A 55,007-nucleotide genomic window follows, 5' to 3' on the forward strand; every position below is an offset into this window, starting at 1 on the left:
CGGAATCGGCGTGCTTACTTTCTAGCTAACCCGTTGAGCAGGCGGGAGCAAGAATTTCATTGATTTCTTATGAGACCCATTGAGTACAAAATATGTCAAAGTGATAACTCTTGCGAGCCGAGATATTTTCGCAACAGCGCAGGACCCGTCGCCGATAACAATTCCCGCGCAGGTCCTGACGCTGCAACCCGGCCATTTTCAAGGAAAAACAGGGTTGATGGGAGGCGCAGGGCATCTTCAGGGTGATGTGTGACCATGACAACGGTCATGCGAGTGTCTGTGTGTAATTGCCCGATGAGATCAAGCATTTCATGGCGCAGCGCCGGACCTAGCGAAGCAAAGGCTTCATCCAGCAGCAGCACAGGCCGGTTGCGAACCAGCGCACGCGCAATGGCCACACGCTGACGCTCGCCTCCCGATAATGCCTGTGGTTTGCGCGTCTCTTTGCCGGCAAGACCAACTTTTGCGATGGCATCACGGATCGCGGCATGATCGGCTTCACCGAGCCGAAGATTGGATTTGCGGCCAAGACCGACATTGGCGGCCACATCGAGATGGGCAAACAGATTGTTGTCCTGAAACACCATCGAAACCGGTCGTTGTGAGGGCTCGACCTCGGTCATGTCCTGATCGGCGATGAACACCCGGCCGGAAACCGGCGTTTCAAATCCGGCTATCAGATTGAGAACGGTCGACTTGCCTGCACCGCTTGGTCCAATGATCGCAGCGATGGATGATGGTTCGATGGCAAAGTCGAAATGCATGGCCATGTCGCCATAGTCGAAGCGAACGGCGTCAAGACGGACGGCTGCTCCACCTGCTTCTGTATTTGCCGTTAGATCAATCATCTCTATCACTGTTCTGTCTGGCGAGACTGGCGGCGCCGCGATCTGCCGTGAACATCAACAACAGGCACAGGGCACCCAGGATCAGTGCCAATCCTGCTGCGTCCTGTGTGCGATAACTTCCCATGCGCTGCAAGAGCAGGAAAGGCAGGGTCTGGATTGAATCATTGCCAAAGAGCGCGATGGTTCCAAGATCGCCAAGCGACAGGGCCATGGCAAAGGCAAACGCAACAGCTGTAGGCAGGCGCAAGACGGGCCAGTCGATCAGGCGCAGCCGGTCCCACCCTGATATGCCGAGTTGAAGGCAAAGCCTGTTGTGGCGGCTTGCGGCCGTATCCCATGCCGGGCGCAAGATACGGAAGGCAAAGGGTACCGCCATGGCAGCGTTGACGCAGATGACCATGACGGGAGCAAGGCTGAACGGGTCGATCGCATGGCGGGAGAGAATAAACCAGCCAGCCCCAATGACGATGGGCGGTACGACCATGATCAGGCTCGCGCCGAGATCCAGCGAACGTTCGAAAACGCCAGGTGCCGCTGCCTGCCTTTGGCTTTGCAGATATTCCCGCGCCATGACAAGTGAGAGTGAGATGAGCACAGAAAGGAGGGCGGCTCCAGCGCCAAGTACGATGCTTGTGACAATGGCGCGCCAGACAGCAAATTCCGTCATTAGCCGGGACAGATCGGCACCTAACCCCGAAACAATGGTTCCTGCCATGGGAAGACCGACGAAGAGCAGGCCAAAGATGATTATTGCTGTATTGACGATTTTTGTCGTCCGGTTCGGCTGATCAAACCGCCGGGCAGTCGTTAGAAGACTGAAACCCTCTTCTGCCGGTTTGCCCGTCAGACTAAGCAGGAGCAGAACGGCTATCGTCAAGCTCAACTGCAGCAGTGTAAGCGATACGGCGCGGGCAATATCGAAATCAAAATGCAGGGATTGATAGATCGCAACCTCCAGCGTGGTTGCGCGCGGCCCGCCGCCCAGCGTCAGGACGATGGTGAAAGATGTGATGCAGAGCATGAAAATCAGCCCGGCAATACCGGAAAGATTGCGCCTGATAACAGGCCATTCGATCAGTTTGAACCGGGCCCAACTGCCCATGCCAAGCTGCGAGGATAGTTTCCAATAGTCGGAGGGAATGGAATCTAGGCTGGCAAGTATGAGCCGTGTCGCCAGTGGCAGGTTGAAAAAGACATGGGCTATCAGAATGCCGGTAAGGCCGTAAATATTGGGTCTGGCATCGATTCCAAGCCTGTCAAAACCAAAAGCAAGCAGGCCATTACGGCCATAAATGCTGGTGATGCCAAGGACGGCGACGAGCGCGGGCAGGGCCAATGGCAGGGCAAAGAGGCGTAAGATGAGTGCCCGGCCCGGAAAGGCGGGATGTTCATGCAATGCGCGGGCGAGGGGAATGGCAAAGACAACCGCAAGCAGCATCGATAATAGCGCCTGCATGAGGGTAAAGCGCGCCACACGCCATAAATAGCTGTCGAAAGCCGCAAAGCCTTCGGTGCTTCCTCGCAGCGCTTCCACTGCAAGGCTGAGAAGAGCGCCACCCGCAAGCACTGCCAGAAAGGCAAGGGCGATGGCCCCGGCCCATGGTTTCAGCATGCGGGTGGCAGTCATGCTGCTACAGGCTCATGGCCGCAAGCCATTCATCGATCCAGGCTTTGCGGTTCCTGGCAACCTCTTCAGCTGGGAAGATCAGCGTCTTGACCGGTTTCACAAGGTTCTCGAAGGCTGGATTGAGGGCATCGGTGGTTTTGGCCGCAGGGTACATCCAGTTGTTTTCAGGAATGGCATCCTGAAATGCCGGACTGGTCATGAAGCTTAGAAACTGCGCCGATAGCGGGTTTTTCGCACCGTTGACCGTTTGAGCCGCAACCTCGATCTGCAGGTAGTGCCCTTCGCTGAATGAAATCGCCTTGTAGCGATCCACCCGTTCTGCGATCAGATGATAGGCCGGAGAGGTGGTGTAGGACAGAACGAGCGGTGCTTCGCCCTTGGTGAAGAGGCCATAGGCCTCGGACCAGCCCGGTGTGACGGTCAAAACGCGATTTTTCAGCTTGGCCCAGGCTTCACCGGCCTTATCGCCATAAACAGATTTAACCCAGAGAAGCAGGCCAAGGCCCGGCGTCGAGGTGCGCGGGTCCTCGATGACGATTTTTTGCGTCGAATCGCCTTCCACAAGTTCTTTCAGAGTCTCGGGCGGCGTTTTCAGCTTTTCCGAATCATAAATGACGGCGAAATAGCCGTAGTCATAGGGAACGAAAATATCGTCCTTATAGCCACCGGGGATATTCACCGCGCTGGTATCGATGCCATGGGGAGCAAAAAGATTGGTCTCTTTCGCTTCAAAGGTCAGGTTCGTGTCGAGCCCGAGAACAATATCCGCCTTTGTCGATTCGCCCTCGAGTTTGACGCGGTTGAGCAGCGCGACGCCATCGGCAACGGCTACAAATTCCACCGTGCATGCACATTGCTTCTCGAAAGCCTCCTTGACCTTCGGTCCCGGACCCCATTCGGCGGTGAAGCTTTCATAGGTGTAAACGGTGAGTTTGCCTTCGGCCAGTGCCGCGCCAATTGGCATGAGGCCGACAAATGCGGCCAAAACAGCCGCGGTCTTTACAATAGTCCCAAATGGCCGCATCGGCGCCTCCTATCGTTCATGGTTCAAAAGGATTGGTGCGCCGGCAAATCTGCCGCGTCTAATCCCTCCGCCGGTACAAGCCGGATCAGGTTCCGCGGGTTGGCAGGGTTTCCCCTTAGGCCTCTCAGCCGGTCGATCAGATCCGGCACCCCGTTAGAGCATCGCAAGGATAGAGGTTCGGCCAGAGCGGTGCAAGCGGTCGATACTTATGAAATCCTTATGTTTTGCCCAATCTGCCAAATCGAAAGCTGACATTCCCAGCCCTATCTTCCGCCGCGAAAACATCCCCTCACGGCCTGTTTTCCAAAAGAAAGGTTCAATCATGTTTCGGGGTCACGGCTTTTATCATTCCGGCGTCAGGGTTCAGCAGACGACAGCGTCGAGAAATCCAAGGAATAATTCGATGCGCTTGCGTCTCCGCCATCAAAAATTCTTCACGGCACTCAATCCAAGCCTGTTTTTGGCCGTGGGCGTCGCGATTGCAGGCATTGCGGCAATCGTACTCGGACGGCTCGGGTAGAACCACGTCACGCAAGCTCTGTGCGACCGGCTTTTGCCATGCTATGGCCGGTGCATGAGCAAATTCGTTCTTCTCCTTGGCGGCACGCTTCACGTTACCGATCGTCTTCGGCGTCTCGTGGCGGGAGCGCGCATTCTTGCCGCCGATGGTGGGATAGTTCATGCGGGCGCGCTGGGCCTTGAACCGGAGCTGTGGCTGGGCGATTTCGATTCGACATCGCCTGAGTTGGCAGAACGCTATGCCCACATACCACGTTCGGTATTTCCCGCGGCCAAAGACATGACCGACGGCGAACTGGCGCTCAATGAAGCCTATCGGCTGGGGGCGACGGAAGTGATTCTCTGCGGCGCTTTTGGCGGCGAACGCACAGATCATACGCTGCTGCATCTGACCATGGCGACCCGCTATGCTGCGCAGGGCCGAAAGATCATCCTGTCGAGCGGGACCGAAGAAGCACACCCTCTGGTTGCAGGGGAATATTCGTTCGATTTTGCTGATGGAACTGTGTTCAGCATTGTTGCATTTACGTCCCTGCGTGGATTATTTATCCGTGGTGCGCGATGGCCGCTGGAAAATATGGAACTTTCTTTCGGTTCATCGCTTACAGTGTCGAATGCCGTGTGTGGAAATCTCCACGTATCGCTTCGTTCAGGCAATGCAGTTCTGATTGCGGCGCCGTAAAATTGCCCAACGCTTGTAAAACAAAGCGGAAAATGCAATTCTTGCGGTACAGCATTGGGGACGCAAGCTGGTAGGTTTAGTTTTAAAACGGGAGAGGTCTTCCATGTTGAAAAGTTTGTCGACAGTAGCAGTTGCAGCCGTTCTGGCACTTTCAGTGGCCGGTTGTACAACTGGTGAGCAGCGCGCTGCAGGTTATGGTGTTGGCGGTGCAGCCCTTGGTGCATTGGCCGGTGGTGCAATCGGTGGTGGCCGTGGCGCGCTTGCTGGTGCAGCTATCGGTGGTGTTGGCGGCGTCGCCGTTGGTGCCGCAACAGCCAACAATGATGGCGGTGGCCGTCGTTATTGCACATACGAAAACCGCTATGGCGAGCGTTATCGCGCGCCTTGCCGCGGTTACTAATTCTTCCCCATCAGGGAATACAGGACAGGCCGGGAAACCGGCCTGTTTCTGTTTGTGGGCCCTGAGAGCCTGCCAAGGCCGATCTTTCTTCTGCCGCATTAAGGCTTCAAGGTTTGCCCGCTATATTCATGTTGAGAGGATTTACAATGGGTTTTCGTTTAGCCGCGATTGCGGTTTCAGCGCTTCTGGCCATGTCATTGGCCGGCTGTGAAACGAGCGAACAGAACCAGCGTGCCGGGACGGGCGCGTTGATCGGTGGCGGTGTTGGTGCACTTGCCGGACAGGCACTCGGACATAATACCAAAAGCACTGTGATTGGTGCGGCCGGCGGCGCGCTTCTGGGTGCAGCTGTTGGTACAGCAACAACTCCCAGTGGCAGCGGTAATGGCAATCAAAACCTTTGCCGTTATCAGAGGCCCGATGGCAGCATTTACAATGCTCCATGTGAAGGCAATGGTGGCCGTGGTGCAGCCTATGGCGGTTACAACAATGGCGGTGGCTACAACAACGGCGGCTACTAAGCAGCCAGCCACGTTGCTGAATGAATGCAGACAGGCCGGATTTCCGGCCTGTTCCGTTTTATATGGTAAAGATATTTGACAGCGGCGCCAATCTCGCCGACAAGCGCCCGTCGGCACTGATGTCAGGCAATAGCGCTCATTTTCCAGAACTGAAAAAACTCCATGGCTCCTCCACTTCTTCGTCTTGACCGGATTGCATTGACGTTTGGCGGCACACCGCTTTTGACCGATGCGGCTATTTCCGTCAGCGAGGGCGACCGTATCGCCCTTGTTGGCCGCAACGGCTCGGGCAAGTCAACCTTGCTGAAAATCGCGGCGGGCTTTATTGCGCCAACCGACGGCGAAGTGTTCCGCCACCCCGGCGTGACGGTTCGCTATCTGGCTCAGGCGCCCGATATGGAAGGCTTTGCCAGTGTCCGCGACTATGTTGAAGCAGGTCTTGGACCGGCGGATGATCTCTACCGGGTCAGTTACATCCTCGAACATCTCGGCCTGACTGGAGAAGAAAAGCCTGACAATCTGTCGGGCGGTGAAGCACGCCGTGCGGCATTGGCCAAGGTTCTGGCACCGCAGCCGGATATCCTGCTTCTCGATGAGCCAACCAATCATCTGGATTTGACAACCATTGAATGGCTGGAAGGTGAACTCAGGCAGATCCGCTCCAGTATCGTGGTCATCTCCCACGACCGGCGCTTTCTCGAAAACATCAGCCGCTCCACTGTCTGGCTTGATCGCGGTGTTACGAAACGGCTCGATCAGGGTTTTGGCGCCTTCGAAGAATGGCGCGACAAGGTGCTTGAGGAAGAAGAGCGCGATCTGCACAAGCTTGGCCGCCAGATCGTGCGCGAAGAACATTGGTTACGGTACGGCGTTACGGCACGGCGCAAACGCAACATGCGCCGCCTCGGCGAGTTGCACACGATGCGCGGCGAATTCCGCAATCATCGCCGCGCGCAGGGAACAGCGGTTCTTAAAGCCAGCGACAGCAAGGAATCCGGCAAGCTGGTCATTGAGGCGGAACATCTGGTCAAGGCTTACGGCGAGCGCGTGCTTGTCAAGGATTTCTCCACCCGTATCCAGCGTGGCAACTGTGTCGGCTTTGTTGGTCCCAATGGTGTGGGCAAGACCACGCTTCTCTCCATGCTAACGGGTCTGCTGGCACCCGATAGCGGTTTTATCCGTCTCGGAACCAATCTCGAAATTGCGGTGCTCGATCAGAAGCGCGATAGTCTCAACCTTGAGCAGACGCTTTCCGATTATCTGACCGATGGTCGCGGTGAGAATGTCATCGTCAATGGCGAGCAGCGCCATGTGGCGTCCTATATGAAGGACTTCCTGTTCCAGCCGGAGCAGCTGCGCACGCCGATCCGCGAACTCTCCGGTGGCGAAAGGGCGCGGCTGATGCTGGCGCGTGTATTGGCCCGTCCGGCCAATCTGCTGGTACTCGACGAGCCGACCAACGATCTCGATATGGAAACGCTTGACCTCCTGCAGGAGCTGGTTTCCGGTTTTGCCGGAACGGTGCTGCTGGTCAGCCATGATCGCGATTTCCTTGACCGTACCGTAACGTCAGTGATCGCACCTGAGGGCGATGGCCGCTGGCTTGAATATGCTGGTGGTTATACGGATATGCTGGCACAGCGCAAGGAAGCGCTGGCGACGCGCAAAGACCTCAAGGCAACCAAGCTACAAACGTCTGCCGATGCATCCGGTGAAAAGCCAACGGCGCAGCGCGAGGAAAAGCGCAAGCTTTCCTACAAGCAGAAATTTGCGCTGGAGAATCTGCCGGGCAAGATGGAGGCATTGCACGCCGATATCCACAAGCTTGAGGCGAAGCTGGCTGATCCCAATCTTTTTGCCAAGAACCCGCAGCTTTTCAACAAGACAGTCGAGGAGATCGGCAAAAAACGGCATGACCTCGAACGTTTCGAGGAAGAGTGGCTGGAACTCGAAATGCTGCGCGAGGAAATCGGCGGCTAGAGCAGTTTCCGTTTAAACAGGGCTGCTCCAGCTTCGTTACCTAACGATCTTAATTGGCCTTTGGGGCAATTTTTGCAGCGAGGTTCTCGATACGGGTTGTGACCTCTGAAAGAACACCTGTTATTGCCGTGTCGTTCTTATCTGCTTTTTGCAGGGCCTCGTCACGGCTCTTGCGCAGGGCATCGGCTTCGTTTTCAAGGCCTTTCACGCGCATCTGCAATTCGTGCAATTCATCCGTGATCATAATGCCAGCCATGACAGTCAGGCGCAGATCACCAATTTCACCAAAAGACGATTTGAGATGCGTAACGTAACGGTCGAACCGTTCGGCAAGGCCAGTCAGGTGTTGCTCCTGGCCCTCGTCACAGGCCATCCGGTACGCTTTGCCGTCAATCGTAACTGTTACAGTGGCCATGGTCGTCTCTTTCAACTGATGTCGATACTACCGGTCCAGTACGGTGCGAATGGATTCCATCGCCGTTACGAGACGGCGAGAGACTTCCTTGTTTGCCGCTTCCAGACGTTCTGCACGTCCTTCCGATGCATCCAGCTCCTGTGCCAGCCTTCGCCGGTCCATGTTCATGCGCTGGACTTCTTCCTCAGCTTCGGCAAAATCACCTTCCTGCTCAAGGCGCATATCAACAGCATCCTCAAGATGAGCCAAGGCTTTTGCCAGTCTTTCCAGAACCTGTTTGAGGGTGGCTTCCTCTGCCATTTTCGTGTTTCCCCTGTGTGTCGCTCTTTTACGCGAATCGCAAAAAGAAGAACAACTTATGCGCCGAAGTCTAGAGGGCACATCAACACCGCGTCAATCAATCCACGCTGTCACAGTTCGGTCATGCACTGATAATAGAACAAGAGAGGGCCTATGCGACGAAAGAGCCCGCTTTTCGAACGCTCCATTTTGACTTAGGTTTTATTGACTCCCTGATGACACCTGCTATGTGTCGCGTGCCTTTTGGATTTTGTCTGAACCGGCGTCCAGAAACGGCATTTCCTATCCTCTTCGAAAGACGGTACACATGACCAATTCTGAAAAATCAAACCAAATGGCCAATGCAATCCGCTTTCTGTCGGCGGATGCAGTGGAGAAGGCCAATTCTGGCCACCCCGGCCTTCCCATGGGCGCAGCCGATATTGCGACCGTTCTCTATACCCGTTTCCTCAAGCATGATCCGAAAGCGCCGCATTGGCCTGACCGTGATCGCTTTGTCCTTTCCGCAGGACACGGCTCGATGCTGCTCTATTCGGTGCTCTATCTTTCCGGTTACGAAGACATCAACATCGACCAGATCAAGAATTTCCGCCAGCTTGGCTCGCGCACAGCCGGCCATCCGGAATATGGCCACGCCGCTGGTATCGAAACCACAACAGGCCCGCTCGGTCAGGGTCTGGCCAATTCTGTCGGCATGGCGCTTTCCGAGCGCGTGCTGAACGCTGAGTACGGCGATGATCTGGTAAACCACCATACCTATGTGATCGTGGGTGACGGTTGCCTCATGGAAGGCATCAGCCAGGAAGCCATTGCGCTTGCCGGTCATCTGAAGCTGAACAAGCTCATCGTTTTCTGGGACCACAACAACATTTCCATCGATGGCCCCGTGTCACTCGCTGACAATACGGACCAGTGCGCCCGTGTTGAAGCATCAGGCTGGAATTCCATCAATGTGGACGGCCATGATCAGGATGCAATCGCCGCTGCGATCGAAAAGGCCCATAAATCAGACAAGCCAACGCTGATCGCCTGCAAGACGACAATCGGTTTCGGTGCGCCGACCAAGGCCGGTACCAACAAGGTCCATGGTTCGCCGCTGGGTGCGGAAGAACTCGCCGGTGCCCGCAAGGCGCTGGGCTGGACATCCGAGCCCTTCGTGGTTCCTGCTGATATCCTTGATACATGGCGTCTTTCCGGCCTGCGTTCCGCTGGGGAACATGCGGCATGGGACAAGCGTCTGGCCGCCGCCGATGCGGAAATTCGCGCGGAGTTCGAGCGTCGCATGCGCGGCGATCTGCCCGGTAATTTTGATGCCACCATCATTGCCTACAAGAAGAAGCTTTCGGAAGACAAGCCGAAGGTTGCGACCCGTAAATCATCGGAAATGGCGCTTGAGGTCATCAATGCCGTCGTCCCCGAAACCATTGGCGGCTCTGCGGATCTGACCGGTTCCAACAACACCAAGACCAGCCAGACGCAGAACATCAGCCCTGATGATTACGGTCAGCGTTATGTTCATTATGGCATTCGCGAGCACGGCATGGCTGCTGCCATGAACGGTATTGCGTTGCATGGCGGTCTCATTCCCTACTCAGGCACGTTCCTGACATTCTCGGATTACGCGCGCGGTGCGATGCGTCTTTCGAGCCTGATGGGCATCCGGGTCATCTATGTGATGACACATGATTCCATCGGTCTGGGTGAAGATGGTCCGACGCACCAGCCGGTTGAACATCTGGCTGCGCTGCGTGCCATTCCGAACAATTACGTGTTCCGTCCGGCCGATGCCGTTGAAACTGCCGAGTGCTGGCAGTTGGCGCTGGAGTCGCGCAAGACACCGTCGACACTGGCGCTGACACGTCAGAACCTGCCGACAGTCCGCACCGTGCATGTGGACGAGAACAAGTGCGCCTATGGTGCCTATGAACTCGCTGCAGCAAGCGGCAAGGCGGAAGTGACGATTTTTGCGACCGGTTCGGAAGTCGAGATCGCTCTCGCCGCCCGCGCGCAGCTGGAAGCGAACGGCCATCCTGCCCGCGTTGTGTCCGTGCCCTGCTTCGAGCTTTTCGAACAGCAGAGTGAAGACTACAAGCGTGCCCTGCTTGGTGATGCGCCAGTCAAGGTTGCGGTGGAAGCTGCAATTCGCCTCGGTTGGGACCGTTTCATCGGCATTGACGGCATCTTCGTCGGCATGACGGGCTTTGGTGCCAGCGGCCCGATTGAAGAGCTATACAAGCATTTCGGTATTACAGCGGAAGCCATCGTTTCGGCGGCAGAAGGCAAGTTGAAATAATCGGCGGTTTACCGCTTAAGCAAGGGCGCCCAGGGTCTTGACCCTCAACCCCCAAGGAGAAACTAAAAAATGACTGTTCGCGTTGCAATCAACGGGTTTGGCCGCATTGGCCGCAATGTTCTTCGCGCTATTATCGAGTCCGGCCGCACTGACATTAAAGTCGTCGGCATCAATGATCTGGGTCCAGTCGAAACCAATGCGCATCTGATGCGCTATGACTCCGTGCATGGCCGCTTCCCCGGTACTGTTACGGTATCCGGCGACACCATCGATGTTGGTCAGGGTCCGATCAAGGTAACTGCGGTGCGCAACCCGGCAGAATTGCCCTGGAAAGAGCTTGATGTTGATATCGCGCTTGAATGCACCGGTATCTTCACGGCCCGCGACAAGGCTGCGGCTCACCTTGAAGCCGGTGCCAAGCGCGTCATCGTTTCGGCTCCCGCTGACGGTGCTGATCTGACCGTTGTCTTCGGTGTGAACCATCACAAGCTGACCAAGGAGCATCTGGTTATTTCCAATGCATCCTGCACCACCAACTGCCTTGCACCAGTTGCCTTTGTGCTCAACGAAGTTGTAGGCATTGATCATGGTTTCATGACCACGATCCACAGCTACACCGGTGATCAGCCGACGCTCGACACGATGCACAAGGATCTTTATCGCGGCCGCGCTGCTGCTCTGTCGATGATCCCCACCTCAACCGGTGCTGCCAAGGCCGTTGGCCTTGTTCTGCCAGAACTCAATGGCAAGCTTGACGGCAGCTCGATCCGCGTTCCAACCCCGAACGTCTCGGTTGTGGATTTCAAGTTCGTTGCCAAGCGTGCGACAACGGTTGCCGAGATCAATGATGCGATCAAGTCGGCTGCCAATGGCAAGCTGAAGGGTGTTCTTGGTTATACGGATGCGCCGAATGTCTCCATCGACTTCAACCATGATCCGCATTCCTCCATATTCCATCTCGACCAGACCAAGGTGATGGACGGAACTTTTGTGCGTGTGCTGTCGTGGTATGACAATGAATGGGGCTTCTCGAACCGTATGGCCGACACGGCCGTCGCGTTCAGCAAGGTCATTTGAGTGACTGAGGCCTGATATGTTGCAAAATGGCGGGTCGACAACACCCGCCATTTTTGTTTTTGCTTATGATAACGGGAGTGTTCGGTCTGCAAGTGACCGGATAGTCTCCGATCCAGACAGGGATGACGACCATGCCAGCTTTCAAGACTCTCGATGATGCCGATGTTAAGGGAAAGCGCGTTCTTCTGCGTGTTGACCTCAACGTGCCGGTCGCCAATGGCCATATAACGGATGCCACCCGGATCGAGCGTGTTGCTCCCACCATTCTCGAATTGTCCAAGAAGGGCGCCAAGGTCATCCTGCTTGCGCATTTCGGTCGCCCGAAAGATGGTCCAACGCCGGAATTTACCCTGAAGCCCATTTCCCATGCGGTTGCCAAGGTCCTTGGCCAGAATGTGCATTTTGCTGAGGACAGCATTGGCGAAAAGGCTGCGGAAGCCGTCGCCAAACTCAATGACGGCGATATTCTGCTGCTTGAGAACACGCGTTTCCACAAGGGGGAAGAAAAGAACGATACTGTTTACGTCAAGGCGCTGGCCGCCAATGGCGATATTTACGTCAATGACGCGTTTTCAGCAGCACACCGCGCTCACGCCTCGACTGAGGGTCTGGCGCATGTGCTACCGGCTTATGCTGGTCGCACCATGCAGGCGGAACTAGAAGCGCTGGAAAGTGGTCTTGGCAGTCCGAAGCGCCCGGTTGTTGCCGTTGTTGGTGGCGCAAAGGTTTCATCCAAGCTCGATCTCCTCGGCAATCTGGTGCAGAAGGTCGACGCGCTTGTTATCGGCGGCGGCATGGCCAATACATTTCTGGCCGCGCAGGGTGTCAAGGTTGGCAAATCGCTGTGCGAGCATGATCTTGCCGACACCGCCCGCGAAATTATGGCCAAGGCGCAGGCCGCCAACTGCACCATCATTCTGCCTGTAGATGCCGTTGTTGCCTGGCATTTTGAGGCCAATGCGCCGTCCCACGCCTATGGTCTGGATGCAATCCCCGAGGATGGCATGATCCTCGATGTGGGGCCTCAATCGATCGAGCGCATCAAAGGTGCGATTGATGATGCGGCAACACTCGTCTGGAACGGCCCGCTTGGTGCTTTTGAGCTGACACCTTTTGACAAGGCAACCGTTGCCGCGGCCCGGCATGTGGCAGAACGGACAAAATCAGGCCATCTCGTTTCGGTTGCGGGTGGCGGTGACACCGTTGCCGCGCTCAACCATGCGGGCGTTGCCGATGATATGACTTATATTTCGACCGCAGGCGGCGCTTTCCTTGAATGGATGGAAGGCAAGCCGCTTCCGGGCGTTGATGTACTCAAGCGTTAATGGCGCATTCAAGCTAATCCGGGGGCTTTCGTGGTCCCCGGATTAACGAAGAACAGAAAATGTTATCCTGTTAAATCGGTTGAAAAAATTTCAATCGTTTCAAAGGCTTGAACTGCCATTCCGTTTGATATGAGCTTCTGGTATGGGCCAGTCGACTAGAAACGGAGTGCATGATCTATGAGTGAACGCCTGGAAGATATCGCAATTGCAATGGTTGCCAACGGCAAGGGCCTGCTTGCTGCGGATGAAAGTACAGCAACGATCAAGAAGCGGTTCGATACAATCGGGCTTGAATCGACAGCCGATAGCCGCCGCGACTATCGCGAAATGTTGTTCCGCTCTGATGATGCCATGAAGAATTACATCTCCGGCGTCATTCTCTATGACGAAACCCTCCGTCAAAATGCCAAGGATGGCACACCTTTCGTACAGCTCCTGAAAGCTGCCGGTAGCATTCCGGGTATCAAGGTCGATGCGGGTGCCAAGGATCTTGCCGGTTTTGCTGGTGAGACGATCACGGAAGGTCTTGATAGCCTGCGCGACCGCTTGGCCGAATATCACAAGCTTGGTGCGCGCTTTGCCAAATGGCGCGGCGTTATCAATATTTCCGACAATCTGCCGACTTGGGGCGCTGTGAAGCAGAACGCGCAGGCCTTGGCCCGTTATGCCGCCCTTTGCCAGGAAGCTGGTATTGTGCCGATCGTCGAGCCTGAAGTGCTGATGGACGGTAAGCCCGGCACGCATTCGATTGAGCGCTGCTACGATGTGACGGAATGGGTTCTCAAGACCGTTTTCACCGAACTCTATGATGCCCGCGTTGTGCTTGAAGGTATGATCCTCAAGCCAAACATGGTTATCGATGGCAAGAATGCGCGCAAGGCTTCGGTCGAACAGGTTGCTGAGCAGACGGTTCGTCTGTTGAAGTCGACGGTTCCTGCCGCTGTACCCGGCATTGCATTCCTGTCCGGCGGTCAGTCGGATGAAGAAGCAACGGCGCATCTCTCGGCGATGAATGCTGCTCACGACCTGCCATGGAAGCTGACTTTCTCCTATGGACGTGCCCTGCAGGCCGCGGCTCTGAGCGCCTGGAATGGCAAATCGGAAAATGTTGCAGCCGGTCAGCGCGCCTTTGCGCACCGCGCCAAAATGAACAGCCTTGCCGCAACAGGCGGCTGGAAAAAGGACCTGGAAAAGGCCGCTTAAGCGTTTTTTATCTAAAAACGTCTCTCATAGAGCCCGGGCCGGAATCAGGTCCGGGCTTTTTTATGTTTATGAGGCGCGTTTGACCAAACCATCGGCTTTCCATCCCCTTGTCAGCTGGCTGCTGTTTCCCGTCTATGCTTGGCAGGGAATAGCGGTACGCCTGAATACGGAACGCATGGTGCCGCCGGGTGCGTTTCCCGTTGGCGAAATCGCAGGCAAGGAACCGGCAATCCGCCTGCTGGTGCTGGGTGATTCCTCTGCGGCCGGTGTGGGTGTCAGCGATGTCTGGCAAAGCCTTTGCGTGCGGCTCGCCGTCCATTTGCAGGGGAGGACCGGGCGCAAGATCATCTGGCGCGCTGCCGGGTTCAATTCCGCAACATCAGGCCAGTTGCGTGATCATGTGGTGCCCAATATCGAACGGGGCATGTGGACCCATATCGTGCTGACAACCGGCTCAAATGACACCAAGAATTTCCATTCGGTTTCCCGTTTCAAGAAGGAATTCGGCGGGCTGCTCTATGCTTTGAAAGCCAAATGGCCGGAGACTTCTATTGTCTGGTCCCCGGTTATCGATTTTCGCGATGTCCCTGCCATGCCGCCGCTGCTCGGGCGCATTCTGGAAGGGCGCGCAGGTGCGATCAATGCCATGGGCGAACGGCTTTGCCGGGAGCGGATGGCAATACCGGCAACGCGCCTGCCGGTTGAGGGGCCTGAAGGCTTTTCCAGTGATGGTTTTCATGCTTCGGCGCTTGGCTATGATGCCTGGGCAAAACACCTCGTGCCATATGTGCTTAATTTAACGAATGGTGAGAGGGCGGGCTGAGGCTTTGCGTGGTCGACATAACAACCATGAAGGAAAGTGAGGATGCAACGCTAGTCGCGAAGGTTGCAGAACTTGACTCGCTACACCGTCATCCTCGGGCTTGACCCGAGGACCTACCGTTGAGAGCAATGATATCCCCACTTGCAACACGTTCGGACAATCACAACTATCTGGCGCAATCCGAGATTGGATCCTCGGGTCCAGCCCGAGGATGACGGTGGGGTGGGGCTGGAGGAGATGGGAGCCCAGCCTATCCGACTTACAACCCGCTATGACTGGCAATTACGATAATCAGCATGGCAAAAATGGCTCCGGCGGCGATTTTCCAGAAATCCCCGCGCTTTTTCATGCCCGGCCATCCCAGTGGCTTGATGAGATGGAGTGCCATCAGGAGAATCAGCAGCAGGGGCAAAATCTTGAGCATTGTGGTTAAAGAGCCTGCAGCCTGACGGGAATGGATAAAGTGGGATTCGACAAGTGTGCGATCCCCCGCCAATTGTCAAATAGGCCTTTGACTCTGCCGCATACATTGAGGAAGGTGCGGTATCTGGGAGGATATTTATGACATCACGTTACGCGCAGGTCTATCGGGATTGGCAATCCGATCCGGAGGGATTTTGGGCCGGGGCTGCTCAGGCTATTGACTGGATGCGGCCATGGGAACAGGTCTTTGATGCCACACAGGAGCCCTATGGGCGCTGGTATCCGGGTGCTGAATGCAACACCTGCTATAATGCCGTTGACCGCCATGTGGAGCGTGGACGGGCTGATCAGGTCGCCCTGATCTATGACAGCGCGATTACCGGCACAGGGCGCAAGATCACCTATGCGGCGCTGCTCGATGAGGTGAATGCGCTGGCAGCTGTACTGATCGACAGAGGTGTCGGAAAAGGCGACCGCGTTATCATCTACATGGCTATGGTTCCGGAAGCTGTGGTGGCGATGCTTGCCTGCGCGCGTATCGGTGCTGTTCATTCCGTCGTGTTTGGCGGCTTTGCCGCGCATGAGCTGGCAACGCGTATTGATGATGCGAAGCCCGTCATGATTATCGCCACTTCCTGCGGTCTGGAGCCCGGCCGGGTGGTGGCCTACAAGCCGATGCTTGACAAGGCCATTGACGAGGCGGCGCACAAGGTCAGTTCCTGCCTCGTTCTCGTGCGCCCTCAGCAACCGCACGAGCTGGTGCAGGGGCGCGATTTCGACTATGCGCAAGCAGTCAGCGCGGCGAAAGACCGGAAGGTGCCCTGCGCGGCTGTAAAGGCAACCGATCCGCTTTATATCCTCTACACATCGGGCACGACGGGCCAGCCAAAGGGCGTGGTGCGCGATAATGGCGGGCATCTGGTGGCTCTGGCCTGGTCCATGGGTGCGATTTATGACACCTATGCGGGTGAGGTATTCTGGGCTGCTTCCGATATAGGCTGGGCCGTGGGGCACTCATACATAACCTATGCACCGCTCTTCATAGGCGCAACAAGCGTGCTGTTTGAGGGCAAGCCGGTTGGAACACCCGATGCCGGAACATTCTGGCGGGTGATCTCAGATCATAAGGTCAAGGTACTGTTTACGGCGCCAACAGCCTTTCGCGCCATCAAGAAGGAAGATCCGAAGGGCGAGTTTATCGGGAAATATGATCTCTCCTCGCTCAAATACCTGTTTCTGGCGGGCGAGCGGGCGGATACCGACACAATCAAATGGGCCGAGGAAAAACTCGGCGTTCCCGTCATCGACCATTGGTGGCAGACGGAGAGCGGCTGGCCGATGGCCGCCAATCCGGCAGGACTTGGCATGCTTCCCGTCAAATACGGCTCGCCGACAGTGCCGATGCCCGGCTATGACGTGCAGGTGCTTGACGATGCCGGACATCCGGTAAAGCGGGGCGAGCTTGGTAATATCGTCGTCAAGCTGCCACTGCCGCCCGCGTGCCTGCCAACATTATGGAAGGCCGATCAACGGTTTCGCGATGCCTATATGGTGGAATTCCCCGGCTATTACAAAACTGCCGATGCCGGGATCGTCGACGAGGACGGCTATATCTACATCATGAGCCGCACTGACGATATCATCAACGTTGCGGGCCATCGCCTCTCCACGGGCTCGATGGAAGAGGTGTTATCAAGCCATCCGGATGTGGCCGAATGTGCTGTTATCGGCATTGCCGATCATCTCAAAGGGCAGGTACCTTGCGGCTTCATCGTGCTTAAATCCGGCGTTACCCGAGCAGCTGAAGACATTGAGAAGGATTGCGTGGCGCTTATCCGCGACAGGATCGGGCCGGTTGCCGCCTTCAAGATCACGGTTACGGCCAAGCGCCTGCCCAAGACGCGCTCCGGTAAGATTCTGCGTGGCACAATGCAGAAGATCGCCGATCAGGAGCCGTGGAACATGCCGGCGACCATTGATGACCCTGCCATTCTGGATGAGATCAAGGCGGTGCTGAATGCGAGGGGTATTGGCGTTCCCGCCGGTTGACCCCCGGGGCGTGAGAGTTAAGCTTCGATTCCCGATCAGGAGAATCGAATATGGCTTTGGATGGCAAGATCGCAATTGTTACCGGCGGTGCTCAGGGTATCGGCAATGCCATTGCCCGGCGCTTTCTGCAGGATGGCGCGAGCGTGATGATTGCTGACAGCAATGATGAACGCGGGCTTGCGGCGGTCAAGGACCTCAGCGGTTTTGGCAAGGTGCGGTTCACCTCCACGGATGTCAGCAGCAAACTCGATGTGCATAATCTGGTTGCAGCGACCCTTGATGCATTTGGCGATATCGATGTTCTCGTCAACAATGCCGGTATTGTTCACAAAGCCGAATTCCTCGATCTCAAGGAAGAGGATTTCGACCGGGTTCTGCGCATCAACCTGAAAGGCTCGTTCCTGTGTGGGCAGGCGATAGGCCGTCACATGGTGGACAAGGTGCAGAAGGGCGGGTCGCCCGGCGCAATCATCAATCTGTCTTCGATCAATGCCCTGTTTGGCTTGGCCAATCAGGTGCCCTATTCCATCTCCAAGGGCGGGGTGAACCAGTTGACACGGGTTATGGCCGTATCACTCGCCATCCACGGGATCAGGGTCAATGCCATTGGTCCCGGTTCGATCAATACGGATATGCTGGAGGCTGTGAATTCCGATGCCGCTTCGAAGCAGCGCATGCTTTCCCGCACGCCGCTTGGCCGGATTGGGGAACCATCAGAAATTGCTGCGATTGCCGCGTTTCTGGCTTCCGACGATGCCAGCTATATCACCGGCCAGACCATTTATGCCGATGGTGGGCGATTGCCTCTCAATTACACGGTTCCCGTCAAATCATAGGTGTTATTTTTCACCCCCTGCTGACAGGCTCCTGACAGAAGGTTGTCAGTAGGGGTATGCGATAGTGTCTTCATAAGCAAAGGAGACACGGACATGAATATGATTGATTTCGGCATCGTAGATACGGTGAAGCGTCTGTGGACGGGATACACGTACACACGCGAGGAAATGCGGACTGAACGCGCCATCAACAATCTTCCTGACTATCTGCTGAAAGACATTGGCTGGCCCGATGCCTATGCAGAACGTCTTGCGATGCGCAATTCGGTGAAGGACATCGCAGCTGGCAATGACAATGCCAGCGCGATTCGCCGTTCCGATCGCCTGCTGCGCCCAACGCCGCATAGAGGCAGAAAAACAAGCCAAAACGGTCATTTGACGCTAGAATACTAATTATTGAAGCCAAAGGGAGCATCTGCCATGGACCAGAAAAAGACAATCGGCCTCGTATTCATCGATCAGTATGCTGATTGGGAATTCGGCTTGTTGGCTGGCTCGGCTGTCGAATGGTTTGGTGCGCGGATAATTGCCTTGGCTCCGACATCAGGTCCACTGAAATCCATTGGCGGCTTGCATCTTGTGCCGGATCGCGGGCTTGACCCTCAGGATAATACCGATCTGGATGCGGTTGCTGTCATCGGTGCCAACACATGGCCGTCGGAAGACGCTCCTGACATTGCGCCGCTTTTAAAGTCAGTTTTGTCAGGTGGCGGAATTGTAGGCGGCATTTGCGGCGGCACGCTGGCGCTGGCGCGCGCTGGTCTTTTCGAGGGCCGCAAACACACCAGCAATGGGGCTGGCTGGATACAGTCAGTCATGGGCGAATATGCGGGCTCTTCCCTCTATCAGGATGTGCCCTATGCGGTGCGTGACGCGCATATTGTCAGCGCTGCCGGGTCGGCTCCCGGCACATTTGCCACAGAGTTTCTTGAAGCGGTTCTGCCTGAGCAGGCGGGGCAGATTGCTGAAATGCGCAGCTTTATCGCGCGCGAATATCAGGCGGCGGGTTGATCGCCACATTGAGGGAGGAATGACATGAAAAGCTGGGCAGAGAAATTGAATGCGAGCGGCCCCTTCGAGGTCAAACCGGTCCCGGTCAATATTGCCGGTATGAAGGCTGGGGAGATCATGCTGGTTCCGACCCCTCGTCTGGTGGATGATTTTATTCGCACACTCCCGAAGGGCAGGCATATGGATGTGAAAACCTTGCGACAGGCTATGGCCAAACAGCATGGAGCTGAAGTGACTTGTCCTATCACGCTGGGATTCCATTTGCGTACGGTCGCTGAGGCGGCATTCGAAGATTATCAACGGACGGGCGATATCTGCTCGGTGACGCCATTCTGGAGGGTCCTTGATTCCAGTACATCCACCGTTTCCCGATTGTCGTTCGGGGCGGCTTTTGTAACCGAACAGCGCCTGAATGAAGGCCTGAAGGAATAGTGACATGCGACGAGCAGACCGTCTCTTTCAGATTGTGCAGAAACTCCGCGGCGGACGCCTTGTCACCGCGCGCCAGCTGGCGGAAAAGCTCGAAGTGTCCGAGCGTACCATCTATCGCGATATTGCCGACCTGCAATCAACGGGCGTGCCAATCGATGGGGAGGCGGGCGTCGGTTACATCCTGCGCGAGGGATTTGACCTGCCTCCACTGATGTTTACCCGTGATGAGGTGGTGGCGCTGGTTGCCGGAGCCCGGTTGATTACGGCCTGGGGCGGTGCTTCCATGGCGCGCGCTGCCGAGGAAGCCATCATCAAGATCGGCGCTGTCCTGCCCAAGGATGACCGCCCGCGCATCGCCAATACGCATATTCATTCATCCAGCACCAATATCAGCGGCCATGACCGGGCAATGATCGATCTGGCTGAAAACGCTGCAGACCAGTGTCAGGTGCTGTCGATCACCTATAAGGACCTTGATGGGAAGGAAAGCCTGCGCGATATCCGCCCGCTTGGCCTGTGGTTCTGGGGTAAGGTCTGGACTGTTATCAGCTGGTGCGAGCTGCGCAACGATTTCCGCACATTCCGCATCGACCGGATATCCAAGGCGGACAAAGCCCTGCGTATTTTCCGTCAGGAACGCGGCAAGACACTGGCCGATTTCTATCGCCGTGTGGAATTGAGTGAAGCCCCGGATGCGAAGAAAGCGTCTTAAGGCGTCATATCCTCTCGGGTCATCACAAAACGTTTGTATGGAATACCATCCTGCTCGGCTTTGAGCCCGATCTTTTGTGCGACATGGATCGATGCCGCATTGTCAGGATGAATCTCGGCGATGACGCGATCGACACCCACGGTGTTGAATGCGTGAAGAATAAGGGGCTGCGCCGCTTCGGTCGCATAGCCTTGGCCCCAGGCATGGCGATTAAGCCGCCAGCCAATTTCAATATCGGGTCCCACGGCATCATCAGGAATGAGCAGAACCCAGCCAAGAAAAAAGTCTGGCCGTTGCTTGGTAAAAATAGACCAATAGCCCAGACCGGGTCCGAAGTCTGTCTCAATACGAGATGTAACGAAACGACGGTGTTCCTCCGGATCGTGCCAAGGCCCCGGAACATATTTCGTAACCTCCGCATCGCGGTCCATCGCCATGCTGGCATCAAGATCGGCCATGGTGCGCGGGCGCAGGAAAAGGCGTTCCGTTTCAAATGACGGTAGCAAACCGTTCTCTCCAAAAACAAAAAAGCTCCACCAGAGGCGGAGCTTTCCTGATTTCAGAACTGCCCGTCAAGGCAATTGAAGTGCTTATTCTTCTTCGTCTTCGTCCGCATTGCGGCCCTTGAGCGAGGAAAGCTTGGCGAAAACCTTGTCCGCATCAAGCTCTTCATCCTCTTCACGGGCAACTGGCTGGATATCCAGATTTTCCGTGGCGGAGGCTGGCAGCAATGTGTCGCCGCCTTCGCCTGGCTGCACTGGACGGTTGCGTGAGGAACGCTCGACCTCAAGGTCGAGATCGATCTGTGAGCACAGGCCCAGTGTTACCGGGTCCATTGGCTGAAGGTTGTTTGAGTTCCAGTGGGTACGGTTGCGGATCTGTTCGATGGTCGATTTCGTCGTGCCGATGAGGCGTGAAATCTGTGCATCTTTCAGTTCCGGATGGTTGCGTACCAGCCAGAGAATAGCGTTTGGACGATCCTGACGCTTGGACAGCGGTGTATAGCGCGGGCCCTTACGCTTGGCTTCCGGCACACGCACTTTCGGCTCAAGAATCTTCAACTTATGATTGATATCTGCTTCGCCCTTGGCGATTTCCTCGCGCGACAACTGACCTGTGATCAGCGGGTCCAACCCCTTGATGCCCTGCGCCGATTCACCGTCCGCAATAGCTTTCACCTCAAGCGGGTGCAGTTTGCAGAAACCTGCGATCTGGTCAAAAGACAGAGCGGTGTTGTCGACAAGCCAGACGGCCGTTGCCTTTGGCATAAGAAGCTGGGTGGCCATTGAATATAGTCCTCTCGTTCGTCCGCTCCGGTGAGGCGGGACGTGGGTTCAACCACAATTTCCGGGAATTCGAGGCGTTATATAGCCTTAAATTCCTCGTTCGGCAAGAATCGGTTTTCGTTACGCCCCAATGCCGTTGCCGGTTTCATCGAACTGTCACGAAACTGTCATTGCACTGCAATGCAACCGGGTGACTCATCCCTGATAAAAAAGAGGAGATTCAACCCATGTCGCACAAATTCCTTTGCTTCGGACTGTGGACCGCTCTGGCCGCATCCGTTGCCCTGCCCGCCGCCGCTGAACCGGTTTTCAACCGCATCGCCAGCTTTCCCGTTGCAGATAATCTACCAAAAGATGCGGACAAATCGAAGGCAACATCCTCCGAGATCATCACGGCGTCGGAAGACGGCAAGACGCTTATTTATTCCGATAGCCCTTATGGCGCGATCGGCTTTGTCGATATCACAGATGCGGCCAAGCCGAAGGCCGGCGGCCTGATCAAGGTTGAAGGCGAGCCCACATCTGTTGCCGTTGCTGGTGGCAAGGTATTGGCTGCGGTCAATACCTCCAAGGACCATAAGAATCCCTCGGGACGGCTCGATGTGATTGATCTGGCTTCGCGCAAGGTGCAGGCAAGTTGTGATCTTGGCGGCCAGCCGGATTCAGTCGCCGTTTCGCCCGACAAGACATTTGCTGCCATTGCCATTGAAAATGAGCGCGATGAAAAACTGAATGACGGTGAAATCCCGCAGCTTCCCTCGGGCGATCTCAAGATTTTTGCGCTGAAGGATGGCGCCCCTGACTGTGCCAGCATGAAAAGCGTGACGCTGACTGGCCTGTCTGAAATTGCACCTGATGATGCCGAGCCTGAGTTCGTGTCCATCAACAACGAGAACCAGATTGCCGTTACGCTGCAGGAAAACAACCATATCGCCATTATCGATGCGGCAAGCGGCAAGATCACCTCGCATTTCTCGGCGGGTACGGTTGATCTCGACAAGATTGACGTCAAGAACGATGGCGCCTTGAAGTTCGATGGCAGCATGAAGGGCGTGCTGCGTGAGCCGGATACTGTTAAATGGCTCGATAATGACCGGATCGTCATCGCCAATGAAGGTGACTACAAGGGCGGTTCACGCAGCTTCACGATCTTCTCCAAGGACGGCAAGCTTCTCTATGAATCCGGCCCGTCGCTGGAGCACAAGATTGCCGAAGCTGGTCATTATCCCGATAAGCGCAACAAGAAAGGCGTTGAACTCGAGGGTGCTGAAGTCGCCAAATTCGGCGATGTGAACTATCTGTTCGTCGCCAGCGAGCGCGCTTCTGTTGTTGGTGTTTACAAGGATACCGGCAAAGACCCGGAATTTGTACAAATGCTGCCGTCCGGCATTGCTCCGGAAGGCATTCTTGCCATTCCATCGCGCAACCTGTTCGTGACAGCCAATGAAGCCGATCTGGTCGAGGATGGCGGTGCGCGTTCTCACGTCATGGTCTATGAGTTGAAAGATCAGCAGCCGTCCTATCCAAAGATCGTGTCAAAATCGAAGGATGATGGCACGCCGCTCGGCTGGGGTGCCTTGTCGGGTCTGGTTGCTGATCTGAAAGAGCCGGGCAAGCTTTATGCCGTCTCGGACTCGTTCTATTCCGCTGCGCCCACCATCTACACGATCGATGCCAAGCAGACCCCGGCAAAGATCACCAATGCGCTGGTGGTGACACGCGGTGGTCAGCCCGCACAGAAGCTCGATCTTGAAGGCATCACCACTGACGGTGCTGGCGGCTACTGGCTTGCCAATGAAGGCGACCAGTCCAAGCTGGTTCCCCATGCCATTTTCAACGTAAACGAGAAGGGTGAGATCAAGAAGGAAATCGCACTTCCCGAGGAATTGCTCCCGCATCAGACCCGCTTTGGCCTTGAGGGGATCACCCGCGTTGGCGAAGGTGACGCAACGGTGTTGTGGATGGCGGTGCAGCGGGAATGGAAGGATGATGAAAAGGGCTTCGTCAAACTCCTGAGCTACAACATCAAGGACAAGAGCTGGGGCGCTGTTGCCTATCCGCTGGACAAGACCAAGGATGGTTGGGTCGGTCTTTCCGAAATCACCGCCCATGACGGCCAGCTCTTCATCATCGAGCGCGACAATCTTATTGGCGACAAGGCTGCCAACAAGAAGCTCTATCGCGTGGCGCTCGAGGGTTTGAAGCCCGCGAAGATTGGCGAGAAGCTGCCGGTCGTCGAAAAGAAGCTGGCACATGATTTCATCGCCGACCTCAAGAGCACCAATGGTTTTGTGGTCGACAAGCTGGAAGGCTTCACTGTCGATGCCGACGGCAATGGCTACGCGGTCACTGACAATGACGGCGTCGACAACTCATCCGGTGAAACCCTGTTTTTCGGCATCGGCAAGGTCGTTGCCACGAACTGACCGAAGTATCGAGACTAAAAAGGCCGCGCTTTGTGCGCGGCTTTTTGTTTGGGTCAGCCCACATCCAGCATGATCTTGCCGACGTGCTGGCCTTCTTCCATGCGCTCATGCGCGCGCCAGGCTTCATGCAGCGGATAGACCATGTCGATAACAGGCGCGACACGGCGCTCCACCAGTAGCGGCCAGACTTTCAGCTCCAGTTCACGGGCAATTGCCGCCTTGAACTCGATTGGCCTGCTACGCAAAGTTGATCCCGTATGGGTCAGCCGCTTGATCATTATCTTGGAAACATCGGCATTGGCCTTTGCGCCATTGAGATGGGCAATCTGGACGATGCGTCCATCAAGAGCCGCGGCGTCATAATTGCGCTCGACATAATCTCCCCCGACCATATCAAGTGTCAGGTTGACACCCTTGCCGCCGGTGGCTTGCTTCACTGCATCGACAAAATCGTGGGTGCGGTAGTTGACGGCCCTGTCAGCGCCCAGTTTCAGGCAGGCGTCACACTTGTCATCGGAGCCTGCTGTTGTGATGACATAGGCGCCAAAGGCGCTGGCAAGCTGGATTGCCGTGGTGCCGATACCGGATGTGCCGCCATGCACGAGAAATGTCTCGCCGCTCGTGAGGCCGCCACGCTCGAAAACATTGTGCCAGACCGTGAAGAACGTCTCGGGCAATGCCGCTGCTTCAATAAAGCCATACCCTGCTGGGATCGGCAGAGCCGTGGTTTCATGCACCGTGCAATACTGGGCATAGCCTCCGCCCGCCACCAACGCTGTTACGCGGTCGCCAATGCGAAAGCGGGTGACGCTGGCACCCACAGCAACCACTTCGCCCGCAATCTCGAGGCCGGGGATATCCGACGCACCAGGCGGTGGCGGATAATGGCCTTGCCTTTGCAAAACATCTGGCCTGTTGACACCTGCGGCATGTACCTGAACCAGAAGTTCGTTCGGACCTGCCTCCGGAACGCCACGCTTGCCCGGCTTGAGGACCAACGGACCACCCGGCTGGGTAATCTCGATTGCGGTCATCGTCGTCGGAATCTTGCTGGCCATGAAATACTCCTTCAGTTGATTCGCTTGAATGATTTGCAATTCGAAGCGGGGGGACTGTATCCTTTCAGCATAGAGCGACAAGTGGAGGATGTTATGTCACTTTTCGATGAGGAACCGAAACGCAAGATTGCCCATGAAATCGGGCAGGAGCTTTCGCTGCTTTCGGTGGGTGAACTGGACGAGCGTATTGGCATCCTGCGCGCCGAAATCATGCGGCTTGAGGAAGAGCGCGCCCGCAAAGGCGACAGCAAGATGGCGGCCGAAGCACTTTTTCGCTGAAACGGAACGTAAATGATGCGGATGTCATGATGTCTCCGCATTGCTGACTGAGACGAACCTGTATCGGTATTGTTACCGGTTCTGTCAAAGCATAGGGGTATCGCTGTGTTCCGCTCGTTCGTACAGGTCTTTGCCCTTTTATGCGGCACGTCGTTTCTGGTCATGGCGTCAGGCCTGCACGGGCTTCTGCTGCCCTTGCGCGGCGGAGCGGAAGGCTTCTCCACCACATCGCTCGGTCTTCTGGGCACGGCCTGGGCTGGCGGATTTATCACTGCCTGCCTGCTTGCACCGCGTCTGGTGCGCCGGGTCGGGCATGTTCGTGCGTTCAGCGCCTTTGCCTCGATTGCTGCTATTGTTGCCCTCAGCACCGGCATACTTGTTGATCCGACGGCATGGATTGTCCTGCGTGCGCTCACCGGCTTTGCCATGGCGGGCGCTTACATGGTGATCGAAAGCTGGCTGAATGAGCGGGCAACCAATGCCAATCGCGGCCAGATATTCGGTCTCTACATGGTGGTAAACTTTGCCTCCATCACCGCAGGTCAGATGATGATTGGCTTTGGCGATGTGCGCAACGGCACTTTCTTCATGCTATCGGGTATTCTGTTTTGTCTGGCCCTCATTCCGACGGCGATTTCCACTGCCAGCAGTCCGAAACCGCTCACGGAAGTGCAGCTTGATCTGCGAGCGCTTTACCGCAATTCGCCTGTGGCCTTTGTTGGTTGTATCCTGATCGGTGTTGCCAATGGTGCCTTTGGTACGCTCGGTGCCGTCTATGGCGCAGCGACAGGCATTACAACCACCGAGATTGCCCTGATGATGAGCGCCTCGGTCATGGGTGGTGCATTGATGCAGATTCCTGTGGGGCGCATGTCTGACCGTACAGACCGGCGCTACGTGCTGGCCTTCGTTGCCGGTGCTGCCGCCATTGTTGGTATGCTGATTTTCCTGATTGGTTCGCGTCAGGCGACGGTCATCCTGTTCATGACCGCCATCTATGGCGGCTTGGCCTATACGCTTTATCCGGTCGCCGTGGCCCACGCCAATGACTATTCGGACACGCAGAATTTCGTCAAGGTAACTGGCGGTCTGCTGCTTCTTTACGGGTTCGGTACGATGATCGGCCCGATCCTTGGTGCCTGGTCCATGGAATATATTGCGCCGGAGGGCCTGTTTGCGATCACGGCTCTGGCGCATGTATCGATCATGACCCACGCGATTATCCGCTCACGTATGCGCGCGGCCATGCCGATTGCCATGCGAGACAATTTCCAGACCGTTCCGTCGGAACGGGCAACGCCGGAAGGCATCAAGCTTGATCCTCGCGCTGAAGCCCAGCCAGACTAGGTTTTGGTGTCGTTTTTTGTACAAAATACGTTGACATTGATAGCAATTTAAAACGACTATTCGGTATGGTCGAAACAGATGCATTTGCAGCCATTTCTGATCCAAATCGCCGCTACCTGCTGGAAGAGTTGCGGCGCGGACCCAAGACGGTCAACGAGCTTGCGGTTGGTTTGCCTATTTCCCGTCCCGCTGTTTCCCAGCATCTCAAAGCGCTGCTCGATGCAAGGCTGGTCAAGGTTAAATCCGAAGGCACGCGCCGGATCTATGCGGTCGATGGTAGTGGCTTCGTTCACCTGAATTTGTGGCTGGATCAGTTCTGGAGCGAATGAATTCGCTTGCGGACAAATAAAAAACCCGGTCGCTAGACCGGGTTTTGATTTAGTGCCTGCACAGCTGCCTTTCCGGCAACCGGCTGGAATTCTTTTTAACGTCAGCCAAAGGCGGTCAGTGACGTGTGGCGGTCGATCTCAGTTTTTCGATTTGCTCTTTCAGCATGAGCTTACGACGTTTCATATCGGTAATTTTCAGATCATCAGTGGCAGGACTAGCCTGCGCTTCGGAGATTTCCTTCTCGAGCGCACCATGCTTACGTTCAAGCGTTTCAAGATGAGACTCAATGGCCATCCGGCTTCTCCCTTGGTTGGTTTCCTACTCGTTCATGCTCTGCTTGCCAAAAGGCGAGATTATGACAGAGCCGTGACACTCTGCCATCACTTTAAGCAATTGTCGAATTTGTTTCGTAGGATTTTCTTGTCATGTAAAATATGATATGGCCACGTCCTGATCCGGTATTCTCGAACGCCGGACCAGACATTGGATTCTTCTATAACAAAATACCGGGAATCACTGCATGTCCGACCAGGATCAGGCTGACATTCGATTGGCAGTCGCACGATTGAAACAGGAGCATCTGGATTTTGATGCCGCCATACAAGCGATGATCCAGGTTGGTTGCGACCAGCTTCGAGTTCAGAGAATGAAAAAGAAGAAGCTGATCATCAAAGACAAGCTCATCGAGCTTGAAGACAAAATCATTCCCGACATTATCGCCTAATATTCCACAGCTTGGGACAAGCGGACCGTGCATAACTTGCGGCGCCTCCGCTTTTGCTCTAATTCCTGCACACTCCGCTGATCAGAGGATGTTCAATGGCCGATAAACGCGCTGACGTCGCAATCATCATGGGTAGCCAGTCCGATTGGGCGACCATGCGCCACGCCGCCGAGACACTTGATGCACTCGGCATTTCTCACGACGACCGCATTGTTTCCGCCCACCGCACGCCAGATCGGCTTGTCACCTTTGCCAAGGGCGCGCGGGATGCCGGTTTCAGGGTTGTGATTGCCGGTGCAGGTGGCGCTGCCCATCTTCCCGGTATGGCTGCTTCCATGACGCCGCTGCCGGTTTTCGGCGTCCCGGTGGAATCAAAAGCCCTTTCCGGACAGGACTCGCTTCTTTCCATCGTTCAGATGCCGGCAGGCATTCCTGTCGGCACTTTGGCAATTGGCCGGGCAGGCGCAGTCAATGCCGCGCTTTTGGCTGCAGCTGTCCTCGCGCTGAACGACGCCGCACTGGCGAAAAGGCTTGATGACTGGCGCACGGCGCAGAGCGCAAAGGTCGCCGAACGGCCGTCTGACGAGGCATAAGATGATTGCAGCAGGATCGACTATCGGCATTATCGGCGGTGGACAGCTTGGCCGTATGCTCGCCATGGCTGCGGCCCGTCTGGGCTATCGCACGGTTATTCTGGAGCCGCAGGCGGATTGCCCGGCAGCACAGGTTGCCAATGAGCAGATTGTCGCCGCCTATGATGATCCCAACGCACTGGAACGTCTGGCTGATCTGAGTGATGTCATCACCTATGAGTTCGAGAACGTGCCTGTTGATTCGGCTGAAACGCTGAATGAGAGCAAGCCGGTATTTCCACCACCGGAAGCGCTGAAAGTCTCGCAGGATCGTGTAACCGAGAAGCGCTTTCTCAACGCGGCGGGTATCCAGACAGCGCCATGGCGCATTGTCGAGAATGAAGGTGATCTGAAAGCGGCGCTTCTGGCCTTTGAGGGCAAAGGCATCCTCAAGACCCGCCGTTTCGGCTATGACGGCAAGGGGCAGGTCAAATTCTCCGGTGCGAAGGGTGAAAGCGCCAAGAGTGCTTTTGCTGCCGTCGGCAGCGTTCCATCCATTCTGGAAGGTCTTGTCGATTTTACCCGTGAGATTTCAGTCATTGCGGCGCGTGACGAGGCGGGCAATATCCGCATTTATGACATTGCGGAGAATGTGCATAGGGACGGTATTCTGGCGACCTCAACGGTGCCTGTCTCCGTATCCTCAACGATAGCGGGAACCGCTGCCGATTCGGCGCGCAAGCTGCTGGAGGCGCTCAATTATGTCGGCGTTCTCGGCATGGAATTCTTCGTGCTGGCCAATGGAACGCTGCTCGCCAATGAATTTGCGCCGCGTGTGCATAATTCCGGCCACTGGACTGAAGCTGCCTGTGCGGTCTCGCAATTCGAGCAGCATATCCGCGCAGTTGCCGGGTTGCCGCTTGGTGATACGCGGCGTCATTCCGATTGCGTGATGGAAAATCTCATCGGTGATGATGTGGAGAAATTACCGGCGATTCTTGCTGAAAGCGGCGCTGTGGTTCATCTCTATGGCAAGGCTGAAGCGCGTCCGGGCCGCAAGATGGGCCACGTCACACGCATCACAAAGCGGCTGTAACGGCAAATAAATTTGCTCCTGACCCATGAATCGCCATATGAATCATGAGTCGGGAGTTGACAATCGGGGCATTCCTTGGCTATTTCCCCGCAACGTGTTTCCGGCGCGCTTATGAGGCGCGCTTTATTATTGGTGCCCGGTTTCGGGCGTAAAGATACCGGTGCTGAAATGAAGATCAAGAATTCGCTTAAGGCTCTCAAAGGCCGTCATCGTGACAATCAGCTGGTGCGCCGCAAGGGCCGCATCTACATCATCAACAAGACTGCTCCGCGTTTCAAAGCGCGCCAGGGCTGATTTACCGTTTCACGGTTATTTGCATTTGACGTTTCGCTGATACGGATTACGATCCTGATCATGCGGAACGTTTTTGCTATTCTGGTTAGCTCTTTTCTTGTGATGCCGTCAGCGGCTGCGCTGGCGCAGGACAAATCCGGGGCAGATATCCCTGCGGCTTCGCCGCAAACACTCCCCTCTGCGGCAGCGCCACAGGTCGCTTCGCTGCCTGACAAGACCCTGGCAGAAAAACGGGCCGACCGCCTCAATGAGTTGTTTTCCGCCTTGAAGCGCGAACGCAACGAGGTGAAGGCCACCCGCATCGCCGAGCAGATACAGACCCAATGGCAGAACTCCGGCAGTGCAAGCATTGATCTGATGATGCAATGGGCCGCTGGTGCCATGGCCGAAAAGAAATATTCGGTTGCGCTGGATTTCCTCGATCAGGTCACGGTGATGAAGCCGGACTTTGCCGAAGGCTGGAACCGGCGCGCCACGGTCAATTTCCTGATGAATGATTATGGGCGGTCCATGGCCGATATCCAGAAGACGCTGTCGCTGGAGCCGCGCCATTTTGGCGCTCTGGCCGGGCTTGCTGCCATTCTGAAGGATACGGGGAAGAAGGAAGCCGCCTTGCATGCTTTCGAGCAGGTTCTCAGCGTTTACCCCATGATGCGCGAGGCGCAGAAACAGGCGGGCGAACTGGCTGACGATCTGGCGGGTCAGCGCACCTAGTTTTTCTCAGCCGTACAAGCAGGAAATTCGTTTGAAAAATTGTATCGGGCTGGCGGTGGCGACTGCCAGCCCGATACGCAAGTCTTAGATACCGGTCAGACCGTCCGAGCCGATATAGGCGATACGCAGCATATTGGTTGAGCCTGGGGTGCGCAGCGGCACACCGGCTGAAATGATGATGCGGTCGCCCGGATTGCCGAACTCTTCCTGATAAGCGATATGGCAGGCGCGATCGACCATATCGTCAAGATCGGTCGCATCTTCGGTCACAACGCAGTGCAGGCCCCAGACGAGCGAGAGCTTGCGCGCTGTCTCGACAACCGGCGACAGGGCGATAATCGGCAGCAATGGCCTTTCACGCGCTGCACGCAGACCTGTGGTGCCTGACGCCGTGTAGGTGACGATAGCGGACAGGTTGAGCGTTTCAGCGATCTGGCGGGCTGCCAGCGAAATGGCGTCGGCCCCTGTTGCATTCGGCTCGGGGCGCTGGGCGTGAATGATGCCGGGATAGTTGGGGTCGCGCTCAACCTCTTCGGCAATACGCGCCATGGTCGATACAGCTTCCACCGGATAATCGCCCGCTGCGGATTCTGCGGAAAGCATCACGGCATCGGCGCCTTCGAACACAGCAGTTGCCACGTCGGAAACTTCGGCGCGCGTCGGTACCGCTGCAGTAATCATCGATTCCAGCATCTGCGTGGCAACGACAACAGGCTTGCCGGCCCTGCGGCAGGCGCGAATGATCTGCTTCTGAATGCCGGGAACGGATTCAAGCGGCATTTCAACACCGAGATCGCCGCGCGCCACCATCAGCGCATCGGAGAGTTCGATGATTTCCGCAAGGCGGGTCACAGCCTGCGGCTTCTCAATCTTCGAGAGCAGGGCAACGCGGCCGCGCGAGATCTTGCGTACTTCGGCAAGATCCTCCGGCCGCTGAATAAAGGACAGGGCCACCCAGTCGACTTCTTCCTGCAGGACGGCATCAAGATCGCGGCGATCCTTTTCCGTCAGCGCGCTGACGCCGAGCGTTGTATCGGGCAGGCTGACGCCCTTCTTGTCGGAAATCTTGGTGCCTGATACCACGCGGCAGGTGATGGACTTGCCATCGGAGGCTTCCGCGACCAGAGCGAGCTTGCCATCATCAACAAGCAGACGGTGCCCGGCTTCAACAGCTTCCAGAATTTCCGGATGCGGCAGGAACACGCGGGTGTTGTCACCCAGCGCCTCATTGTTGTCGAGCGTGAAAATCTGTCCCGGAACGAGATCAACCTTACCTTCGGCGAATTTGCCGACGCGCAGTTTCGGTCCCTGCAAGTCGGCCAGAATGCCGATTGGCCGACCCACTTCCTTTTCGACGTTGCGCAGGCGGCGGACAAGTTCGCGCATGAGTTCATGGCTGGCATGGCTCATATTGATGCGGAACACGTCGGCACCGGCTTCAAACAGTTTGCGAATCATCGCTTCGTCTGAAGAAGCGGGACCCAGAGTGGCGAGGATTTTGACCTTACGGCGACGTCTCATCGAGGAGGGGTATCCGTTACAATTGGAGCTGAGGGAGGAGTTTCTTCCGTAAGCTGGACCATCCAGCTTGATTGTTCCCCGGTATCATACTCCTGAAATCCCGCGCGCTGGAACCCGCGCGCAAAACAGTCATTGATCCCGGTAATCTTGAACTGGTTTTCCGCCACGCACATGTTCACCTTGCCATCCCAGCGGCCGCCGCTCTGGGCGTCCTCGGCATAGAGATAGTAATAGCGCGACGTCAGCGGGCCGACGACCAGTGTGGTGCAGGAGGACGCATTGACATGCCACCAGCCTTCCGTGATCCAGCCCGTCTTCGCCCGATAACCAAGCGCGACGCCGACGAGATTTTGTGTGGTGTTGCACACGCGAAAATCGGCATGGGCTTTCTCCGGCGCAAAGACACTGCCTGCTACGAAAATGAATAAAAAAGCCGCTAGAAAGCTGCTCAATCGCGTCCGCTGATGCTGGTCAGCGCGGAAAATGATGCCCCTGCGCAATATTGCCTCCGTCCGTCTTAGACTCCTTTTCCGCAGTTTCACGTGCATTGTCAACGCGCTAATCGGCCTAACATGCAGTTCCTTGAGCACTGCGACAAAAGATTGGTGGTTGCATTCGCAATCAGGGCGTGAAACACAAAAAAATCTCCCGAATAATCGCGCAAGAGAACGTTCATATGCCGTTTTCCCCTTTCCATCTTGTCCATGGCAACGAGGCCAGAGGTCTGGTGCTGCTGGCTGACCATGCCCGCCGCGATTTGCCTGAGGAATATGGCTCGCTTGGTCTGCCACCGCAGCAGTTTGAACGGCATATTGCCTATGATATCGGTGTCGAGCATCTGACCCGGAAACTGGCTGTTATGCTGGATGTTCCGGCTGTTCTTGGCGGCTTTTCCCGTTTGCTGATCGATCCAAACCGGGGAGAGGACGATCCAACGCTGATCATGCGCCTGTCCGATGGCGCGATTATTCCGGGAAACAATCCAATGCCGGAAGCCGAACATCAAAAACGCGTGAATGATTTCTATCGCCCCTATCATGAGGCGGTCGCGGATAGGGTCGATGCGGTTGCCAAGGCAAGTGGCAAGGCACCGCTGGTCATTTCCATCCATTCATTCACTGCGTTCTGGAAGACAACGCCACGGCCATGGCATGCGGGTATTCTCTGGGACAGTGATCCGCGCGCGGTTCTGCCGCTCATCAAGGCTTTGGAGGCTGATCCACAACTGGTGGTCGGGGATAACGAGCCCTATGACGGAGCACTGCGCAATGACACGATGTTCAAACATTGTATCGTGCCGGGCCTCGCCCATGCTCTGATCGAGGTGCGGCAGGATCTGATCGCCGATGAGACCGGCATCAGCGAATGGGCCGATCGCTTGGCACCTATCCTTGAAGCCATCAATGCTGATCCCGATATGCATGTTGTCAGGCAATATGGTTCACGAACCGGCCCACTGGAGGAAGTTTGAACATGAACGATCTTACGGAAGAGCAGCGTATTGCCCTCGAGGCGGCGGCGTTCCGGCGTCTGGTGGAGCATCTGCGCGAACGCAGCGATGTTCAGAATATCGACCTGATGAATCTGGCCGGTTTTTGCCGCAACTGCCTGTCCAACTGGTATCGTGAAGCCGCTGACGGGGCGGGTATTGCCATTTCAAAGGATGAATCCCGCGAGATCATCTATGGCGAACCCTATGCCGAATGGCAGGCCAAGCATCAGCGTGAGGCCAGTGATGCACAGAAAGCCGCCTTTGAAGTGAACAAACCTTCCCATTGAGGGTGTGGGTGGTGGTGACGAGTTTGGGGTAGTTGCGTGGTTCGTGGTTCGACAAGCTCACCACACACCCGAGCTTCCAAGGGATGAATCAAACACAACTATCTTGCGATGAAACTCTATGTGTCTTGACTCATCCTAGGCGGGTCGGGCATCGGAACCCCAGAGGCGGCGCTCCCGAGTCGCACAATCAATTTTTACGGAGCAGAATATGAGCATGGATGATGTAGCGCCACAGGGTGGTGTCGAAGGTGTTGCGGCTGCGGAATTGCGGCAGTTCATTGAGCGCATTGAGCGCCTTGAGGAAGAAAAGACCACGCTTCAGGACGACATCAAGGAAGTCATGGCGGAAGCCAAGGGGCGCGGCTATGACACCAAGATCATCCGCACGATCGTTCGCCTGCGCAAGAAAGACGCGAATGAGCGCAAGGAAGAAGAAGCGATCCTCGAGCTTTATATGAACGCGCTCGGCATGGTCTGATCAGCGCTTCCGGATTTGAGGTCTTTGGGCAAGAGAGAACTTTCGGTTCTCTCTTGCCGCTTTAAACGCTGAAGCCTGTCGTGTTTCCCCCAAATGCCATCAAGCATCGGGGCGTTATCGCTCTCGAATTCTAATAGGCATAGGCGCCGGAGTAGGGCACGAGATACGTGCAAGGCGTTGCATACATCCAGAAATTGGCGGCAGGTTGGGTTGGTTGAAGAATATCCAGCACATTGGTTTGCGGGTGACGCAACCGGTCGGCGGCCTGATGAACCAGTTTTGTTTCGCGATCTTCGTCCGGATGCCACTTATATTCATTTTTGCCGGATATGGTGAGTTCCAGCATAGTGGTTCCGTTGCTCTGGCGCTCTCCCATATACACCCAGTCGAGTGGAAATGAGCCAAGGGCCATCCACCAGTCTTTGTTGGTGTAATACTCCTGCTTTACCCAGTAACGGCCTTTTTGCCCCGGCTTCATTGGGGATTTTTTTGCTTCGTTGTTGATTGCATTGATGAAGCCACGAGAAACACCTGAATCTTCATTCAACAATTGGCTGGCCATAAAATATTTGGGCGTTCCGGTCCCGTCCATATAGTGGTTGATGTATTCTTCGGCCCTGCCGCCGCTTTTCATCATGACGATTTTCGCCATTTCGATGAGGGTGCGATCAGTGCGCCATTGCGACTGCATCACTCTCATCGGTCCGGGGCCATTCTTGGCAACGAAGGCCGCAAATTCAACCGCTGATCGGGTCGACATGATCTGTACCTCAAGCAAATGAATGAGTGTTGTTGGCCCAAAGTTACTCCAACTCGGCTTCCCCTGACAAGCGGCACGAAATCTGCGTCTCGCCCAGCGGTGACGGATATCGCTTGAACTGCCTGCGCGCCGGGTATACTCGTCAACGCGCCCACCTATTCTTTCACGATCCACTTCTTTCGAATGATGTGATCTGCCGACATTCGCGTTGGGGCAGCCGCCTCAGCCGTCAGGGAGTAAATTCAATGTCCGTATCCACAGCGCAGCTGTCTATGAAGGCACCTGCCAATTCGCGTTCCCGCGTTATTCTGGCCAGCCTGATTGGCACCACCATCGAATTCTATGACTTTTATGTCTACGCAACCGCTGCTGTTCTCGTTTTCCCGCATCTGTTTTTCCCTCCCGGCAATGAGACCACGGCGCTTCTGTCCTCCTTTGCCATCTTTGGCGCGGCCATGGTGGCGCGCCCGCTTGGCGCGATTTTCTTCGGCCATCTTGGCGATAAGCGCGGACGCAAGATCACGCTGGTCGGCGCCCTGTTGACCATGGGTATTGCCACATTCCTCATTGGTGTTCTGCCGACCTTTGCCAGTGTTGGCTGGTTCGCACCTGCCATGCTGGTTGTGCTGCGTCTGGCGCAAGGTTTTGCATTGGGTGGTGAATGGAGCGGTGCGGCACTGGTGGCCACGGAGAATGCACCCGCTGGGAAACGCGCCATCTTCGGCACCTTCCCGCAACTTGGTGCTCCCATAGGTTTCATTATCGCCAATGGCCTGTTCCTGCTCATCGCGGCAATCCTGCCATCGGATGATCCATCACGGCCATCCCTCGCGTTTCTCGATTGGGGCTGGCGCATTCCGTTCCTGTTTTCGGCTGTCATGGTGATTGTCGGCCTATGGGTGCGGCTCAATCTGGTTGAAAGCGCAGCCTTCGAGAAAACAGTGAGCAAAGGCGAGATCAAGAAGGTCCCGCTGGTTTCCGTTTTCCAGTCGCACTGGAAGCAGCTTGTTCTTGGCACTTTCTACATGCTTGCCACCTATGTGCTTTTTTATCTGATGACGACGTTCTCGCTCAGCTATGGCCGTGCAGCAACTACAGGACCAATTGCCGGTCTTGGCTATGACTATACGACGTTTGTTCTGATGATGATTGTCGGCGTGGTGTTTTTCGGTATTTTCACCATGGCCTCCGGTCCATGGGCCGACCGCTGGGGTCGCCGTAAAACACTGATCTGGGTCACACTTGCGATTGCCGTATTCGGGCTTTTGTGGGTGCCAATGCTGTCGCTGGGTTCAGCTGGCGTCATGGCTTGGCTGATACTGGGCTTTGCCCTGATGGGAATGACATTTGGCCCGATGGGCGCATTGCTTCCGGAGTTGTTCCCGGTGAGCATGCGCTATACGGGATCGGGTATTTCCTACAATGTCTCGTCCATTCTCGGCGCCGCGGTTGCCCCCTTTATCGCTATTGCCCTTTGGAAGCTTGGTGGCGGTAGCCCGTTCTGGGTCGGCGTCTATCTCTCGGTAATGGCTGTCCTGACGCTGATTGCATTGGTGATTGGCAAGGAAACCAAGGATGTGGATATCGAAGCTTAGTTCGATACTGCTCCGAAATGAAAAAGGCGCGGCAAGCTGTGGAAGCTGCCGCGCCTTTTCTTTTGGGCTTAGTAATTCGGATTATAGATCAGGCGGTCACGGTTTAACGGACGATTATAAACCGGTGCGCGGTTCTGGTTCTGCTTGGCAAGCGATCCGACAATCACGGCACCGAGCGCGAGACCTGCAACACCGGCGATGATTGCGGTATCGCGGTTTTTATGGCGGCGATCAGAACGGTAATCGCGGTCACGATAGTAATCCCGGTCGCGATAATCATCGTCGTAACGATCACGGTAGTAACGATCACCGGACCAGCTGTCATCGTCGTAGGAATAATAGCCGCCTGCCTGGGCCGGAGCCGATGGGAGGCTGATTGCGCTGAACGATACGGCGGCAACCAGCAGAGCAGCGAGAGTCTTTTTCATGATGCGGTCCTCAACATTAAGTGTTGACCACAGATATAAAGCGCCTCGGCTGAACCGGTGATGAATGCCGCCGTTAGCTGCCGTTCACAGGGTGGTTGTGCGGGCATTCACATGCAAGGCGCGCCCTGCGCCCCAGCCGAAAATGGCGACGCCCATCCCCAGCAGAACAAACAGGATAGCCGTTGATGCATAGCTTTCGGTGGCGCTGTGGATCAGGCCAACGAGCAGTGGACCGATGGCAGCCAGCATATAGCCGACGCATTGGGCCATGCCTGAAAGATGCGAGGCGACATGCGAATCCGGCGAGCGCAGCACGATCATCGTCATGGCGATGGCAATGAGGCCACCCTGACCGATGCCTTGAATAATAGCCCATAACCAGACTGTGGAGAGCGGTGCGAACAACAGGCCAAGCAGACCGATAACCGCAATCGTGGCAAGCCCGACATTGATGAGGCGCTGGTCCTTGCAACGCACGGCAAAGGACGGAACGAGCAGGCAGGTGACGACCTGCGCCATAACAGAGACGGAGACGACAACACCGGCGGTTGTTCCATCCAGCCCGCGATCACGCAGGATTGGCGCAAGCCAGCCAAAAACACAGTAGGCGAGCGCGGATTGCAGCCCCATGAACAGGGTAACCTGCCATGCCAGACGGTCACGCCACAGGCCAACCACCTTGAAGCCCGCATGTTTGGTACGCACCTTGCGGGCAAGGGCCTGTGGCAGCCAGATCGCGGCGACAATGAGGACGGGGAGTGCCCAGGCGCTGAGTGCAAGTGACCACGATCCGTCAAGCATCTTCTGAACGGGCAGGGTCAGTCCGGCAGCGCTTGCGGCACCGGCGCAGAGCGCCATGGTGTAAAGGCCGGTCATCATCCCGGTACGGCTGGCGAAGTCGCGCTTGACGAGACCGGGCAGCAGCACATTGCCAATGGCAATACAGGCGCCGGCCAGTGCCGTGCCGATGAACAGCAAGGGCAGGGATTCCAGTCCGCGCAACGCCGTGCCGAGAGCAAGCAGCAGAAGAACACCCAAAAGCGTGCGCTCCGCACCGATCCGCTGGGCAAGGCGCGGGGCCAGCGGGGCGAATACACCAAGACATAAAACCGGCAGCGTGGTGAGAACACCAGCACCAAAGGACGAAAGCCCGGTCTGCGAAATGATCTCGGGCAAAAGCGCTGACGCGCTGGAGAAAACTGGGCGGAGGTTATAGGCGATGAGCACGAGACTGAGGCCGAACAGAACCTGTGCGCCTCGGCTTTTAAAGTCAGGCACGCGCGGCTGGGGAACGCTGTCCACTTCCGCATCGACAAGTTGTTCAGCGGCAATATCGAGATCCGCCGAAAGCCGGGAATGTTCAGTCTTGGAATGCTGGTTCATGATGCAAGCAACCGATCAAGTTCAATAAGGATGGGGGCCATGAAGGTGCGGGTGGTCGAAGCGGCCCTGTCAGGGTCTCCCGAGGCAATCGCATCGATAATGGCTGCATGGGCGGCCATATCGGGTTCGGGGAGTTCGCCGGTTACCGTCGCCCGGATGATTTCCTGAGTGGAAACCGAGAAGAATTCATAGACTTCGATGAGGGCAAAATTGCCCGATGCCGCGACAACCGCCTTGTGAAAAGCGAGGTCCTGTTCGACATATAAATCATGTCTGGAAGCGTTATATTCGCCGCGCTCAGTCAATAGCTGCCGCAACTCGGCAATGACTTCGGGTGTATGGCGCATGGCTGCCAGTCTTGCCGCCTCAACTTCCAGCGCACAGCGCGTCTCGACCTGATCGCGCAGGCCAGTACGCCGGATGCGGAGCAAGCTTTCATCGGGATTGCTGATTGAGCGGACATAGGTGCCCGAACCCTGTTTGGTTTCCAGAAAGCCCTGCGCGACAAGCACCCGCACCGCTTCACGTACCGTGCCGCGGCTGACGCCAAGCATATCGGCCAGTGCTGCCTCATTGGGGATGCGCTCCCCAATCGGCCAGCGATTGGTGATGATTTCCGCGCGGATATTATCAATGGCTGTTTCGGCCAGATTGGTGCGGGCTGCGGGTTGCATTCAGATCAAGTCCCAAAGTCATCGGATGACTTGATAACTATGGGACTTGGGTGAGCCTGTCAAGGGATCGATCTGGGCATAACCGTCAGATGAAACGTTTCATCACATTTCGCACTGGCCTCAACGGTAAATAATGATGGGCCGACGATGCACAATAATCGGTGCCGGGCGCTCGATGATCACGGTTCTGGGACCAAAGGCTTCAAGTGGAAACCAGTAACCGCGATAGAAGCGATAACCAGGGCGGAAATAACCATAGCCGCGATGCCCATTGTAATAATAACCGTCATGCCAGCCATAGAAGCCGCGCCGCCAATAGACAGGTTCGGCCTGGGATTGCAGATGATCGCCCTGCGCGGGCAGGAGTGGCATGGCGCTGGCGCTTTGCGCTCCGGCCAAGGTGTCGACGGCGATAAGGCCAGCGGTGATAATACTTAGGACAGTTCTCATAATATCCTCTTCTGGGGTTGGTTGATGGTTCAGGTGTTGATCAGTCCGTGCAGGGACTGGTCAAAGGGGCGGTTCGGAAAGAGTGTTTTCATGGTGCGCTCCGGGTCGAGGCGGAAGGTTTCAGCGGCAAGAGCCGCAATCAGCGCATCGAGGTCCATGGTGGGTTTCAAATCGCGGTTTTCGTAAAGGGCACTTGCGGCGAGGCCCGGCCAATCGGCGAGAATGCGGCCACCTTGCACCGCTCCGCCCAGAACAAGCGCCGTTGTCGCCGTGCCGTGATCGGTTCCTCCCGTGCCATTGGCAGCGGCGGTGCGGCCAAATTCCGTTGCCACGAGGACGGTGGTCTGCTGCCAGATATCACCGAGGCCGTCGCGCATGGCATCGATCATCGCATCAAGCGCCTTAAGCTGATTGGCGAGCCGGCCGTCCTGCCCGCTATGGGTGTCCCAGCCGCTGGTCTCGATCATGGCAATGCGCGGCCCATCACTGCGAACGAGCGCTTCGGCAGCTGTTCTACCCGCCGCTGCAGGGTTCTGGCGCGTTTCCATGTCCTTGAAAAAGCCGCGTGCTTCCATGGCGGCGCTCCAGACAGGGTGAAACTGCTGATCCTTGTCGTAGAGTTGCGCAACCCGCAGCAACAGGTCATCGGGGGCTTCGGGCAGGCTCGACGGTGCATAGGATGTAACGTCAGCCGAACCGCGCAGGGCGGCAGGTATCGTCGGAGCGAAAGCAATGGCCTTGTCGGCGGATTTCGGCAGGAGGGTCACAAGCCGGTTCAGCCAGCCATCCCGGAGCTGGTAGGGGCTGGTGCCGCCCGTTTCCAGGACATTCTGCCCGTCGAAATGGGAACGTTCGCGATAGGGCGAAGCGACAGCATGGACCAACAGCGCCTGCCTGTTGGTATAGAGCGTTCCCATATTACCAAGCGAAGGATGCAGAGCAAATGTGCCGTCAAGTTTGATGGCATCGGCGACGTCAATGGCAAGCTTGCCACGCAGTTGTGCATAGGCAGGGTCCGCATAGGGAATGACGATGTTGAGGCCATCGGCGGCACCGCGCTGGATGATGAAGACGAAGCGACGATCCGTTGCGACATTGGCAAAGACAATGCGGGGCGCAACGAGCATCGATCCCGCACCGATTGCGGCCAGACGCAGGAAGTCACGGCGGTTGGTCATGCTTATCTCCGTTGAAAATCCGGTGAAACAAGCAGAAGGGCGATGCCCGTCTGGATGGATTCGGCGCGGTTGATTTCCGTTGCCGTCGTGCTGGTCAGGGTGGTTCCAAGAAGATTGCTGGCCAATTCGTCCGGCTTCAGACTGCGGTCTGCCTTCGCGGCCAGCCGCTGCGATACTTCAACCCGCCGAACCAATGCGTCAGGTGCAAGCCAGCTGGCGGCGATGTCGTCATAACCGGCGGGTGAACGCGGCAGCCAGACCGGTTGTCCAAGCTGGTTCAAGAGATTGGAGAAACTGGCTTTGCCAAGATCGGGATAATCCAGACCGCGCATGGCTGAAACCAGCCACTCCCATGGTGTCTTGATCTTGGAGGCCTGTGTTGCCCATGCTTCGGGCGCTTCAACGAGTGCTCTGTAAATCGTTGGCAAATCCCCACCGGAAGTGAGGAATGCCTTGCTGACCCGATCGACGGCCGCCCTTGAGGGCGTATCTGAGATAAAGTGGCGACAGAGTTTTGTGGCAATGTGTCGGGCAGTTGCCGGATCGCTGGCCAGATCTTTCAGAACGGCACCCGCCTGATCCTCGCCAGACGGTCCATAGACCCGGCGGCGTATCAACCGGTCGCCCGGCTGGTGCAGACCGGGACGGTACTGGAAAATACCGGCCTCGCTGGTATCGGCCTTGCCGCCCATCCCTCCGGCAGACCACCCAGTCAGGGCAAGCGCAAATTCTGTCACATCCTTCTGGGTATAGCCGGAACCGACGCCGACCGTGTGCAGCTCCATGATCTCGCGGGCAAGGTTCTCATTGATGCCGGGCAGCCTGTCGGCATTGCGCTTCCTGGCACGATTGGCAAGCGGGCTATCGGGGCCAGCGGAGCGTATCTGATCAAGATAGATCAGCATGGCGGGATGCTGCTCGACGGCAAAGAGCAGGTCAGCAAAGCGCCCTGTTATATGCGGGCGGATTGCCTCGCGCTCAAATGCACCGGCAAGGCTGAGCATCGGGGGATTGTCGGCTGAAACGGCAAAATGGTTTGACCAGAAATGGACGAGCGCTTCCATGAAGGGTGTTGTCGTTTGCAGGGCATTAAGACCGCGCGCGTCGATCTCGCTGCGATAAAGCAACCGCGCCGCTTTGTTCAGCTCCTGCCGCAGCGCAATCTTCGCGTCGCCATCAAGCGTCTGCAGTTTTTCCCGGTCATTGGCGTAATTTGTTGCGATGTCGCGGGTGGCTTGCATTGCCGCAAAGGCTGGCGGCTGGGCCGTGTATTGCCCGATCTGGTCAAGCAGCCAGTGCTGCGGATCGGATGGAAGCGGCTCGCTTGCCCGCTTGCCCAAACCAAAGCGATTGACCGCAATGGCAGCTGTCGCATCTGTTGGCGTGGTACCCATGGTCTTCTCCGTTCGCCGCCTGTCTGGCATCGACAGTCATTGAACGGGGGAGCCAAAAGAATCCGTCGCCGGTGCCTATTCTTTTTTTGCGGGCGTCTGCCTGATGATGATGTTGCGCTTCTTCAGGCCGTCGATCAGCGCCTTGCGATCCTCGGGAGAAAGGCTTTCGGCGAAGGAGACAATTGTCTGTTCAATGCGGGTTCGCAGGGCGAAATCCGCTTCGCGTGCCTTGGTCAGTTCGGCATTGACCGCCGCAGGGTCGATGACATCCTGCGCCAGCAAGCGGGCAATCTCGGTGCGGCTTGCGCGTCCCGCATCGGCCAAAGGTATATTGTCCTTGCGTGCTGCCGACAGGTTCTGGCGCAAGGTCTTCTGCTGTTCCGGCGTCAGATATTCAGCGGCAAAACGGACACCACGTCGATTTTCCGTTGCCCAGGAGTGGCCGAATGTGTGCCAGATATATCCGCCGCCAATCACACCTCCGGCAATGAAGACATTCAGCGCAAGCGAGGCGACGAGGAGTATATTGCGTGATCGTTCGCTCATTTACTCGTCCAGTTCATCAGAGATGTTGAAAGCCGTGACGGCATAGGCCTGATCCTCATATCCGCGGGTTTCCGCCGAGTGGATGACGCCGATCAGAAGCGCGCCGGTGACAGCGCCAGCGAGGCCGATACCCGCAAGGCCCGTGCCTTGCCACCAAAGACGTGCCCGCATCCAGCCCGACCGTGATTTGCCCGATGCGGCGATGATCCGCTCGCGCAGTGCCGCGTCCGGCTGGGCGATCTGATAGCCAGATAACAGACTGTCGAGTTCTGCGGCGGCCTTGAGAGCAGGTTGGGCAAGATCGGGATAGTCCTTGGTAAAGGAGACAGCCGCTGCCTGTTCCGGCGGTGGCCACCGTCTGGTATCTGCACCATAGATCTCGGTCAGTTCGTGAAAACGCTCCGGTGTCATCGGATTTTCTCCTGTTCATCGGCCTCTTGCAGAATCGTCCGCAGATTACGGCGGGCGCGGGCCAGAAGGCTTTCCAGTGCTTCAATGCTTATATCCATGATCTCAGCCGCCTCGATATTGGTGAATTCCTGATAATATTGCAGCACAATCGCCTCCCTTTGCCGGTCTGGCAGGGAGGCTAGGGCTTTTCTGATCCTGTCGCTTTCGTCCTGGGTTGAAAGCGTCTCTTCCGGACCGGGTGCCGGATCGGCACGCTCAGGTGCTTCGGCCACCGGCTGTTCGCGATGGCGGCGCAGCCGGTCGTAGCAGAGGTTGAGCGTCACCCGGTGCAACCACGTATCAAATGTCGCGCGGCCGGACTGCCATTTGCCTGCCTGCCGCCAGAGCCTGACAAAGGCTTCCTGCGTTACATCTTCGGCCTCGTGCCTGTCGCCAAGCATCCGCACGGCCATGGCAAGCAGGCGCGGAAGCTTTCTCGATACCATGGTCCTGATGGCAGCGTCGTCGTGCTGACCGATCTGGACCAGCAGTTCTTCATCCGTCTTGCGATTGTCCAAGGCTTTGCACGCTTGCCGTTACTCCTGCGAACTGTCTGCAGCACCCTTCCTGTGCGGATGGCGTTCTTCCTTCGACAATTGTCCATCGGAATTCTTGTCGAGGCGCTCGAACCGCTTCTTCGATACAGTATCCATTTCTGCGGCATCGATGAAGCCGTCATGATTGGTATCGAGGCGATTGAAGACTGCCGCCGGGTCGCGCTTGGCATTCTTCGGTGCCGGGCGCTTCAGCCATTCCTCAAGCGACAGCTTGCCGTCCCCATCCGTATCAAGCTTGAGCAGCCGTGTCCGCGCCGCCGTCTGGTATTCGGCCAGCGAAATGGTGCCATCACCATTGGTATCAGCTTTTGGAGCCCCCACCGCGAAGGGTGCTGCCAAAGGCAACAACAGAACAGCAAGAAGGGCGGCTGTGCTTTTTGGTTTCATAGGAATTTCCTTTCGGGAGATTGTCATCTGTTTCAGGCTTAAACGGCAGGAGCAGGACAATCCGTCGCTTGCAATCAAGTTTTTTTGAGACCAGTGTCAGGGGACGGCGTTGTCCCCCCACGCAGTCGGGAGGCGCAACCTCTGCGGGTGTCGCAATTGAATGGCATGAACCTACTGGAATCGTTGATCTTCTCTTGAGAGCGCGAAGCTGTGCAAAGTGCATAGACGGTTAACTTGATGGTTTTAGAAGGATTTTTGATTCCGCGCCGGGCGCGGCTCGGGTGCAGACCGCGCTACAGAACTGTAACATTACTGTCATATGACTGTTATATTGGTTCTATAGACGGCAGACGACGTCGGAGGCGTCACACAGTTAATCCAACAGGAGCTGCTCCTATGAACAAGCTTATTTCCACCACTGCTCTGATTGCGATCTCCGTGATTGCCACGACAGTTGGCGCATCCGCTCGTGACCAGATTCAGGTCAGCGGTTCATCCACAGTGCTGCCATATGCCAAGATCGTCGCTGAAGCTTTCGGCGAGACTTTCCCCAAGTTCAAGACCCCGGTTGTTGAATCCGGTGGTTCGGGTGCCGGCATCAAGGAATTCTGCAAGGGCGTCGGCGAAAACACCATCGACATCGCCAATTCCTCGCGTCCGATCAAGGACACAGAGTTGAAGTCTTGCGTTGATGCAGGCGTCAAGGACGTTGAAGAAATCCGCATCGGCTATGATGGCATCGTATTTGCGACCGACATCAAGGGTCCAGATTGGGCTTTGGAGCCTAAGGACGTCTACACAGCACTTGCTGCACAGATCGTTGTTGACGGCAAGCTCGTTGCCAATCCAAACACCAAGTGGAATCAGGTCAACCCTAAGCTGCCAGCTTGGGACATCGCCGCTTACATTCCTGGCGAAAAGCACGGCACCCGTGAAGTCTTCGAAGAAAAGCTGATGACCGGCGGTTGCAAGGCAACTGGCGCTGCTGATGCCATCAAGGCTGCTGGCCTTGACGAAAAGGCTGCCGCTGCTGCCTGTATCGCAATCCGCAAGGACGGCAAGGCAATCGACATCGACGGCGACTATCCTGAAACACTGGCTCGTATCGATGCCAACAAGACAGGTGTTGGCGTATTCGGCCTCGCTTTCTACGAAAACAATGCTGACAAGCTGAAGGTTGCAACCGTCAACGGCATCAAGCCAAGCACGGAAACCATTGCTACAGGCAAGTATCCGGTTTCGCGCCCGCTGTTCTTCTACGTCAAGAAGGCACACCTCGGCGTTATTCCTGGCCTGAAGGAATATGTGGACTTCTTCCTTGCTGACCAGATGGTTGGTCCGGAAAGCCCGCTGGTAGAATATGGTCTGGTTGCTGCACCGGATGCAGAGCGTGAAGCTCAGCGCGCTGCCTTTGCCGCCGGCAAGACAATGGCTGGCAAGTAAGCCCCATAATTGGCGCGGTCGGGAATACCCGTCCGCGCCAGTTCTTCTTCAGGCGGTACGCTTTTGAATCTGGTCTTCTGTTATTCGACCGCATCCATGAGCTTGCGACCTAGTTTACAGGACAGATCGGGGAAGCGTTGATGTCCAGCTTGTTGGTTTTAGTGATTGTCATTGCGATTGGTATTGTCGGGTTTGTTCTCGGACGCCAGCGCGCTGTCCGCAAGGACGACAGAAGCATCAAGGCCCATTCCTTGCCGCATTATCACGGCTGGTGGGTTTTTCTGGTTTCGGTATTGCCAGCGGTTATCTTTATTGCAGTCTGGGCGGTTGCCTCGGGCTTCTATATCGAACATCAGGCGGTTGCCAGTTTGCCTGTTCACAACGACCAGAGCGTCATTGCCAGTCAAAGTCTTGAAATCGGCATGGTCAGCGGTATCGCGCGCGGCCTCAACAAGCTGACCGATCAGGAACGTGCAAATCTGCCAACGACCTTTTCCGAATTGCGTCCGCTTCTGTCCGAAAAGGGCGTTGCCCTTGCGACGGAAGGTCAGGATTTCATGATCCCGATCGCCATTCAATGGAACAAGAGCACGGCCCGCGCCAACAATATCGGTGCGGTTGTCGCCATTGTCCTTGCACTGGCCGGTGCTGTTTTCGGCCTGTCCGGCGTCAATGTTCGCACGCGGGCACGCAACAATGTTGAACGGATCATTCTCTGGGCACTGCTGGCCGCCTCGACAATCGCGATCCTGACAACGGTCGGTATCGTTCTGTCAATGCTGTTCCAGACAATCACCTTCTTCCAATCGGTGACGCCTTCCAGTTTCTTCTTCGGTACCGTATGGGACCCGCGTTTTTCCGCCGCTGGTGGCGATGCGACGCAGGGTCAGTTTGGTCTGATCCCGCTGCTTGCCGGTACGCTTTATATCGCGCTGGTCGCCATGCTCTTTGCGGTTCCGGTTGGTCTGTTTGCCGCAATCTACATGGCTGAATATGCCAGCCGCAGTGTGCGCTCGGTGGTCAAGCCGCTGCTTGAAGTGCTCGCGGGCATCCCGACGATTGTCTATGGCTTCTTTGCTCTTGTCACAGTCGGGCCGTTCCTGCGCGATCTCAGTGCGGCGATCTCGGGCGGTTATCCGTTCATCATGGCCCAGAGCGTACTCACCGCCGGTATCGTCATGGGTGTCATGCTGATCCCGTTTGTCTCGTCACTGTCGGATGACATTATCACCGCTGTGCCACGTTCCCTGCGTGATGGTTCGCTTGGTCTTGGCTCGACAAAGTCGGAAACGGTGCGCCGCGTCGTGCTTCCCGCCGCCTTGCCGGGCATTGTCGGTGCGCTGCTGCTCACTGCCTCGCGTGCTATCGGCGAAACCATGATCGTGGTTCTGGCTGCCGGTGTTGCCGCCAACCTCAATATCAATCCGTTCGATGCCATGACAACGATCACCGTCAAGATCGTCAACCAGCTGACGGGCGATCTGGAATTCAATTCACCGCAGACGCTGGTGGCATTCGCCCTTGGCCTCACCCTTTTCTTTATCACTCTGGCGATGAACATTTTCGCGCTTTACATCGTGCGTAAGTACCGGGAGCAGTACGAATGACCGACACAACTCTCAATCCTGCAACAACTGCTCCAGCCAAAGTGATCAGGCGCGACATTGGTCTCAAGCGCCGCTACGCTGCGGAACGCCGGTTCAAACTTTACGGCATCATAGCCATTGCCATCGGCCTGTTTTTTCTGGTTGCGCTGCTCTATTCGGTTATCTCGAACGGCTATACTGCCTTCTGGCAGACGGAGCTTAATCTTTCGGTCAAGCTCGACGAAAAGATCATTGATCCGACCAACAAACGCGCCACCGATCCGACGGTCTTGCTGACTGCGAACTATCCTGTTCTGGTGCGCAATGCACTGGCGGAAAAGCTCGGTGTCAGCCTTGATGACAAGCCCGGTATCCGTGAGTTGAGCAAGCTTGTATCCGATGGTTCGCGCAGCCAGCTGCGTGAACTGGTTGCCGGAAATCCGGCGCTGATCGGCACGACACAGAATCTGTGGGTCCTGACCGGCGGCGATATCGACTCCGCCTTTAAAGGCCAGATTGATCTGACCGTTGATCAGGCAAACCGCAAGGTTTCGGATCGTCAGGTCGCCTGGATGAACACCCTCAGCAAGGAAGGGGTGATGGCGCAGCGGTTTAACACTGGCCTGTTCACCTTCGGCGCATCGAGCCGTCCGGAAACATCAGGTCTTGGCGTTGCGCTGATCGGCTCGCTTTACATGATGCTGATTGTGCTCTGCCTTTCGCTGCCGATTGGCGTGGCCGCTTCGATCTATCTGGAAGAATATGCCAAGAAGAGCCGCCTGACCGATATTATTGAGGTCAACATCAACAATCTGGCGGCTGTTCCGTCAATCGTCTTTGGTCTTCTCGGGCTTGCCGTCTTCATTAACTTCTTCGGTCTGCCGCGTTCCGCCTCGCTGGTTGGTGGTCTGGTTCTGACCCTGATGACGCTGCCGACAATCATCATCGCGACACGCGCCGCCTTGCGCGCCGTGCCGCCATCCATCCGCTCGGCGGCGCTGGGTGTTGGTGCATCGAAAACGCAGATGGTGTTCCATCACGTGCTGCCGCTCGCTGCACCCGGCATCCTGACCGGGACGATCATCGGCCTCGCCCATGCGCTTGGCGAAACGGCGCCGCTGCTGCTGATCGGCATGGTGGCCTTTGTTGCCAATTATCCGGTCACGCCGCTTGATCCTTCGACTGCGCTGCCGGTGCAGATCTATATGTGGGCCAACGAGGCGGAACGCGCCTTTGTGGAACGCACGTCAGGCGCTATCATCGTGCTGCTTCTGTTTCTCGCAGTCATGAATATTGGAGCCATCATTCTGCGTCGCCGCTTTGAGCGGCGCTGGTAAAACGGGAGCGAACCATGAATCTGATGACAGAACGATCTCTCGAAAAAGCGGTAAACGACAAAATGAATGCACAGGTCAATACGATCAAAATGCAGGGCAAGGATGTCACCGTTCACTATGGTGAAAAGCAGGCCCTGTTTGGTGTCAGCCTCGATGTGCCTGAGAAGATGGTCACAGCGCTGATCGGTCCATCCGGCTGCGGCAAGTCCACCTTCCTGCGCTCGCTGAACCGCATGAATGACACGATTGAAGGCTGCAAGATCGGCGGCAAGATCACGCTCGATGAAGAGGATATCTACAATCCGAAGATCGACGTGGTTGAACTGCGCGCCCGTGTCGGCATGGTCTTCCAGAAGCCCAATCCGTTTCCAAAATCCATCTTCGAAAATGTTGCCTATGGCCCACGCATCCATGGCCTTGCCAAGAACCGGCACGAGCTGGAAGAAATCGTCGAGAAGAGCCTGCGCCGCGCCAGTCTTTTTGACGAGGTGAAGGATCGCCTGCATGAAGCCGGTACAGGTCTTTCCGGCGGTCAGCAGCAGCGCCTGTGCATCGCCCGCGCCATAGCGGTCAGCCCGGAAGTTATCCTGATGGACGAGCCCTGCTCGGCGCTTGATCCGATTGCTACGGCGAAGGTCGAAGAACTCATCGACGAACTGCGCCAGAACTACACCATTGTCATCGTGACCCACTCGATGCAGCAGGCCGCCCGCGTTTCGCAGCGCACGGCCATGTTCCATCTGGGTAATCTGGTCGAGGTGGGTGATACGGAAATGATGTTCACCAATCCGACGGAAAAGCGCACGCAGGACTACATCACCGGACGCTTCGGCTAATCACGGGAAACAGGGATAAAAAAATGACCGAGACGCAACACACCGTCCGTTCCTATGACGACGAACTGAAGTTCCTGACCCACAAGATTGCCGAGATGGGCGGCCATGCGGAACGCATGGTCGAACAGGCCGTCACCGCCATGGTGAATTCCGATAATGCGCTGGCCCAGCGCGTTATTTCCGATGACCTCATTCTTGATGCCGGACAGCGCGAGATTGACGAGAAGGCCATCACCATCATCGGCAAGCGCCAGCCCATGGCAATTGACCTGCGCGAAATCATCGGTGCCATCCGTATTTCGTCCGATCTCGAACGGGTTGGTGATCTGGGCAAGAATATCGCCAAGCGCGTTGTTGCCGTCACCGATACGCGTCAGACGCTCTCCGTCTATCGCGGTCTGCAGACCATCGCCGAACTCGCCCTGACACAGCTCAAGGATGTGCTCGACGCCTATGCGACGCGTTCCGTGCAGCAGGTCAATATTGTCCGCGAGCGTGATGACGAAATCGATGCGCTCTACACATCGTTGTTCCGCGAACTTCTGACTTACATGATGGAAGATCCGCGCAACATTTCTGCCTGCACGCACCTTCTCTTCTGCGCCAAGAATATCGAGCGCATCGGAGACCATGCGACGAATATTGCTGAAACGGTCTACTACATCGTGACGGGTGCGCAGCTTCCAGCCGAACGGCCCAAGGAAGACCAGACCCACAGCATCATCGTTGATGAAGCCAGACAGCCTTAATCAGGAATCCAGCAATGGCGATAGCTCCCAAAATCACAGTTGTCGAAGACGAGGAAGCGCTCAGCGTCCTTCTCCGGTACAATCTTGAAGCCGAAGGCTATGTCGTCGAGACAATCGCACGGGGCGACGAGGCCGAGATCGCGCTGCGTGAAAAAGTGCCTGACCTGCTTATCCTCGACTGGATGCTGCCGGGCCTTTCCGGCATCGAACTCTGCCGCCGCCTGCGGGCGCGGCGCGAGACGGAAATCCTGCCGATCATCATGCTGACAGCGCGTGGCGAAGAAAGCGAACGGGTGCGCGGTCTGGCGACGGGTGCTGATGACTATATGGTCAAGCCGTTCTCGACCCCAGAACTGCTCGCCCGTATCAAGGCCATGCTGCGCCGGGTCAATCCGAGCCTCCTGTCGCATGTGCTGAGTTTTGGCGATCTGAAGCTTGATCGCGAGCAGCACCGGGTGTTCCGCAAGGAACGCGAGTTGAAGCTTGGTCCAACCGAGTTCCGTCTGCTGGAATTTTTGATGCAATCACCAGGCCGGGTTTTCTCACGCGGTCAGTTGCTGGACAATGTCTGGGGCGCTGACATCTATGTGGATGATCGCACGGTTGACGTCCATGTCGGACGGCTGCGCAAGGCTATCAATATTGGCCGTTCGATCGATCCGATCCGCACTGTGCGCGGTGCCGGTTATTCGTTTGGTTGATGGGTTTAAAATAGCTGTACAACGTGTGGTTCGTGGTTCGGCATAACAACCCATGAGGGACAGTGAGGATGCAAGGCTAATCGCAGAGATTGCAGTACATGGCTTCCCTTAACCTCAATCCCTCCGCGTCATCCTCGGGCTTGACCCGAGGACCCACGGCTAAGAAGCTCAAAACGAACTCGGAGCTGGGCGCTATTTAATTATGGGTCCTCGGGTCAAGCCCGAGGATGACGGAGATTGGGAGCTACAGGGAGTCAAGTTCTGCAATCTCTGCGATTAGCTTGCATCCTCACTGTCCCTCATGGTTGTTATGTCGAACCACGAACCACGAACCACGAACCACGAACCACGTCCCCTACCGCTCACAACCTAATCCCTGCGCGAAAGCTCCCGTGTTGCCTGTTCAATACCGGCAAGGGTCATTGGGTACATACGATCAGCGAAAATCTTGCGGACCATTGCGGTTGAGGCGGTGTAGCCCCAATACTGTTCTTTTGATGGGTTGAGCCAGGCGGCATTCTTCCAGTGATCGAGAACGCGGCTAAGCCAGATGGCACCGGCTTCCTCATTCCAGTGTTCGACCGACCCACCCGGATGGGACACTTCATAGGGCGCCATGGCGGCATCGCCGACGAAGATCACCTTGTAGTCAGGTCCATATTTGTGGATCACATCAAGCGTCGGAATCTTTTCCGCATGGCGGCGGCGATTGTCCTTCCACACGCCCTCATAGAGGCAATTGTGGAAATAAAAATACTCCATGTGTTTGAATTCCGAGCGCACGGCGGAGAACAGCTCTTCAGCGATCTTGATGTGCTCATCCATGGAACCGCCGACATCGAAAAACATCAGCAACTTGACGTGATTGCGCCGTTCCGGGCGGGTCTGCACATCGAGATAGCCGTGCTCGGCTGTGGATTTGATGGTGCCCGATAGATCAAGCTCGTCATCCGCGCCCTCACGCACCCAGCGGCGCAGGCGTTTCAGCGCGACCTTGATGTTGCGGGTGCCAAGCTCCACACTGTCATCAAAATTCTTGAATTCGCGCTTGTCCCAGACCTTCACCGCGCGGCCATGGCGGCCCTCATCCTGACCGATCCGCACTCCTTCCGGATTATAGCCATAGGCGCCGAACGGCGAGGTGCCAGCGGTGCCAATCCATTTTGACCCGCCCTGATGCCGGCCCTTTTGCTCTTCCAGCCGCTGGCGCAATGTTTCCATCAGCTTGTCAAAACCGCCAAGTGCCTCAATCAGCTTCTTCTCTTCTTCCGTGAGATGTTTTTCGGCAAGACGCCGTAGCCATTCTTCAGGGAGATTGGCAATGTCGATACCATTCTCGCCGGTCAGGGATTCCAGTCCCTTGAACACATGGCCGAAAACCTGATCGAAGCGGTCCATATGCCGCTCATCTTTTACCAGTGCCGAGCGGGCGAGATAATAGAACCCCTCGACATCGTAGCTCACCAGCCCGGCATCCAGTCCTTCAAGCAATGTCAGATATTCCCGCAGCGATACGGGAATTTTTGCAGCTTTCAGTTCAAGAAAGAAGGGAATGAACATGAGGTGATTATACCATTTTCAGATATTCAATGAATGGGGTCAGTTCACCGATGCGGTCATAAAGTTTGCGGGCCGTTTCGTTGTCATGGGCAGTGGTCCAATAGACGTATTGCGAGCCAACCTTTGTCGCCTCGACATGAACAGCCTCGATCAGCGCGCGGCCAATGCCCTGACCGCGTATGTCAGGGTCGGCGTAAAGGTCCTGCAGATAGCAGGTATCGGCGATGGTCCAGCAGTGGCGATGAAAAAGGTAATGCGCAAGACCAACAGGCTTGCCGTCAAGCTCGGCGAGAAAGCCGCGATATTCGTGTTCGCCGCCGGAAAGCAGCCGCTTGAATGTCGTCTGATAAACGTCTTCGGCTACGGATGTTTCGTAGAACGTCAGATAGGCTGTCCAGAGGCGACGCCATTCGGGTTCATCGGCTTTCTCGATGGGACGGATGATAATAGTCATCTAGCCCTGCCGTCTTGCCATGAAGGCGAGCCGTTCAAACAGATGCACGTCCTGCTCGTTTTTCAGCAAGGCGCCATGCAGTTTGGGCAGCGCGTTCTTGGGATCGGCGCGCAGATCCTCCGGTGCGATGTCGTCGGCAACGAGAAGCCTGATCCAGTCCAGCGCTTCGGAAGTGGAGGGTTTCTTCTTCAGCCCCGCGACGTCGCGGATCTCGTAGAATTGGGTGAGGGCGGCACGAACAAGATTTTGCTTGATGCCGGGATAGTGAACTTCGATGATTCTGGTCAGCGTATCCACGTCGGGGAAGCGGATATAGTGGAAGAAACAGCGGCGCAGGAAAGCGTCGGGCAGTTCTTTTTCATTGTTTGAAGTGATGATGACAATTGGCCGATGGACGGCGCGGATTGTTTCGCCCGTCTCGTAAACATGGAATTCGTTGCGGTCGAGTTCCTGCAGGAGATCATTGGGAAACTCGATATCGGCCTTGTCGATCTCATCGATCAGCAGCACAACCTTTTTGTCGGTCGTAAAGGCATTCCACAACTTGCCCGGTTTGATGTAGTTGGCGATATCGTTGAATTTGGCATCGCCAAGCTGCGAATCGCGCAGACGGCTGACCGCATCATATTCGTAGAGACCTTGCTGGGCCTTGGTGGTGGATTTGACGTTCCACTCGATCAGTTCCAGATCAAGCGCCGCAGCAATCTGCCGGGCAAGCTCGGTCTTGCCGGTGCCGGGTTCACCCTTGACCAGCAGCGGGCGTTCCAGCGCAATCGCCGCATTGACCGCCACCATCAAATCCTTGTCGGCCACATAAGCCGCTGTTCCTTCAAACCGCATCGCATTCCCTTTCATGATGGGCAAAGAGTAGGGATGTGACGCGGCGAGGGCAAGAGAGAGCAATGCAGTCGTTCGGGAGGGGGTACCAATGGGTTGCAAAACGATTGTTGCGCCCTTCGACAAGCTCAGGATGAGGGAGAGTGGTGGGATGCAAAGATAATCGCAAAGGTTGCAGAACTTGACTCCCCCGCAACCCACCCTACCGCAACCCACCCCATTGCCGCCCCACCGTCATCCTCAGTCCTCGGGTTTAACCCGAGGATGACCCGAGGACCCATGTTGATAACTGCTGAGTATCGGTTTCGTTTATTCTCCTTAGCCGTGGGTCCTCGGGTCAAGCCCGAGGATGACAGTGGGGTAGATTGCGGTGGGATGGGTTGCTGGGGAGTCAAGTTCTGCAATGGTGAAGATTAGTTTTGCAACCAAACCACCCCCTCATCCTGAGCTTGTCGAAGGGCGCAACAACGGTTTTGCAAATTTCCCTCTTTACCACGCCCGCTTTTGCGTCTGGCTATTGAGGTGGGAAAGACGGGCGATCCAAAGGGGAACGCGGAAGTCTTGGTATTGGTAGTGCAGTCATGCGTTCCCCGGAGATTTTCCTGTTTCAACCAAGAAAATAACCGGATCACCCGTCCCGATGACTGGTTTTACCCTTGTGAGATAAAACCTTTCCCCTGCGGTTGGTTTCTCCCCGCAGGTGAAATCACCGATCCTTTCCTGACTTCAGAAAGTTTTCCGGAGCATTCCCGCCGGAAAGGACACCATCAGAATAAGCGAGCTGGGATGGTGTTGGATAAGTTGGTGTGATTTTTTTGAAAATAGGTGGTTGCATGATTGTTGTGCGTGGTTCGCCCTTCGACAGGCTCAGGAGGCTCACCATGAGGGAGAGTGGAGATGCACGACAATCGCAAAGGTTGCAGAATAAAGGTTGCAGAATATAGCTCCCGATATCTCAACCCGCTCCGTCATCCTCAGTCCTCGGGTTAAACCCGAGGACTGAGGATGACGGAGAAAGGGTTGCAGGGAGCCAAGTTCTGCAACTATTGCGCTGCACCTTCAACTATTGCGCTGCACCTTTATGTGCTGCAATCTCTGCGATCAGCCTTGCATCCACCCAATCTCCCTCATGGTTGTTATGTCGAACCATGTATCATTATTCTGCCAGGTTTCATCCTCATCACGATGCAGGCACACTCACATAAACAGGCACACCTTCAAAATCCTGTTTGCCCAGTGGAACGCCCGCAATGCGCAGGATGGCGTAGCTGATTGTCAGGTGAAAATAGAAATTGGGC

At 56.2% G+C, this 55,007-nt stretch carries 61 protein-coding genes and 1 riboswitch (1 of these 62 running past the window's edge); of the genes, 34 read left to right on the plus strand and 27 right to left on the minus strand.

Annotated elements, in window-relative coordinates; all coding sequences use genetic code 11:
- Window positions 1-95 precede the first annotated feature (95 nt).
- Genes thiQ through thiB form a run of 3 tightly spaced genes read right to left on the minus strand, consistent with a single transcriptional unit; the run spans window position 96 to window position 3,439 of the window.
- Window positions 96-848 (minus strand): thiamine ABC transporter ATP-binding protein, encoded by a 753-nt coding sequence (gene thiQ / locus FHW17_RS04780; RefSeq protein ID WP_182509299.1) that lies wholly within the window; start codon window positions 846-848, stop codon window positions 96-98.
- Window positions 841-2,475 (minus strand): thiamine/thiamine pyrophosphate ABC transporter permease, encoded by a 1,635-nt coding sequence (gene thiP, locus FHW17_RS04785; RefSeq protein WP_182509300.1) that lies wholly within the window; start codon window positions 2,473-2,475, stop codon window positions 841-843. The genes thiQ and thiP overlap by 8 nt, the downstream gene beginning before the upstream one ends.
- Before the next feature lie 4 nt (window positions 2,476-2,479).
- Entirely contained in the window at window positions 2,480-3,439 is a 960-nt protein-coding gene (gene thiB, locus FHW17_RS04790; protein ID WP_246706746.1) for a thiamine ABC transporter substrate binding subunit, read from the minus strand.
- A gap of 105 nt (window positions 3,440-3,544) precedes the next feature.
- A riboswitch (TPP riboswitch) is annotated at window positions 3,545-3,662 on the minus strand.
- A 411-nt stretch (window positions 3,663-4,073) separates the two neighbouring features.
- Here thiB and FHW17_RS04795 point away from each other — a divergent pair.
- From FHW17_RS04795 to FHW17_RS04810, 4 genes are all read left to right on the plus strand, one after another.
- Window positions 4,074-4,700, plus strand: coding sequence for a thiamine diphosphokinase (locus FHW17_RS04795; protein WP_112523015.1), 627 nt, complete (start codon window positions 4,074-4,076; stop codon window positions 4,698-4,700).
- A gap of 103 nt (window positions 4,701-4,803) precedes the next feature.
- Window positions 4,804-5,100, plus strand: coding sequence for a hypothetical protein (locus FHW17_RS04800; protein WP_091879763.1), 297 nt, complete (start codon window positions 4,804-4,806; stop codon window positions 5,098-5,100).
- 146 nt (window positions 5,101-5,246) lie between these two features.
- A complete protein-coding gene (locus FHW17_RS04805) occupies window positions 5,247-5,621 on the plus strand; it encodes a YMGG-like glycine zipper-containing protein (RefSeq protein WP_182509302.1) in 375 nt (124 codons plus the stop codon).
- 162 nt (window positions 5,622-5,783) lie between these two features.
- The gene (locus FHW17_RS04810) at window positions 5,784-7,601 is read left to right on the plus strand and encodes an ATP-binding cassette domain-containing protein (protein ID WP_182509303.1); all 1,818 of its coding nucleotides are present in this window, start codon (window positions 5,784-5,786) and stop codon (window positions 7,599-7,601) included.
- A gap of 49 nt (window positions 7,602-7,650) precedes the next feature.
- On the opposite strand, the gene FHW17_RS04815 is transcribed toward FHW17_RS04810, so the two are convergent.
- Both FHW17_RS04815 and FHW17_RS04820 read right to left on the minus strand, forming a co-directional pair.
- Window positions 7,651-8,016, minus strand: coding sequence for a cell division protein ZapA (locus tag FHW17_RS04815; protein WP_091879767.1), 366 nt, complete (start codon window positions 8,014-8,016; stop codon window positions 7,651-7,653).
- Window positions 8,017-8,043: 27 nt separating this feature from the next.
- Window positions 8,044-8,316 (minus strand): DUF4164 domain-containing protein, encoded by a 273-nt coding sequence (locus tag FHW17_RS04820; RefSeq protein WP_112523018.1) that lies wholly within the window; start codon window positions 8,314-8,316, stop codon window positions 8,044-8,046.
- 307 nt (window positions 8,317-8,623) lie between these two features.
- Between FHW17_RS04820 and tkt the strand changes: the two genes are divergently transcribed.
- The 5 genes from tkt to FHW17_RS04845 all read left to right on the plus strand — a co-directional run bounded on the left by tkt (window position 8,624) and on the right by FHW17_RS04845 (window position 15,037).
- Window positions 8,624-10,609 carry a transketolase gene (gene tkt / locus FHW17_RS04825; protein ID WP_182509304.1) on the plus strand — a complete coding sequence of 662 codons (1,986 nt, stop codon included), beginning with the start codon at window positions 8,624-8,626 and terminating at the stop codon, window positions 10,607-10,609.
- 69 nt (window positions 10,610-10,678) lie between these two features.
- Window positions 10,679-11,686 carry a type I glyceraldehyde-3-phosphate dehydrogenase gene (gap, locus tag FHW17_RS04830; protein WP_112523020.1) on the plus strand — a complete coding sequence of 336 codons (1,008 nt, stop codon included), beginning with the start codon at window positions 10,679-10,681 and terminating at the stop codon, window positions 11,684-11,686.
- Window positions 11,687-11,817: 131 nt separating this feature from the next.
- Window positions 11,818-13,011 (plus strand): phosphoglycerate kinase, encoded by a 1,194-nt coding sequence (locus tag FHW17_RS04835; protein ID WP_182509305.1) that lies wholly within the window; start codon window positions 11,818-11,820, stop codon window positions 13,009-13,011.
- A 177-nt stretch (window positions 13,012-13,188) separates the two neighbouring features.
- Window positions 13,189-14,214: a class I fructose-bisphosphate aldolase gene (locus tag FHW17_RS04840; protein WP_182509306.1), complete on the plus strand. Its 1,026-nt coding sequence runs from the start codon at window positions 13,189-13,191 to the stop codon at window positions 14,212-14,214.
- Window positions 14,215-14,293: 79 nt separating this feature from the next.
- Window positions 14,294-15,037 carry an SGNH/GDSL hydrolase family protein gene (locus FHW17_RS04845; RefSeq protein ID WP_112523022.1) on the plus strand — a complete coding sequence of 248 codons (744 nt, stop codon included), beginning with the start codon at window positions 14,294-14,296 and terminating at the stop codon, window positions 15,035-15,037.
- 259 nt (window positions 15,038-15,296) lie between these two features.
- Here FHW17_RS04845 and FHW17_RS25325 read toward each other — a convergent pair whose 3' ends face one another.
- The gene (locus FHW17_RS25325; RefSeq protein ID WP_255784430.1) at window positions 15,297-15,425 is read right to left on the minus strand and encodes a hypothetical protein; all 129 of its coding nucleotides are present in this window, start codon (window positions 15,423-15,425) and stop codon (window positions 15,297-15,299) included.
- A 173-nt stretch (window positions 15,426-15,598) separates the two neighbouring features.
- Here FHW17_RS25325 and FHW17_RS04850 point away from each other — a divergent pair, with 173 nt between their 5' ends.
- The 6 genes from FHW17_RS04850 (at window position 15,599) to FHW17_RS04875 (ending at window position 20,500) form a co-directional block, all read left to right on the plus strand.
- Window positions 15,599-17,509, plus strand: coding sequence for a propionyl-CoA synthetase (locus FHW17_RS04850; protein ID WP_112523024.1), 1,911 nt, complete (start codon window positions 15,599-15,601; stop codon window positions 17,507-17,509).
- 50 nt (window positions 17,510-17,559) lie between these two features.
- Window positions 17,560-18,345: an SDR family oxidoreductase gene (locus FHW17_RS04855; protein WP_112523025.1), complete on the plus strand. Its 786-nt coding sequence runs from the start codon at window positions 17,560-17,562 to the stop codon at window positions 18,343-18,345.
- A 93-nt stretch (window positions 18,346-18,438) separates the two neighbouring features.
- The gene (locus tag FHW17_RS04860) at window positions 18,439-18,738 is read left to right on the plus strand and encodes a hypothetical protein (protein ID WP_112523026.1); all 300 of its coding nucleotides are present in this window, start codon (window positions 18,439-18,441) and stop codon (window positions 18,736-18,738) included.
- 27 nt (window positions 18,739-18,765) lie between these two features.
- Window positions 18,766-19,356, plus strand: coding sequence for a DJ-1/PfpI family protein (locus FHW17_RS04865; protein WP_112523027.1), 591 nt, complete (start codon window positions 18,766-18,768; stop codon window positions 19,354-19,356).
- Between the two features lie 24 nt (window positions 19,357-19,380).
- Window positions 19,381-19,788 carry a hypothetical protein gene (locus FHW17_RS04870; RefSeq protein ID WP_112523028.1) on the plus strand — a complete coding sequence of 136 codons (408 nt, stop codon included), beginning with the start codon at window positions 19,381-19,383 and terminating at the stop codon, window positions 19,786-19,788.
- 4 nt (window positions 19,789-19,792) lie between these two features.
- Complete coding sequence (locus FHW17_RS04875) at window positions 19,793-20,500, plus strand: YafY family protein (protein ID WP_112523029.1); 708 nt, start codon at window positions 19,793-19,795, stop codon at window positions 20,498-20,500.
- Here the strand turns inward: FHW17_RS04875 and FHW17_RS04880 are convergent.
- Both FHW17_RS04880 and FHW17_RS04885 read right to left on the minus strand, forming a co-directional pair.
- Entirely contained in the window at window positions 20,497-21,006 is a 510-nt protein-coding gene (locus FHW17_RS04880) for a GNAT family N-acetyltransferase (RefSeq protein ID WP_112523030.1), read from the minus strand. The two genes, FHW17_RS04875 and FHW17_RS04880, sit on opposite strands and share 4 nt — an antisense overlap.
- Before the next feature lie 84 nt (window positions 21,007-21,090).
- Window positions 21,091-21,786, minus strand: a complete 696-nt coding sequence (locus FHW17_RS04885) for a DUF1013 domain-containing protein (RefSeq protein WP_112523031.1) — start codon at window positions 21,784-21,786, stop codon at window positions 21,091-21,093.
- Between the two features lie 227 nt (window positions 21,787-22,013).
- Between FHW17_RS04885 and FHW17_RS04890 the strand changes: the two genes are divergently transcribed.
- On the plus strand, window positions 22,014-24,212 hold the full coding sequence (locus tag FHW17_RS04890; protein WP_112523032.1) for an esterase-like activity of phytase family protein: 2,199 nt from the start codon (window positions 22,014-22,016) through the stop codon (window positions 24,210-24,212).
- Between the two features lie 53 nt (window positions 24,213-24,265).
- Here the strand turns inward: FHW17_RS04890 and FHW17_RS04895 are convergent, their stop codons facing one another.
- Entirely contained in the window at window positions 24,266-25,270 is a 1,005-nt protein-coding gene (locus FHW17_RS04895) for an NAD(P)H-quinone oxidoreductase (RefSeq protein WP_112523033.1), read from the minus strand.
- 93 nt (window positions 25,271-25,363) lie between these two features.
- Between FHW17_RS04895 and FHW17_RS04900 the strand changes: the two genes are divergently transcribed.
- The 3 genes from FHW17_RS04900 to FHW17_RS04910 all read left to right on the plus strand — a co-directional run bounded on the left by FHW17_RS04900 (window position 25,364) and on the right by FHW17_RS04910 (window position 27,225).
- Window positions 25,364-25,549, plus strand: a complete 186-nt coding sequence (locus tag FHW17_RS04900; protein ID WP_112523034.1) for a DUF1192 domain-containing protein — start codon at window positions 25,364-25,366, stop codon at window positions 25,547-25,549.
- Window positions 25,550-25,654: 105 nt separating this feature from the next.
- Window positions 25,655-26,896: an MFS transporter gene (locus tag FHW17_RS04905; RefSeq protein ID WP_112523035.1), complete on the plus strand. Its 1,242-nt coding sequence runs from the start codon at window positions 25,655-25,657 to the stop codon at window positions 26,894-26,896.
- Between the two features lie 65 nt (window positions 26,897-26,961).
- Window positions 26,962-27,225 carry a metalloregulator ArsR/SmtB family transcription factor gene (locus tag FHW17_RS04910; protein ID WP_182509307.1) on the plus strand — a complete coding sequence of 88 codons (264 nt, stop codon included), beginning with the start codon at window positions 26,962-26,964 and terminating at the stop codon, window positions 27,223-27,225.
- 115 nt (window positions 27,226-27,340) lie between these two features.
- On the opposite strand, the gene FHW17_RS04915 is transcribed toward FHW17_RS04910, so the two are convergent.
- Entirely contained in the window at window positions 27,341-27,520 is a 180-nt protein-coding gene (locus tag FHW17_RS04915) for a DUF465 domain-containing protein (RefSeq protein WP_112523036.1), read from the minus strand.
- A gap of 226 nt (window positions 27,521-27,746) precedes the next feature.
- Here FHW17_RS04915 and FHW17_RS04920 point away from each other — a divergent pair, with 226 nt between their 5' ends.
- From FHW17_RS04920 to FHW17_RS04940, 5 genes are all read left to right on the plus strand, one after another.
- On the plus strand, window positions 27,747-27,950 hold the full coding sequence (locus FHW17_RS04920) for a DUF465 domain-containing protein (RefSeq protein ID WP_091879795.1): 204 nt from the start codon (window positions 27,747-27,749) through the stop codon (window positions 27,948-27,950).
- Window positions 27,951-28,045: 95 nt separating this feature from the next.
- The gene (gene purE / locus FHW17_RS04925) at window positions 28,046-28,543 is read left to right on the plus strand and encodes a 5-(carboxyamino)imidazole ribonucleotide mutase (RefSeq protein ID WP_112523037.1); all 498 of its coding nucleotides are present in this window, start codon (window positions 28,046-28,048) and stop codon (window positions 28,541-28,543) included.
- 1 nt (window position 28,544) lies between these two features.
- Window positions 28,545-29,618 (plus strand): 5-(carboxyamino)imidazole ribonucleotide synthase, encoded by a 1,074-nt coding sequence (locus tag FHW17_RS04930; protein ID WP_112523038.1) that lies wholly within the window; start codon window positions 28,545-28,547, stop codon window positions 29,616-29,618.
- A 168-nt stretch (window positions 29,619-29,786) separates the two neighbouring features.
- A complete protein-coding gene (gene ykgO / locus FHW17_RS04935; protein ID WP_091880250.1) occupies window positions 29,787-29,912 on the plus strand; it encodes a type B 50S ribosomal protein L36 in 126 nt (41 codons plus the stop codon).
- Window positions 29,913-29,972: 60 nt separating this feature from the next.
- Complete coding sequence (locus FHW17_RS04940; protein WP_182509308.1) at window positions 29,973-30,626, plus strand: hypothetical protein; 654 nt, start codon at window positions 29,973-29,975, stop codon at window positions 30,624-30,626.
- 84 nt (window positions 30,627-30,710) lie between these two features.
- Here FHW17_RS04940 and pyk read toward each other — a convergent pair whose 3' ends face one another.
- A complete protein-coding gene (pyk, locus tag FHW17_RS04945; RefSeq protein ID WP_091879800.1) occupies window positions 30,711-32,147 on the minus strand; it encodes a pyruvate kinase in 1,437 nt (478 codons plus the stop codon).
- Window positions 32,144-32,569 (minus strand): DUF1036 domain-containing protein, encoded by a 426-nt coding sequence (locus tag FHW17_RS04950; RefSeq protein WP_091880253.1) that lies wholly within the window; start codon window positions 32,567-32,569, stop codon window positions 32,144-32,146. The genes pyk and FHW17_RS04950 overlap by 4 nt, the downstream gene beginning before the upstream one ends.
- Before the next feature lie 254 nt (window positions 32,570-32,823).
- Here FHW17_RS04950 and FHW17_RS04955 point away from each other — a divergent pair, with 254 nt between their 5' ends.
- The 3 genes from FHW17_RS04955 to FHW17_RS04965 all read left to right on the plus strand — a co-directional run bounded on the left by FHW17_RS04955 (window position 32,824) and on the right by FHW17_RS04965 (window position 34,404).
- The gene (locus tag FHW17_RS04955; RefSeq protein ID WP_182509309.1) at window positions 32,824-33,618 is read left to right on the plus strand and encodes an N-formylglutamate amidohydrolase; all 795 of its coding nucleotides are present in this window, start codon (window positions 32,824-32,826) and stop codon (window positions 33,616-33,618) included.
- A gap of 2 nt (window positions 33,619-33,620) precedes the next feature.
- A complete protein-coding gene (locus tag FHW17_RS04960) occupies window positions 33,621-33,926 on the plus strand; it encodes a DUF1244 domain-containing protein (protein ID WP_112523041.1) in 306 nt (101 codons plus the stop codon).
- A gap of 208 nt (window positions 33,927-34,134) precedes the next feature.
- Complete coding sequence (locus FHW17_RS04965; RefSeq protein ID WP_175540565.1) at window positions 34,135-34,404, plus strand: DUF2312 domain-containing protein; 270 nt, start codon at window positions 34,135-34,137, stop codon at window positions 34,402-34,404.
- 130 nt (window positions 34,405-34,534) lie between these two features.
- Here FHW17_RS04965 and FHW17_RS04970 read toward each other — a convergent pair whose 3' ends face one another.
- Window positions 34,535-35,098, minus strand: a complete 564-nt coding sequence (locus FHW17_RS04970; RefSeq protein ID WP_182509310.1) for a hypothetical protein — start codon at window positions 35,096-35,098, stop codon at window positions 34,535-34,537.
- Between the two features lie 311 nt (window positions 35,099-35,409).
- Here FHW17_RS04970 and FHW17_RS04975 point away from each other — a divergent pair, with 311 nt between their 5' ends.
- Complete coding sequence (locus FHW17_RS04975) at window positions 35,410-36,759, plus strand: MFS transporter (RefSeq protein WP_113097640.1); 1,350 nt, start codon at window positions 35,410-35,412, stop codon at window positions 36,757-36,759.
- A gap of 68 nt (window positions 36,760-36,827) precedes the next feature.
- Here FHW17_RS04975 and FHW17_RS04980 read toward each other — a convergent pair whose 3' ends face one another.
- The 10 genes from FHW17_RS04980 to FHW17_RS05025 form a co-directional block, all read right to left on the minus strand.
- Window positions 36,828-37,187: a hypothetical protein gene (locus FHW17_RS04980; protein WP_112523044.1), complete on the minus strand. Its 360-nt coding sequence runs from the start codon at window positions 37,185-37,187 to the stop codon at window positions 36,828-36,830.
- 84 nt (window positions 37,188-37,271) lie between these two features.
- Window positions 37,272-38,570 (minus strand): MFS transporter, encoded by a 1,299-nt coding sequence (locus tag FHW17_RS04985; RefSeq protein WP_182509311.1) that lies wholly within the window; start codon window positions 38,568-38,570, stop codon window positions 37,272-37,274.
- Entirely contained in the window at window positions 38,567-39,244 is a 678-nt protein-coding gene (locus FHW17_RS04990; protein ID WP_182509312.1) for an FCD domain-containing protein, read from the minus strand. Before FHW17_RS04990 ends, FHW17_RS04985 begins: the two co-directional genes overlap by 4 nt.
- Before the next feature lie 120 nt (window positions 39,245-39,364).
- Entirely contained in the window at window positions 39,365-39,694 is a 330-nt protein-coding gene (locus FHW17_RS04995; RefSeq protein WP_182509313.1) for a hypothetical protein, read from the minus strand.
- A gap of 29 nt (window positions 39,695-39,723) precedes the next feature.
- Window positions 39,724-40,872, minus strand: a complete 1,149-nt coding sequence (locus FHW17_RS05000) for a DUF1501 domain-containing protein (protein ID WP_182509314.1) — start codon at window positions 40,870-40,872, stop codon at window positions 39,724-39,726.
- A 2-nt stretch (window positions 40,873-40,874) separates the two neighbouring features.
- Window positions 40,875-42,266, minus strand: coding sequence for a DUF1800 domain-containing protein (locus FHW17_RS05005; protein ID WP_182509315.1), 1,392 nt, complete (start codon window positions 42,264-42,266; stop codon window positions 40,875-40,877).
- A 75-nt stretch (window positions 42,267-42,341) separates the two neighbouring features.
- Window positions 42,342-42,812, minus strand: coding sequence for a periplasmic heavy metal sensor (locus tag FHW17_RS05010; protein ID WP_182509316.1), 471 nt, complete (start codon window positions 42,810-42,812; stop codon window positions 42,342-42,344).
- Window positions 42,813-43,223 (minus strand): hypothetical protein, encoded by a 411-nt coding sequence (locus FHW17_RS05015; RefSeq protein WP_182509317.1) that lies wholly within the window; start codon window positions 43,221-43,223, stop codon window positions 42,813-42,815.
- Window positions 43,220-43,780 carry an RNA polymerase sigma factor gene (locus FHW17_RS05020; protein ID WP_182509318.1) on the minus strand — a complete coding sequence of 187 codons (561 nt, stop codon included), beginning with the start codon at window positions 43,778-43,780 and terminating at the stop codon, window positions 43,220-43,222. Before FHW17_RS05020 ends, FHW17_RS05015 begins: the two co-directional genes overlap by 4 nt.
- Before the next feature lie 18 nt (window positions 43,781-43,798).
- Window positions 43,799-44,206 carry an acid-shock protein gene (locus FHW17_RS05025; protein WP_182509319.1) on the minus strand — a complete coding sequence of 136 codons (408 nt, stop codon included), beginning with the start codon at window positions 44,204-44,206 and terminating at the stop codon, window positions 43,799-43,801.
- 396 nt (window positions 44,207-44,602) lie between these two features.
- On the opposite strand from FHW17_RS05025, the gene FHW17_RS05030 reads away from it, so the two are divergent.
- From FHW17_RS05030 to phoB, 6 genes are all read left to right on the plus strand, one after another.
- Window positions 44,603-45,649, plus strand: coding sequence for a substrate-binding domain-containing protein (locus tag FHW17_RS05030; RefSeq protein ID WP_112523054.1), 1,047 nt, complete (start codon window positions 44,603-44,605; stop codon window positions 45,647-45,649).
- Between the two features lie 140 nt (window positions 45,650-45,789).
- The gene (gene pstC / locus FHW17_RS05035; protein ID WP_112523055.1) at window positions 45,790-47,256 is read left to right on the plus strand and encodes a phosphate ABC transporter permease subunit PstC; all 1,467 of its coding nucleotides are present in this window, start codon (window positions 45,790-45,792) and stop codon (window positions 47,254-47,256) included.
- A complete protein-coding gene (pstA, locus tag FHW17_RS05040) occupies window positions 47,253-48,572 on the plus strand; it encodes a phosphate ABC transporter permease PstA (RefSeq protein ID WP_112523056.1) in 1,320 nt (439 codons plus the stop codon). Before pstC ends, pstA begins: the two co-directional genes overlap by 4 nt.
- A 62-nt stretch (window positions 48,573-48,634) precedes the next feature.
- Window positions 48,635-49,408 (plus strand): phosphate ABC transporter ATP-binding protein PstB, encoded by a 774-nt coding sequence (gene pstB / locus FHW17_RS05045; RefSeq protein ID WP_227988239.1) that lies wholly within the window; start codon window positions 48,635-48,637, stop codon window positions 49,406-49,408.
- Window positions 49,409-49,431: 23 nt separating this feature from the next.
- Window positions 49,432-50,157, plus strand: a complete 726-nt coding sequence (phoU, locus tag FHW17_RS05050; RefSeq protein WP_091879825.1) for a phosphate signaling complex protein PhoU — start codon at window positions 49,432-49,434, stop codon at window positions 50,155-50,157.
- 14 nt (window positions 50,158-50,171) lie between these two features.
- Window positions 50,172-50,858, plus strand: coding sequence for a phosphate regulon transcriptional regulator PhoB (gene phoB / locus FHW17_RS05055; protein WP_162700294.1), 687 nt, complete (start codon window positions 50,172-50,174; stop codon window positions 50,856-50,858).
- 369 nt (window positions 50,859-51,227) lie between these two features.
- On the opposite strand, the gene FHW17_RS05060 is transcribed toward phoB, so the two are convergent.
- The 4 genes from FHW17_RS05060 to FHW17_RS05075 form a co-directional block, all read right to left on the minus strand.
- Window positions 51,228-52,418 carry a VWA domain-containing protein gene (locus FHW17_RS05060; RefSeq protein ID WP_182509320.1) on the minus strand — a complete coding sequence of 397 codons (1,191 nt, stop codon included), beginning with the start codon at window positions 52,416-52,418 and terminating at the stop codon, window positions 51,228-51,230.
- Window positions 52,419-52,425: 7 nt separating this feature from the next.
- Window positions 52,426-52,872: a GNAT family N-acetyltransferase gene (locus FHW17_RS05065; RefSeq protein WP_112523059.1), complete on the minus strand. Its 447-nt coding sequence runs from the start codon at window positions 52,870-52,872 to the stop codon at window positions 52,426-52,428.
- On the minus strand, window positions 52,873-53,712 hold the full coding sequence (locus FHW17_RS05070) for a MoxR family ATPase (protein ID WP_112523060.1): 840 nt from the start codon (window positions 53,710-53,712) through the stop codon (window positions 52,873-52,875).
- Between the two features lie 1,177 nt (window positions 53,713-54,889).
- Window positions 54,890-55,007 carry the 3' end of a DUF1993 domain-containing protein gene (locus tag FHW17_RS05075; protein ID WP_182509321.1) on the minus strand. Its footprint extends 461 nt past the window's final position, so 118 of the gene's 579 nt are visible here — the last part of the coding sequence; its start codon lies off the right edge, out of view; its stop codon occupies window positions 54,890-54,892.

The organism is Phyllobacterium sp. P30BS-XVII (genome assembly GCF_014138335.1).
GTDB lineage: Bacteria > Pseudomonadota > Alphaproteobacteria > Rhizobiales > Rhizobiaceae > Phyllobacterium > Phyllobacterium meliloti.

Excerpts from the sequence above, each read along its gene's own strand:
- tkt (WP_182509304.1), top strand. The coding sequence starts at position 8,624 with ATGACCAATTCTGAAAAATCAAACCAAATGGCCAATGCAATCCGCTTT.
- phoB (WP_162700294.1), top strand. The coding sequence starts at position 50,172 with ATGGCGATAGCTCCCAAAATCACAGTTGTCGAAGACGAGGAAGCGCTC.
- FHW17_RS05060 (WP_182509320.1), bottom strand. The coding sequence starts at position 52,418 with ATGTTCATTCCCTTCTTTCTTGAACTGAAAGCTGCAAAAATTCCCGTA.
- FHW17_RS04900 (WP_112523034.1), top strand. The coding sequence starts at position 25,364 with ATGTCACTTTTCGATGAGGAACCGAAACGCAAGATTGCCCATGAAATC.
- pyk (WP_091879800.1), bottom strand. The coding sequence starts at position 32,147 with ATGAGACGTCGCCGTAAGGTCAAAATCCTCGCCACTCTGGGTCCCGCT.
- FHW17_RS04820 (WP_112523018.1), bottom strand. The coding sequence starts at position 8,316 with ATGGCAGAGGAAGCCACCCTCAAACAGGTTCTGGAAAGACTGGCAAAA.
- FHW17_RS04930 (WP_112523038.1), top strand. The coding sequence starts at position 28,545 with ATGATTGCAGCAGGATCGACTATCGGCATTATCGGCGGTGGACAGCTT.
- FHW17_RS04800 (WP_091879763.1), top strand. The coding sequence starts at position 4,804 with ATGTTGAAAAGTTTGTCGACAGTAGCAGTTGCAGCCGTTCTGGCACTT.
- FHW17_RS04805 (WP_182509302.1), top strand. The coding sequence starts at position 5,247 with ATGGGTTTTCGTTTAGCCGCGATTGCGGTTTCAGCGCTTCTGGCCATG.
- FHW17_RS04915 (WP_112523036.1), bottom strand. The coding sequence starts at position 27,520 with ATGGCCATTGAGTCTCATCTTGAAACGCTTGAACGTAAGCATGGTGCG.
- FHW17_RS04980 (WP_112523044.1), bottom strand. The coding sequence starts at position 37,187 with ATGAAAAAGACTCTCGCTGCTCTGCTGGTTGCCGCCGTATCGTTCAGC.
- FHW17_RS04995 (WP_182509313.1), bottom strand. The coding sequence starts at position 39,694 with ATGAGAACTGTCCTAAGTATTATCACCGCTGGCCTTATCGCCGTCGAC.
- FHW17_RS04910 (WP_182509307.1), top strand. The coding sequence starts at position 26,962 with ATGGTCGAAACAGATGCATTTGCAGCCATTTCTGATCCAAATCGCCGC.
- pstB (WP_227988239.1), top strand. The coding sequence starts at position 48,635 with ATGAATGCACAGGTCAATACGATCAAAATGCAGGGCAAGGATGTCACC.
- FHW17_RS04855 (WP_112523025.1), top strand. The coding sequence starts at position 17,560 with ATGGCTTTGGATGGCAAGATCGCAATTGTTACCGGCGGTGCTCAGGGT.
- FHW17_RS05025 (WP_182509319.1), bottom strand. The coding sequence starts at position 44,206 with ATGAAACCAAAAAGCACAGCCGCCCTTCTTGCTGTTCTGTTGTTGCCT.
- FHW17_RS04865 (WP_112523027.1), top strand. The coding sequence starts at position 18,766 with ATGGACCAGAAAAAGACAATCGGCCTCGTATTCATCGATCAGTATGCT.
- FHW17_RS04990 (WP_182509312.1), bottom strand. The coding sequence starts at position 39,244 with ATGCAACCCGCAGCCCGCACCAATCTGGCCGAAACAGCCATTGATAAT.
- purE (WP_112523037.1), top strand. The coding sequence starts at position 28,046 with ATGGCCGATAAACGCGCTGACGTCGCAATCATCATGGGTAGCCAGTCC.
- FHW17_RS04850 (WP_112523024.1), top strand. The coding sequence starts at position 15,599 with ATGACATCACGTTACGCGCAGGTCTATCGGGATTGGCAATCCGATCCG.
- pstC (WP_112523055.1), top strand. The coding sequence starts at position 45,790 with ATGTCCAGCTTGTTGGTTTTAGTGATTGTCATTGCGATTGGTATTGTC.
- FHW17_RS04890 (WP_112523032.1), top strand. The coding sequence starts at position 22,014 with ATGTCGCACAAATTCCTTTGCTTCGGACTGTGGACCGCTCTGGCCGCA.
- FHW17_RS04860 (WP_112523026.1), top strand. The coding sequence starts at position 18,439 with ATGAATATGATTGATTTCGGCATCGTAGATACGGTGAAGCGTCTGTGG.
- pstA (WP_112523056.1), top strand. The coding sequence starts at position 47,253 with ATGACCGACACAACTCTCAATCCTGCAACAACTGCTCCAGCCAAAGTG.
- FHW17_RS04960 (WP_112523041.1), top strand. The coding sequence starts at position 33,621 with ATGAACGATCTTACGGAAGAGCAGCGTATTGCCCTCGAGGCGGCGGCG.
- thiP (WP_182509300.1), bottom strand. The coding sequence starts at position 2,475 with ATGACTGCCACCCGCATGCTGAAACCATGGGCCGGGGCCATCGCCCTT.
- FHW17_RS05005 (WP_182509315.1), bottom strand. The coding sequence starts at position 42,266 with ATGGGTACCACGCCAACAGATGCGACAGCTGCCATTGCGGTCAATCGC.
- FHW17_RS04840 (WP_182509306.1), top strand. The coding sequence starts at position 13,189 with ATGAGTGAACGCCTGGAAGATATCGCAATTGCAATGGTTGCCAACGGC.
- FHW17_RS04795 (WP_112523015.1), top strand. The coding sequence starts at position 4,074 with ATGAGCAAATTCGTTCTTCTCCTTGGCGGCACGCTTCACGTTACCGAT.
- FHW17_RS04965 (WP_175540565.1), top strand. The coding sequence starts at position 34,135 with ATGAGCATGGATGATGTAGCGCCACAGGGTGGTGTCGAAGGTGTTGCG.
- FHW17_RS05030 (WP_112523054.1), top strand. The coding sequence starts at position 44,603 with ATGAACAAGCTTATTTCCACCACTGCTCTGATTGCGATCTCCGTGATT.
- FHW17_RS04975 (WP_113097640.1), top strand. The coding sequence starts at position 35,410 with ATGTCCGTATCCACAGCGCAGCTGTCTATGAAGGCACCTGCCAATTCG.
- ykgO (WP_091880250.1), top strand. The coding sequence starts at position 29,787 with ATGAAGATCAAGAATTCGCTTAAGGCTCTCAAAGGCCGTCATCGTGAC.
- FHW17_RS04895 (WP_112523033.1), bottom strand. The coding sequence starts at position 25,270 with ATGGCCAGCAAGATTCCGACGACGATGACCGCAATCGAGATTACCCAG.
- thiQ (WP_182509299.1), bottom strand. The coding sequence starts at position 848 with ATGATTGATCTAACGGCAAATACAGAAGCAGGTGGAGCAGCCGTCCGT.
- FHW17_RS04885 (WP_112523031.1), bottom strand. The coding sequence starts at position 21,786 with ATGGCCACCCAGCTTCTTATGCCAAAGGCAACGGCCGTCTGGCTTGTC.
- gap (WP_112523020.1), top strand. The coding sequence starts at position 10,679 with ATGACTGTTCGCGTTGCAATCAACGGGTTTGGCCGCATTGGCCGCAAT.
- FHW17_RS04985 (WP_182509311.1), bottom strand. The coding sequence starts at position 38,570 with ATGAACCAGCATTCCAAGACTGAACATTCCCGGCTTTCGGCGGATCTC.
- FHW17_RS04835 (WP_182509305.1), top strand. The coding sequence starts at position 11,818 with ATGCCAGCTTTCAAGACTCTCGATGATGCCGATGTTAAGGGAAAGCGC.
- FHW17_RS05070 (WP_112523060.1), bottom strand. The coding sequence starts at position 53,712 with ATGCGGTTTGAAGGAACAGCGGCTTATGTGGCCGACAAGGATTTGATG.
- FHW17_RS04955 (WP_182509309.1), top strand. The coding sequence starts at position 32,824 with ATGCCGTTTTCCCCTTTCCATCTTGTCCATGGCAACGAGGCCAGAGGT.
- FHW17_RS04870 (WP_112523028.1), top strand. The coding sequence starts at position 19,381 with ATGAAAAGCTGGGCAGAGAAATTGAATGCGAGCGGCCCCTTCGAGGTC.
- FHW17_RS04940 (WP_182509308.1), top strand. The coding sequence starts at position 29,973 with ATGCGGAACGTTTTTGCTATTCTGGTTAGCTCTTTTCTTGTGATGCCG.
- FHW17_RS04815 (WP_091879767.1), bottom strand. The coding sequence starts at position 8,016 with ATGGCCACTGTAACAGTTACGATTGACGGCAAAGCGTACCGGATGGCC.
- FHW17_RS04920 (WP_091879795.1), top strand. The coding sequence starts at position 27,747 with ATGTCCGACCAGGATCAGGCTGACATTCGATTGGCAGTCGCACGATTG.
- FHW17_RS25325 (WP_255784430.1), bottom strand. The coding sequence starts at position 15,425 with ATGGCACTCCATCTCATCAAGCCACTGGGATGGCCGGGCATGAAAAAG.
- FHW17_RS05000 (WP_182509314.1), bottom strand. The coding sequence starts at position 40,872 with ATGACCAACCGCCGTGACTTCCTGCGTCTGGCCGCAATCGGTGCGGGA.
- FHW17_RS04810 (WP_182509303.1), top strand. The coding sequence starts at position 5,784 with ATGGCTCCTCCACTTCTTCGTCTTGACCGGATTGCATTGACGTTTGGC.
- FHW17_RS05065 (WP_112523059.1), bottom strand. The coding sequence starts at position 52,872 with ATGACTATTATCATCCGTCCCATCGAGAAAGCCGATGAACCCGAATGG.
- FHW17_RS05010 (WP_182509316.1), bottom strand. The coding sequence starts at position 42,812 with ATGAGCGAACGATCACGCAATATACTCCTCGTCGCCTCGCTTGCGCTG.
- FHW17_RS05015 (WP_182509317.1), bottom strand. The coding sequence starts at position 43,223 with ATGACACCGGAGCGTTTTCACGAACTGACCGAGATCTATGGTGCAGAT.
- thiB (WP_246706746.1), bottom strand. The coding sequence starts at position 3,439 with ATGCCAATTGGCGCGGCACTGGCCGAAGGCAAACTCACCGTTTACACC.
- phoU (WP_091879825.1), top strand. The coding sequence starts at position 49,432 with ATGACCGAGACGCAACACACCGTCCGTTCCTATGACGACGAACTGAAG.
- FHW17_RS04875 (WP_112523029.1), top strand. The coding sequence starts at position 19,793 with ATGCGACGAGCAGACCGTCTCTTTCAGATTGTGCAGAAACTCCGCGGC.